This window comes from Rhodococcus sp. MS16, from assembly GCF_013277795.1.
Taxonomy (GTDB): Bacteria; Actinomycetota; Actinomycetes; order Mycobacteriales; family Mycobacteriaceae; genus Rhodococcus_F; species Rhodococcus_F globerula.
In genome coordinates, this window is record NZ_VBTM01000001.1 from 513,943 (window position 1) to 571,613 (window position 57,671).

The following is a 57,671-nucleotide window of genomic DNA, read 5'->3' on the forward strand; positions in this document are numbered from 1 at the left end:
GCGCTACGCGCTTGATCTGCACTCGACCGACACGTACTGGTGCAGCGCCGACCCCGGCTGGGTAACCGGAACGTCGTACGGCGTCATCACCCCGCTACTGCACGGCGTCACGTCCGTCGTAGACACCGAAGAGTTCAACGCCGAGCGGTGGTACCGCATCCTTGAACAGTTGAAGGTGACGGTCTGGTACACCGCCCCCACAGCCATTCGTATGTTGATGAAATACGGATCGGATCTTGCGCGCGAATTTTCCTTCCCGACACTGAGATTCATCGCCAGTGTCGGCGAACCCCTCAACCCCGATGCAGTGCTGTGGGGCCGAGACGTACTCGGCCACCCGATTCACGACAACTGGTGGCAGACAGAAACCGGCGGAATCATGATCGCCAACACCCCAGGATTCGCCATCAAACCAGGGTCGATGGGGCGTCCGCTACCCGGTGTCGACGCCGGTATCGTCACCCGATCCGCGGACGGCACGGTCTCCGTCGTCGAAGAACCCGGCGTCGAGGGTGAACTCACCCTCCGACGTGGGTGGCCGGCCATGTTCCGCGGGTATCTACACGACGACGAACGCTACCGTAAGTGCTTTTCCGGCGAATGGTACCTGACCGGTGATCTCGCCAAACGCGATGCCGACGGCTACTTCTGGTTCGTCGGCCGCGCTGATGACGTCATCAAATCGGCAGGGCACCTTATCGGCCCGTTCGAGGTAGAAAACGTCCTCACCGAGCATCCGGCGGTTGCCGAAGCAGGAGTGATCGGAAAACCGGACGCGATCGTCGGCGAGGTTGTGAAAGCCTTCGTGGCGGTCAAGAGTGGGTGGAAGCCCGACGACGCGCTCCGTCGAGAACTGCTCGGATATGCACGAACAAAGCTCGGAGCCGCGGTCGCACCCAAAGAAATCGAATTCGTCGACGTGCTGCCCCACACACGAAGCGGCAAGATCATGCGGCGGTTGCTCAAGGCCAGAGAACTCGGGTTGCCGGAGGGTGACACATCGACGCTCGAGAGCGACGACAGTAGGTCGACGCAGACGAGCGAAGGTGAATGACTGTGAACACCTTTGCTTACGACAAGGCCTTCGCAGTCGAGCTTCTCACCGACATGCTCCGTATCAGACGACTCGAAGAAAAGGCCGCAGAACTGTACGGCGCGGGGAAGATTCGCGGGTTCCTGCACCTGTACGTCGGCGAGGAAGCTGTCGCAGTTGGCGCACTACACGCATTACTGCCAGAAGATTCGGTGGTTGCCACGTATCGCGAACACGGCCACGCACTCATCCATGGGGTGCCGATGAACGCAATCATGGCGGAAATGTTCGGAAAACGCGAGGGCTGCTCGCGAGGCAGGGGCGGCTCCATGCACCTGTTCGACGCGAAGACACATTTCTACGGTGGCAACGCTATCGTCGCCGGCGGCATCCCCCTTGCCGTAGGGCTGGCGATGGCGGACAAGATGCAGGGACGAAAGAGCATTACCGCTTGCTTTTTCGGAGAAGGAGCCATGGCCGAAGGAGCCTTCCACGAATCGATGAATCTGGCATCCCTGTGGCAACTTCCGGTGCTGTTCTGTTGTGAGAACAACTTGTACGCCATGGGTACCGCACTCGCACGGTCCGAGTCCCAGACAGATTTGTGCGTCAAGGCTGCTTCCTTCGACGTCCCGACCCTGCGGGCCGACGGAATGGATGTCATTGCGAGCCTCGAAGCCGCGCGGGCGGGCGCGGCCCATGTACGGGCAACTGGGGGGCCTCACTTCGTAGAGTTTCAGACTTACCGCTTCCGCGCGCACTCGATGTTCGATCCGGAACTGTATCGAGACAAAGCGGAAGTCGACGCGTGGAAGGCACGTGGCCCGATCCACACATTCTCAGCTCGACTGAAAGGGCTGGGCCTGTTCAGCGAGACGGAATTCCTTCGAATCGACGATGCCGTAGCAGCGGAAGTGGACGCCGCTGTCGCTTTCGCTGAAGCCGGCACCTGGGAGTCACCCGAGGACCTCCTGCGAGATGTCCTGACTCCCGCGGATGCGGCGAAGGAGATCTGATGAAGACAAGTTACCGCGAAGCGATGCGGGAGGCGATCCGCGAAGCGATGTCGGCAGATGACCGTGTCTTCCTGATGGGGGAGGACATCGGTCGTTACGGAGGCACGTACGCAGTCTCGAAAGGGCTGCTCGCCGAGTTCGGACCCGACCGTATCCGAGACGCGCCACTGTCGGAATTGGGATTCGTCGGTGTCGGGATCGGCGCGGCGATCGGTGGGATGCGGCCGATCGTCGAAATCATGACGGTCAATTTCAGCTTGCTGGCACTTGACCAGATCGTGAACACAGCAGCGTCGATACGACACATGTCCGGCGGACAATTCTCGGTGCCGGTCGTTATCCGGATGGCTACCGGTGCAGGTCGACAACTTGCGGCCCAGCACTCCCACAGTCTCGAGAATTGGTATGCCCACATCCCCGGGATTCGTGTGCTCGCTCCCGCAACGGTGACCGACGCCCGCGGCATGCTCGCCCAAGCCCTCGCGGATCCGGATCCGGTGATCATCTTCGAGCACGTCGGGCTATACAACAGTGTCGCAGATATCGACTGGCCGCAGCCCGTCGATATCGACTCCGCGAAGGTTCGTCGAGTCGGCAAGGACATCACCTTGATCAGCTACGGCGGGTCCATGCCCAAGACCTTGGCTGCAGCAGACACACTCGCCGAGGAGGGCCTTGATGCCGAGGTGCTCGACCTCCGCGTCCTACGACCACTCGATACCGAGGCAATCACATCATCTGTGAGCAAGACTCACCGAGCTGTGGTCGTCGACGAAGGTTGGCGCAGTGGAAGTCTGGCATCTGAAGTTATGACTCGCATCGTGGAGACAGCGTTCTACGAACTCGACGCGCCACCGCGTCGAGTATGCAGCGCGGAAGTTCCCGTGCCGTACCCGAAACACCTCGAGCAGGCTGCTATCCCGCAGATAGAGACGATCGTGTCCACGGCGCGGAACGTGACAGGTGATCGGTGACGTGAGGAACCCCCATGTTTGATTTCGTACTGCCTTCCCTCGGCTCCGATATGGAGGAGGGCACACTCACCGACTGGCTGGTCAAGCCGGGCGAGGAAGTCGAACGCGGTCAAGCCGTCGCAACGGTAGACACCGTGAAAGCAGCAGTGGACGTGGAAATCTGGCAGAAAGGAACGATATATCAATTGCTGATCGAACCCGGGACGACCGTGTCGGTGGGGACTGCCATGGCAACGCTCCTCGCACCAGGCGAGTCCGCTCCCGACACGGCTCCGGAGCCGAAACCATTGCAGGACAAAGCGGAACCGCAACGACGAATTCGTGTATCCCCGGTGGCGCGCCGAGAAGCTGAGAAACTCGGCATCGACATCGCCTCACTCGAGGGAACAGGACCGCTCTCGTCAGTAACACTGAACGATGTGCTCAATGCCGCGCATTCGAGGACTTCGGAACCGACCGAGGTCGTTGCCGCAGACAAGGCCAAGGAGATGCGCCGGGCAATCGCAGCATCGATGAGCCGGTCCAAGCGCGAGATACCGCACTACTACTTGACCGACCACATCCCCTTGGAAGCAGCTGCCGCTTGGCTCGAACGTGAAAACACCGGTCGCCCGGTGACTGAGCGCCTGTTGGCCGCTGTGCTGCAACTCAAGGCGGTTGCACTTGCAGCGCAACGCTTCCCCGAGATGAACGGGTTCTGGCAGGACGGCGAGTTCCGAACCCACAAGTCCGTGCACGTGGGTGTTGCGATATCTCTGCGTCAAGGAGGTCTGGTCGCCCCGGCCATTCACGACACCGCTGACAAACCCCTCCGACAACTGATGACCGAGTTGACAGACTTGGTGGCACGCGCACGTGCCGGGTCGATGCGCAGCTCCGAGATGTCGGATCCGACACTGACGGTGACGAACCTGGGCGAACGCAGCGTCGAAGCAGTCCTCGGAGTCATATACCCGCCGCAAGTGGCGCTGGTCGGATTCGGCCAGATCGCCGAGCGGCCGTGGGTTGATGACGGAAAACTGTGTGTTCACAAAGTGGTCACCTCATCGCTCGCAGCCGACCACAGAGCTTCCGACGGGCATCGCGGAGCTCAGTTCCTGACCGCAATCAGTGAACTGCTGCAACATCCGCAAGATCTGTAAAGGAGCTGAACGTGAACGCATCCGACATCGAGACGTCGGTGATCGCGGCGCTGCAAGACATCGCACCCGAAATCGACGACAGCGAACTCGTCCGCGATCAATCGCTTCGAAGTCAAGTGGACCTCGATTCGATGGACTGGCTGAATTTCCTTGTCAGACTGCACTCGAGGCTCGGAGTCGATATTCCGGAGTCCGACTATGCCGCACTAGTCACGCTGGCAAATATCACTGACTACGTTTCCACTCGCATACCGTCCTGAGATCGCATTTGTTCCCCTTCCTCGGCGAACATGTACGCTGCCTTCGCTTTCAGGGGTATCCGATGCATCTCTAGCAATGTAGGAAACCAGCGGCTCCTCTCTGCCAGTTCCCTCACTGCTGTCCTCATGACCGTTGCGACCGAGTACCCCGGTGAGGCGCTCGATTGCGGTGTGGCCGGTGATCACCGTGCGGCCCTGGTCGATCGCATCTCGCTGCCAGCGGATGGACACCGTGTGGGAATGCCCTGTCGGAAGGCGGTTCAAGTGAATACCGGCACAAAATAGTCTTGCTCGTCGGTGGGGTGTCTTATCGCTGATCGGAATGGTCATGCTGATCGCCACCGCCATACGGGGCCGGTTCTACTTCCACCAGCGCCACGACGAGTACTTCACCACTCCCGCCGAGGTATACCGGACGAAGGCCGGTGCCCTGGTCTCCCCGCAGCTCGATTGCGTACGTCCGTGTACCGCCAATCTGGCCTCGCGGTGATGATGTCGGAAGGATTCTGTTGCGCGCCTCGGCGAAGGAGTCCGGAACCGCGGTATTCGTCGGGATCGAACGCGCATGAAGTCGACAAACATCTGCCCGGTGTTGCGCACACTGTGGTTACCGACCTCAGGTTCGGACCGTTCGATATCGGGTATCGGAAGATCCGTGGAACAGGGCCCGCAGTACCTCCCGAATCCTGTCTTCTTTCCCCGCCGGCTCTCGTTCGCCGTCGCCGTCGCCGTCGCCGTCGACATCGCGATCATCGCAGTAGTTCTCGCATGGAGTCAGTGACAGGGGTAGATGTCCGGCTGGCACGGCGTAAAGGGTTACAGTGCAAAGGGATAGGTTTCGGGCCGTTCTCCTTCTATCCACAAACTTGTGCGGTCGAGCGGTTCAAGGGCCCTTGTCGTATCTACGTGCACCACCGCGTCGAATTGGTCGGACAACCTGGCATGGAAGTAGTGGCTCTGTCTTTCCGTTTCGGGACGGTAGATCACACCGATAGCACGTTCCAGACGTGCAGTCCGCAGTGCGTCGGCAGCAGGTCCGTGGTGGGTGCGTATGAGGAATGAACCTCTGCCGACCTCGTGGAAAAGTTCCTCGACGCTACTGGGCAAGGCCGCGCGGACAACTTTGCGTTCGGCCGGTCCGCCCCATTCGCCGGCGGCAGTGACAGTCCCTTCATACGTACTGAAGCCGATCAGACGACAGGTGTCAGGATATCGTTCGCGGACCAGTTGCCCGACCGTCAGCTCGCCGTGCGCTCCCACCTCGGTGGCACGGGCATCGCCGACATGCGAGTTGTGGGCCCACACCACCACACGCGACGGCGTTTCGGCCCCAATGTCGAGGTGCTTGACCAGTGCATCGAGTGTGTCGACCATGTGGCGGTCGCGCATGTTCCATGACGAGACCCTGGCTCGGAACATGGTGCGGTAGTACTCTTCTGCATCACGCACCGTGGCCGCGTTGCGCTCGGCATAGAACTGTTCGTCCTCCGGGGCGCTGCCGTCTTGGCCAACGTAGTCGATGGCATGGCACTGAAGATCTTTCAGCTGTTCGACGACCTGTGTCTCACACGATTCGCCGGCGCCGAAAGCTGCTGCGTAGCCGTAGGACTGACCGTCCTCTGTTGCTACCTGGTCGAAACAGGAATATCGATCACGAGCGCGTCGTGCTGCATCCGGATCCACGCGTTCGAGGTATTCGATCACTTCCTGGATGGATCGGTGCATGCTGTAGAGATCGAGTCCGTAGAATCCCACCTGGTGACCGTCGACTGCTGCGCTGGCCGTGTTGTGCTCGCGTAGCCAGGCAACGAAGTCGAGTACTTCCGTATTGCGCCACATCCAGGCAGGGAATCGTTCGAAGCCGCGCAGTGACTGCTCCGCCGAAGTGTCCTGCCCCTGCCCGCGAGCATATCGGTTGATTCGGTAGGCATCCGGCCAGTCGGCTTCTGCAGCGACAGCATTGAAACCCTTGTCCTCGATCAGGATTCGTGTCATCTCGGCACGTGCAGCGTAGAACTCGTGAGTGCCGTGTGAACTCTCGCCGATCAGCACTACGCGTGCATCACCGACAAGATCGAGTAGGGCGTCACGAGGGGGAACACCGTTTGGCGCGCTTTCGCTGGCAATTCGAATAATTCCCGCAGCCGAGGTGAATTCGTGAATCCTGGCGCCATCTGTGTTCCTGCCGCGGGTCGAGGTGCGCAGTAATGTGCATACTTCCTCGTCCGTCACCTGGCTGAAATCCCAGAACGAGGCGCCGACCGCGCGGAACGGAAAGGGCATGGTCGCACACACCATGTCGTCGACCATTGCGCCGAGTTCGCGGCACGTCGATTCTGGTGCCGCTGGCACCGCGACGACGATCCGCGCAGGCTCCTGTCGACGGATCGAGTCGACCGCGGCGAAGATGCTGGCGCCGGTGGCGAGACCGTCGTCGACAAGAATCACTGTCTTGCCCGCGACCTCGGGTGGCGGCCGATTCTCCCGGTACACGGCTTCGCGTCGTGCCAGTTCGCGGCCTTCCTTGACCACGACTTCGCTCAGTTGCGCCGAGGAGATGGCGAGGTCTCGGAGAAGGTCGTCGTTGAGGACCACGGACCCGCCGCTGGCGAGGGCTCCCATGGCATATTCGTCATGCCCAGGGATGCCGAGTTTGCGCACGACAAACGCATCGAGAGGAGCGTCCAGCGCTGCCGCTACTTCCCATGCCACGGGAACGCCTCCGCGTGCGAGGCCGAGGACGACGACATCCGAGTTGCCGCGGTAAACCGTCAGTAGTTCCCCGAGCATGCGACCTGCTTCTCGACGATTCCGAAAGACCTGTTCCGGTCTGCCCGCAGATGTTCTGGTGGAACTGCTCTTATTTCGACTCACTCCTCTGCCCGCCGATGCACCGGACCATATTGGTTCGCAACGATGTTCACGTTATTTCGGCTCGTGTGCGCCGGGTACGCGTATTTTTGTGGACATTGCGGGCCTGGGGCGGGTGTGTTGTCAGGTCGAGGTCGTAGGTAACTAGCTCTCCGTCATCAAGCGTGCGGAAACCGCTTCCTGCGATCTCGGAATGGTGCACGAAGACGCTAGGGCCGTCGCCGTCGGGTGCAATGAACCCGAACCCGCTCGCCTGGTTGAACCATTCGACGTGACCGTGTCTCTGTTTGGCGGAGGCAATCGCGTTCGGGTCACTGGTCATGCGATTCCCGTCGTTGAATGCGCGGTCCCATTCCTACTGCTGCAGTGGCAAGCCCAAGAAGGCACACCAGTGCTGCGACAACGGAGTTGGACCAGATCATCGCCGTGCTGGTATCGACACCGGAAACGATCCAGGGGGAGACGATCAACCAGATCCCGAGTAACGGTGCGACGAAGGTCAGGCCGTGACTGCGGCCGTATGCGGTTGCGAACGCGACCGAGAGCACTGCGATAGCCAGACCGGTGATCAGGTTCGTTACGGTCAGGGGAGTTTGGTTGTCGAAGCCGACGATCCACGCGGATGCAGCGCCGTACAGTCCGGACATCATCATCATGCCGTCGGTGATTTGGGCGGTAGGTTCCTGGGCTACCTGATCGTGGCGCTCGCGCAGTGCGACGATGTCTGGATGCGTGTGCATGGGTGCGTGGGTAGATGACATTGTGTTCATCTCCTCGGTAATGCGGTGGACAACATATCGTCCGCATCGGTTGGTTTCTTTGGTGGGTAATGGCTTTCGCCAGTGAATCCTGGCGAAGGCAGCCCGGAAGAATCCGAAGAGGACTGACTAGTGGTGAGGTTCTTTTCGTGGTTTTCAGCCTTGGCTGTTGGTTGCTGGATTCGATAATCGCGCCGGTGTGCACAGACCCAGAGTGAGGGCGCTGAGCGTAGCGATCACGAAGGCGACGGTGCTCCACGCCGCTACCGCTGCCAGTGCGAGCCAGAGCGCAACGATCAGGGAGACCACTGATTTAGGCATACCTGCTTCGATCGAGAACGGCGGACTGTACCAGCCTTGACGGACAGAGGATTGATCGTTCAGTTCTTCTTGCCGCCCTTGGCGATTGCCTTCTTGACTTCGACGTGCTTTTCCGGCGATTGTGCTTCGGAAACCGGTACCGTCACCATCAAGATGCCATCGTCGTAGGTTGCGGCGATGTCGTCTTCCTGGGCGCCAGTGGGCAAGGACATCGACCGGAAGAAGCTCCCGTAGTGGAATTCTGACCGGGTGCCCTCTTCCTGCTTCTCGGTGCGTTCTGCCTTGATTGTCAGTTGGCCGTCGCGGACGCTGATATCGACATCGTGTTCGGGGTCTACTCCGGGGAGTTCGGCGCGCAGGACGTATCGGCCCTTTTCGAGGTGTTCCTCGACGCGAATCATGTGGCCTTCGAGCGAGGACCATGCCGGCATCGCCTCGAATCTGGCCATCAAATCGGACCAGTCGGGAAGTGACGGCCACGCCGGTAGCATTGCCGGGCGGGAGCTTCTGGGGGAAAGAACGCTCATAGCTGACTCCTGTGATGGAAATGGTTGCTGATGCCTCCGATTTCACTCCTCACCGGGTGGGGTCAGTAGGGTCAACTGTCCTCGATTCGATGACGAGTGAACTTCCGAACTTGACCGGGTTGCCCGGAAGTGGTTCGCTCAGCCGAGCCCTCAGCCTCATTCTTCTAGTCTGATGTCAGCAATGATGTTGGGCTACAACGGTTTCTCTGCACCTGTGTCGAGGTTGGGCGAGAGATGTCAATGGTTGGCGATGTCTCGGCGTGCACCGATCCACGTGGCTGATGCTGACGACCGCCCAGATGGGTCACCCAGATACGCACCTGTCGTTGCCGGCTGCGGCACACATCAGTCCACCCAGATCGGTACCGTCACGTGTCTGATACGGATGAGTCACCGCACGACGAAACGTTTGTGCTGATTGGCCGAAAGTAATTGATGATGGGTCTTTCGTCATCTATTCGAATGATCCTGCGTCGAAACGTCGTTGACGACCGTATGGTCGTTGTGTCGAGATTCAACATGAGGGGGCGAGTCTTGGTGTGGATAGTGGGTCGCCGTGTCGTGTGCTCGGCGCGGATGACGCTAATACCCCTGGCCTCGGTGTGAGGTCGGGGGTATTGGCACGGGGCAGCCGGGCTGCAATGCAGCCCGGCTGCGTACCTACACCAGGTGAAGGTGAGTTCTTATGCTGGCTAGCTGCCTAACCAACGTGAGTCGGCGCTCCGAGAGCTGCCGAATCGCATCGTCGTTGCCGGCAAGCTGGGCGCGGTTCAGCAGAAACTGACAATTGTCCAGTTGGGCCTTGACGGTCGACATGCCATCACCTTCGATCACTGCGTGGAGGTACGTTCTGATACTGCCAGTGAAAAAAGCAATGTACACGGGCAGAAGTACCTACCCGGGTACCGGTATCGGTCCCGACATGACAGAAAGTAACCTCGGTGTGAGGTTGTGACCACCTCGTAGTTACCGGTATGTAAGTGGCGGACCCCAACGCGGGGCATTAAGTTCATCTTCGCGTCATCGACGTTGTCGACGGTGCCGGGCCCCGCTGATTGTGACTCCCATCCCGGTCAGCGGGGTCTGTTCTATTTTTTTCTCTGCTTCCTCGTTCGCGAGATTGGTCACCGAGACGAGAGGCAGCTAACCGCCCATTCGCTCCCGCGAAATCGGTTCCGTGTCAATGGATTTTCTCATTGGGTGCGAATCGTTATTTCCCATCGGGAACGGGGTGAGTGAATCCCGATGTGCACCCGCCGTCGAGGATGAATTCGGAGCCGGTCGAGTACGTCGCTTCGCAGACTATGAACCGCACCATCGAGGCAACCTCCCCAGGGCTTCCGCAGCGCGGGATCGGTTGCCCGGCAACGAATGAGGAACCGAACGGCGCTGTCATTGCATTGTCGATGGGTCCGGGGTGAACTGAGCAGACCCGTATGTTGTACGGGCTGAAGTCAAGCGCGGCAGTCTTCGTAAGCCCTCGAAGGCCCCACTGGCTTGCAACGTACGCTCCGAGTCCCCCGTAGCCGGTCAGAGCGGCGGTGGAGGAAATATTCACGATGGCGCCACTGTGCGATCTCATCAGTGACTGTGCAGCGCAATGCATTCCGAGCCAGGCACCGTACAGGTTGGTGTTCAGGACGTGTCTGAACTGCGTCGGATGTTGCTCTTGAATGCTGCCGGACTCGAGAATGCCTGCATTGTTGACGAGAACGGACAGGGGGCCGAATGTCGTTTCTGCTGTGTCGATGGCAGATTTCCAGCTCTCGGTTTGTGTGACGTCGAGACGTTGGAAGGCCACCTGGTTGCCCAGCTTCGCTGCGCTTTTTTCGCCTTCCGTATCAAGGAGGTCTCCGATCAGGACTCCGATACCTTCTTCCGACAGGGCTTTAGCTATAGCTGCGCCCATCCCGCGCGCGCCACCGGTGACGAGTGCACTTTTTCCCTTGACGTCGTTCACGGCGCCCTCTCAGTCGAAGTTATTGGCCTTGCTGTCGAGGTAACTGATGATCCGTTGACGAGCGAGGCGTTCGCTCAATTCGGGGAGAGCCTTCGACGATGCCCATGACAGGTCGGCAATACAGCCTTCAACGACGATGTCGATACATTCCGGGGAGATGCGTCCGGAGAACTCGGCGGCGAGGCGGTTGACAGTCAGCGATCGCTGTGAGGACCGCGATGTCTCTGGGGATGCGGACGGTTCGAAGTGTGTGGTCATTGCCAGCCCGATCAGTCTGATGTGCTCATTTGTTGTCGGATTTTCGGTTAGGATGCAACGGGGGAATGGACGATCAACAGAGGGCACCACACCGTATGCATGAGGTGCCGGCTTGTGGAACCGAGAAGCATCGAAGAAATTCCGCCGCGCCCGCGTCGTCCCACGACGACGAGTTGTGCTGATGTCGATTCGGCATTCAACTGCCGTGCAGGGCGGTCTTTGACGACGACCCGCCGAACCGCGACATCGGGGTACTTTTCTTTCCACCCGGCGAGTCGTTCAGCGAGCACGGCGTGTTCGGCGGTAGCGATCGCGTCCCAGTCGAGGGCGACACCGTTGGGGTCGGAGGTGAAGGCGGTCGTGAGATGAGAATCGCGCCAGGCATGGACTGCAACGAGATCGACTCCGTGCAGGGATGCAACTTCGAATGCTTCGGCGATGGCAGGTTCGCTGTTTTCCGTGCCGTCGACACCCACTACCACCGGACCGTCGAGCGGCGATCGGTTCGCGCCAGGAATGTGTCGAACGATCGCCACCGGACATGGAGCATGCAACACCACTGCCGCGCTTGTGGAGCCGAGAACACCTGATGCGAATTGATCAAGCCCGTGCGACCCCACGACAAGCATTGCGGCGTCGTGCGATTCGTCCAGCAGCAGTTCGACAGCATTGCCGAATCTCAAGTGCTTGACGATGGTGAGTCGTGTGGAGTCGGCTGAGTTCAGTGCCTCCGCATGGGCTTTCGAGAGCCGTTCCTCACCTTCGTAGCGTTGATCCGGGAACTCAGGTGCTTGCAGCGCTACGGCGTTTCGGAAAGTAGTTTCCGTACCGGGCATCGTGGCGACCAGGTGCAGTGGGCGTGCCCGTAGTGCGGCTTCTCGAGCAGCCCACCGAACGGCGTTCGATGCGGCGTCGGAACGGTCGACTCCGACGACAATCGGTGCGCGCATGGTCATGAGTTGCCTTCCGGTTCCAAGTGGCGTGTTCGCCGGGGTGTGTCGATAATCGACTCTGCCCAACTGCGCACCGACGCCCAATTGCGGAAGTCCCCTTCCGGAGCGTGCACCGCCCGGGATGCGAGCTTTTCGCTGAATCCGAGGACAGTGCGATCGAGTTTGCCGGAGAACGATCGGTGCTCGGCGGCGCCGGTCTTGTCAACCAGGGAGGCAAGGTCGGAGGGATCGCCGCCTGAGGGCTCGTCCGGCCCGATCGGTCCGGACGAGAACAGCCAAACCTGCCGTAGCCGCAGCGCATCGGAGAAGCGATCCGCGAAGTCCTTGGCTTCTTTCATCCAGCGGCCGTAATAGACTGCACTGCCGAGGACGATCGTGTCGTAACCGGTGAGTTCATGTACTTCACCTGGGGCGACAAGATCAACGTCCACGCCGTTGCCACGGAAAGTTTCAGCGAGAACGGCGGCGATCTCAGTAGTCGAGCCGTGCCGACTAGCAGCGGTGACCAGGGCCCTCATGAATGCCTCCGTGCAAGTGGTTGGTGCCGATGCTTGAATCTGGCTGCTGCCGTAAGCCTCGCGACTCGAGGGCGGGGCCTTCAACTCGAATTGTTCCGCGGCGACTTGCCTGACGCGAGAGTCACCAGGTGCATGAAAAAGGGCCTTTGGACCATCTCACTTGTGTTCCGACGGCACGGGTTTGACGCGGGTTATCCCACTAACGTCGAGAGTGACGATCACCGTGTGATCGATGACGCCAACGCAGGAGGGCACAAGCACAATGGAATCTCGGGAGTCTGCACACTGTGTGAGCGCGATAGGTGAGATGGTGGTCATCGGCGGACCGGGTGAGGTTCGGTCGTTTCCCGTCGGTGTGTGGATGTTGACCGACGGCCGGAGAGTAGTAGCGGTCGGTGAGGGTGGCCCGATTTCGGTAGGCGTCGTCGACGGAACGCTCTTGAGTGCCGCTGTGCATGCACGGTGGCCGGGCGCCGTGGTGCTCGAGAGGCGACCGGAGGTCGGCAGCACCCCCGACCCGCGTGGGTATTCCGCGCGATACGTCGAGGTTCGGGACGACGGTTCACGCACGGACCCTGCGTTTGCAGATCTTGCGAAAGCAGGGTTTGTGGTGGGACCGGTCAACTGAGGCATGGCCACCGAACCACTCCGACATCATGGAAACCAGGAGAGAGAACATTGTGCACACACCGTTGGAGCTGACTCGATGACACGGGCTCCGGCAAGCCCTCTCGGCCGCCGAATGTCGGAGATACCGGAAGCTTTGGCGTCCCGAGATCAGTTGACCGCCCTTGTGCGTTCCCGGCAGCCAGCAGTCTTCCTGGACTTCGACGGCACACTCTCGAACATCGTGAACGACCCGGCCGCTGCCACCCTGGTCGACGGTGTCGCACACGAGCTTGCCCGGCTCGCACACTGCTGCCCGGTAGGTGTGATCAGCGGCCGCGATCTGTCAGACATACAGACTCGAGTTGGCATGACCGGGATCTGGTATGCGGGGAGTCACGGTTTCGAAGTCGTCGGACCAGGCGGACATCACTACCGGAATGACAGAGCCCTGTCGTCTGTGCCGGATCTCGAACGTGCCACGCACATGCTTCGGGACCGCCTGTCCAGCGTTCCGGGAGTTGTATTGGAGCACAAGAATTTTACTGTTGCCGTCCATTACCGAACGGTGGATATGGACATGGTCGACGAGGTGGTCGCCACGGTCCACAAAGTCGCGGATCGAGCCGGGCTCCGTGTCACCAGCGGGCGCAAGGTCGTCGAGCTTCGCCCCGACGTCGACTGGGACAAAGGCCAGACACTGGACTGGATTCTCGACCACCTCACAGACACCGGCAACGTACTGCCGATTTATATCGGTGACGACTTCACCGACGAGGATGCCTTTTCCGCGGTGGCGGACCTCGGAGTCGGTATCGTGGTGCGCCACTTCGAGGACGGCGATCGACGGTCGGCTGCCAGATTCGCGGTCGACAGCCCCGACGAGGTCTGCCACCTGTTGCAATGGCTGGCCGATCTGCTGGGAAGCCATTCGGCGACAGTGCCGGAGCCGAGTGATCCTTGGACAGTGTTCTTCGACGGGTACGACCCGAAGGCCGAGAAACTTCGAGAGGCACTCTGCACGGTAGGTAACGGTGCTGTCGCCACTCGCGGTTGCGCACCTGAATCCTCCGCAGGTGCCGGGCACTACCCGGGTACGTACGCGTCCGGCATATTCAACCGTCTCCAGGACGAAATGACCGGGAGCACCCTCGACAACGAAAGCATGGTGAACCTGCCGAACTGGTTGCCGGTGACATTCCGGATCGACGGCGGGTCGTGGTTCGACATCGACGCTGCGGAAGTGCTCGAGTTCCAGCAGTACTTTGATCTTCGCCGGGCCATTCTCACTCGCCGCTTCCGGATCCGCGACAACGCGGGTTACACCACCTCGATCGTCCAGCGAAGATTTGTTGCCATGCACCTCTCGCATGCCTGTGCCCTCGAGATGACAATTGTGGCCGAAAACTGGTCGGGCCGACTCGAGATCCGTTCGGAACTCGACGGCACGGTCGAAAACACACTGGTCGAGCGCTACCGCGGACTCAGCAGCCGTCACCTCGCACTGACGAAGGCCGCCGCACTCTCTAACGACTCGGTGCTGCTTGTGGTGCAGACCAACCAATCTCGAATACCGGTGGCGATGGCAGCCCGGAATACGGTGTGGCGTGACGGCGATCCCTTCCCAAGTCGATACCGGCTAGTCGAGGGCGGCGGCCGGATCGGGCACGACATCACCGTGGACCTCGACACGGGCTGTTCTGTCACTCTCGAGAAAATGGTGACTGTGTTCACCGGCCGTGATCACGCGGTGTCCGAGCCGGCTGACGAAGCCGAGCGCTGGCTCTCCCGGCTAGGCCGTTTCGATGTGGTGCTCGACCGTCATGTGCTGGCGCTGGTGTCTTTGTGGGACCGTATGGGCATCGACTTCGAGGGCCACGGCCACGCGCTGCGCGTCGTACGGTTCCATGTCCTTCACGTGTTGCAGTCGGTCTCACCGAACAGCGCCGACCGTGACGTAGGCGTACCGGCACGCGGACTGCATGGGGAGGCGTATCGAGGCCATATCTTCTGGGACGAGTTGTTCGTTTTTTCGGTGCTGAACCTTCGGATGCCCACGCTGACCCGATCATTGCTGCGGTATCGGTACCGCCGTTTGGGGGAGGCCCGCCGGGCGGCGAGCGAAGCCGGTCACCAGGGCGCGATGTTCCCGTGGCAGTCGGGCAGTGACGGTCGGGAGGAGAGCCAGCAATTGCATCTCAATCCGAGATCCGGTCGCTGGCACCCGGACCCAAGTCGGCGCCAGCACCATATCGGCATCGCGATCGCCTACAACGTATGGCAGTACTATCAGGTCACTGGAGATATGGAGTACCTGATCGATTGCGGTGCAGAGGTTTTGGTGGAAATTGCACGTTTCTATGCCAGCCTCACCTCCTTCGACCAGGCGCTCGGTCGTTATGTCATCCGAGGCGTCATCGGACCTGACGAGTTCCACTCCGGATACCCGAACGCCCCTTTCGGTGGGATCGACAACAACGCATATACCAATGTCATGTCGGTCTGGGTGATGCTGCGGGCACTCGACGCGCTCGACGTGGTCCCGCTTCAGATTCGCTCGGACCTGACTCAGGCGCTGGGACTGACCACGGTGGAAATCGATCGTTGGAGGGATATCACTGCCCACATGTTCGTCCCGTTTCACGATCAGGTCATCAGCCAGTTCGAGGGATATGCCGACCTTCCGGAACTGAATTGGGAAGAGTATCGCCGCCGCTACGGCGACATCCAACGCCTCGATCGAATCCTCGAGGCCGAGGGTGACGACGTCAACTGCTACAAGGCATCGAAGCAAGCCGACGTCATGATGCTGTTCTACCTGCTCTCCTCCGACGAGTTACGGTACATCCTCGACGGTTTGGGCTATGAGTTCGCCGGTGACGCCATACCGAGAACCATCGACTACTACATGGCACGCACTTCGCACGGCTCGACGCTGAGTGGCGTTGTCCATTCCTGGGTGCTGGCACGAGCAAACCGCGATCGAGCGATGGAGTTCTTCGACCTGGCGCTCAAATCCGACATCGCCGATATTCAGGGGGGAACCACCGCGGAGGGAATTCACTTAGCTGCCATGGCCGGCAGTGTCGATCTGCTGCAACGGTGTTTTACCGGGCTCGAGACGCGAGGTGACCGCCTTATCTTTTCCCCGCACTGGCCGGAGCAACTAGGCACCCTCGAGTTTCCCATTTTCTACCGGGGCCATCGACTGCGTCTGTGTATCAATAGCAAGGTAGTGCGGGTCAGCGCCGCGGCGGGGACGCAGCCACCAATCGAGGTCGAGTGCCGTGGTCAGGTCGTGCAACTTCACCCGGGCGCCACAGTCCAACTGACCTAGCGGCTGGGTCTTTTCGGCCGTCTGTTCATCGCTCATCGTGGTGTATTGCGGTCCTGGGTTGTCATGGCACGAGCACTGCGGCACCGATAGTTCTGTCTGCTGCAAGATCGACCAAGGCGCGATTGGCTTGGTCGAGAGGGTAGGCGACGGTGCTGATGTCCAGGTGATGGCGCCCGGCGAAGTCGAGGAATTCGACGGCATCGCGGCGAGTATTCGCTGTGACCGAACGTATCTCGCGTTCGTAGAACAGGTGCCTCTGATAGTTCAGAGACGGGACGTCCGAGAGGTGTATGCCGGCGATCGAGAGGATTCCACCTCGGTCCAACGCTTCGAGTGCGGTGGGAACGAGGTCACCGACCGGTGCAAAGAGGAGGGACGAATCGAGCACCGTTGGAGGGCGGTCGTACGCGCCCTGTACGGAGGTGGCACCCAGGCTGGTCGCAAGGGCACGCGCAGATTTGCTGCGTGTCATGACATGTACTTCTGCTCCTCGGGCAAGTGCTACCTGGGCGGCGATGTGGGCGCTGCCGCCGAAGCCGTAGATTCCCAGTCGACCATCCTCTGGCAGGGACGCACGGTTCAGGGCACGAAACCCGATGATTCCTGCGCAGAGTAGCGGCGCCAGTTCGACATCGGAGTATCCGGATGGCAGGGAGAGCGCGAACTCTGCTGATGCGCAGACGTATTCGGCGTATCCGCCATCGACATCCCATCCGGTGTACGTCGAATGCGGGCACAAGTTCTCTGCGCCGCGAAGGCAGTAACGGCATCGGCCGCACGTCGAATGCAGCCAGGGAATTCCGACGCGGTCACCTGGAGCGAACGACTCGACGCTGCTTCCGACCTCCTCGACCACCCCGACAATTTCGTGGCCCGGGATCACGCAGGCCCGGTGTGCCGGTAGATCACCTTCGGCGACATGGAGATCGGTGCGGCACACCCCGCACGCGAGAACTCGAACCAGAATTTCGCCGACTCCGATCGTCGGGCGCAGGGTCCGTACCTCGACCAGGGGATGGGTTCTGATCGTTCCGGGGTTGCGTGCCTGCCACGCTGTCATAGATGCCGAAGGTCGGGCGCTGTGGCTCACGTCGGTCACCGATGACTGTTGACGATCATCAGTGGACACTGTGCCTCGTGTAGAACTTCTCGGCAGGTGCTTCCGAGGAGCATTCCACTGAATCCGCCGCGCCCACGGCGACCGAGAACAATCAATTGTGCGCGTCCGGAATGGTCGATCAGATTCTTGCCTGGCTTGTCCTTGACCACAATGGTTGTCACACGTACGTCCGGGTATCGGTCACCGTATCCGGCGAGGCTTTCCGCCGTGAGCGCCTGTTCGGTGTTCTGCCGTGCCTCCCAATCGGCATCCCTGAACTTCGAGAAAACAACGTCGAGAGCCACATCCGACCAGGCGTGCACCGCGACGAGGTCGACCCCTCGCAGCGAGGCTTCCTCGAAAGCTGCAGCGATAGCGGGTTCGCTGTGCACGCTTCCGTCGACACCGACGACGACAGGACGCGTGTCGGCGTCTTGGTCCTCGTCGAAGTTTCCACGAAGGACGACCACGGGACACAGTGCGTGCACCGCCAGGGACGAGCTCACCGAACCTACCAACCCGCCCGTGAATTCACCATGACCCCGGGTTCCTACAGCCAATAATCTTGCAGTCTTGGAGATTTCACGGAGTGCAACGACAGGTGGATCGCTGGCAAGTTCGACGTCGACGTCGAGTTCATGCTCTCCCGCTGCATCGGTCGCCAGTTCGGTAGCGTCCGCCAAGCGTCTTTTCGCCGATGCCGCCTGCTCATCGAAGTAGAGAGCAGGCATGCCGATCGGAACACCGTAGTTCGAGGGGGTGAACATGGTGGTCACTACAAGCAGGGGCGCGCTGCGAAGAGCAGCGTCGCGCGCACCCCACGACACTGCCTGACGTGATTGCACCGATCCGTCGTATCCGACAACTACAGGGGGTTTGATTCTCACGGCTGATCTCCTTCGGCTCGCGGCAAGAACGACGGGACTGTTATTGAATCGTCGGCTAGTGGCAGTCCTGACAGCAGAGGAGAAAGTCATTTCCGGTGTCATTCCCTTCTGCGCGTTATCTGGTTTCCGATATCTGTGAGGCGGTGACAATCGGCACTTCTGTAGATGCCTCGGTGCTGCGACGCTTCTACTGACAGCAGTATCCGGAACCTTTGTTCGGTTGACACTGGAGGAGAAGGGGAAATGGACATCACCAGACCCGATTCGAGCGTGTTGCAGCTTGCCGTCGAGTTGGCATGTCGGGCACCCTCTTTGCACAACAGTCAGCCGTGGCGATGGGAGCACTCTGGTGGTGAGCTGAAGCTTTTCGGTGACCGCACCAGGCTACTTCCGGCAGCTGATCCCACCGGTCGACAATTGCACATCAGTTGCGGTGCCGCGCTGCACCACCTGAGTGTGGGTTTGCTTGGGTTGCGGTGGACTACTGACATTCGATACGAACGCCGAGCCATGTCCCCGGACTTGCTTGCCACGATCGGCTTCCGGCGCGATGCGCGTCCGCGCTCACATGACTTCGACATGCTGACGGCGATTCGCCGTCGTCGGACTGATCGCCGGGCCTTCGGCATCTTCGACGAAATCAACTCTCTGGTCGAGAGCGCTGTCGACCAGGCGCAGGAGTTGAACGTCAGCGTTATCGCCTTGGATGAAGCCCAGAGGGAAGGTCTTGTCGAGGCAACGCGGTCGACAGCGGCTGCTCGACGTTACGACGTGGAATATCAAACCGAGCTGCATTGGTGGGCTGGGCATTCCATGACATCAGGAGGGATCCCGGAGACGTCGCTGGTGGCAGGTTCAGGTGGGGTTCCGATCGGCCGAACCTTTCCCACGCGGCAGAATGCGCCGACCGATCCGACAGGATTCGCCGACGAGTCGACAGTGCTCGCGCTCGGTACGCCATCGGACAGTCGCATGGACTGGTTGCGCTGTGGCCACGCCCTCTCGTCAATTCTGCTCGAAGCCACGGTGCGAGGGGCAGCGACGTGTCCGTTGTCGCATGTGACCGAGGTGCCGAGAAGTCGTTCGATAATTCAACGGATGGTGCCCGAAATCGGAACACCGCAGATGCTCGTGCGTATCGGCCGGGCCCCGACCGGTACCCGCCCACAACCGACGCCGCGCCGGCCCGTGACCGACGTCTTCTCGAGTTACTGATTCGTTCACTCTGCGATGGGTAGCCGGGGAGTGTGGGTAATCGCACCTATCCACGCGGGAGAACGGACCTATCGATGATCGACGTATTTCTGGTCGACGACCACGAAGTTGTACGTCGTGGTCTTGCGGAGTTGCTCGACGACGATCCGGATCTCCGCGTCGTCGGTGAAGCGTCGAGCTACGCGCATGCGCTGGCGCGGATCCCGGCTCTTGTGCCTGATGTCGCGGTCCTCGACGTTCGCCTGCCAGACGGAAACGGGATCGAACTGTGCCGGGAACTGCTGTCGAAATTGCCCGCACTGCGGTGCTTGATACTCACCTCCTTCGAAGACGATCAGGCGATGCTGGACGCGATCCTGGCCGGAGCCAGTGGGTATGTCGTGAAAGACATCAAGGGGCTGGATCTGACCCGTGCCGTCCATGACGTCGGATCGGGAAAGTCGCTGCTCGACAACCGTGCCGCCGCGGCGCTGATGGCGAAGCTTCGGACCGATGCGGCGGAGAAGAACGGCCCCTTCGAAGAACTGACCGATCAGGAGCGCGTGTTACTGGGTCTACTGGGCGAGGGTCTGACGAACAGGCAGATTGCCGCGAGGATGTTCCTGGCGGAGAAGACCGTGAAAAACTATGTCTCGCGTTTGTTGAGCAAACTGGGTGTCGAACGTCGCACCCAAGCTGCGATTCTCGCTACGAAAATGCATGAGCATCTGCCACCGCAATGACTAACGACGAGCTGGATCACGAAAGACTGTTCGGGCATCCTCAAAACGAATGTGATGCCCGATCAGACGAACTCATTCGCGTCGACGGGTTTTTGGAAGCGTTGCTTGCAGTCTCGGCAGGACTTGATCTGGATGTAACGCTGCGTACCATCGTCAAATCCGCAATTTCCTTGGTCGACGCAAAACACGGTGCGCTCGGTGTCCTGGGTGAAGGTCACGAGTTGAAGCAATTCGTGTTCGAGGGAATCGACGAGGCGACTCGCGCGCAGATCGGGGACCTCCCGCGTGGTCGTGGTGTGCTCGGCGTGCTGATTTCGGACCCGAAACCCTTGCGTCTGGACGATCTGTCCCAGCACGAGGCGTCTGTCGGGTTCCCTCACCACCACCCCCCGATGCACAGTTTTCTCGGTGTACCCATCCAAACCAGAGGGGTGGTGTTCGGCAATCTCTATCTCACAGAGAAGACGAACGGGCAGTCCTTCACCGAGCACGACGAGATGATCGTGAAGATCCTCGCGTCGGCAGCCGGGATCGCGATCGAAAACTCACAGCTCTACGCACAGACAAACATCAAGCAACAGTGGCAATATGCGACAGGCGAGGTTGTCACGGCCTTGCTTGCAGGTGCGGATCCAGTCGCGGTTCTTCAGCTCATCACCGACAGATCTCTGTCACTCACACAATCGGATTGCGCGTTCCTGGCAGTGCCACCTGATCCGGAACTGACGTCCGCTGATCCTGTCGAATTGGTCATCACGGTCGCGAGCGGCCCTGGCACCGACTTACTCGTCGGCCACGGCATTCCGTTGGACTGCTCCACGTCAGGCCAGGCCTACCGGCTGAAGAAGCCGATCAGCACGAACTCGCTGGCATTCGATCCGGGGTTTGATGACGAACACGATTACGGTCCGGCAATCGTTCTCCCTCTACGCGATGGACAACAGGTCTCAGGAGTACTGGCTGTCCTGAAAGTTCGGGAATCCCAAGCTTACCGACCGGACGACGTGGAGAAGATGTCGGCATTTGCCGATCAAGGAGCGGTCGCGCTTCGGCTGGCCCACAATCAACGTCGGTTACGTGAGCTCGACGTACTCGCCGACCGTGATCGGATCGCGCGTGACCTCCATGATCACGTCATTCAACGCGTATTCGCCGTCGGGTTGTCGATTCAAGGCACCTTGCAACGTGCGCGGACACCGGAGGTTCAGCGCAGGCTCACGGCAACTATTGACGATTTGCAGGACATCATTCAGGACATACGTAGGACTATCTTCGATCTGCATGCATTCGGGGATGAAGTCCCCACCCTTCGCGGCCGTCTGCACAGCGTGATCGCCGAGGTTACCGCGGACACCGACTTGAAGGTCTCTTTGCAGGTGAAAGGTCCACTGACCGTAATAGGTCCGAAGGTCGCAGACCAGGTCGAAGCCGTACTGCGTGAAGGACTCAGCAATGTGGTCAAGCATGCGCAGGCGTCGTCGGCAACGGTTGCCGTCGAGGTGCTCGATGATCTGACGATGACGATAGCCGACGACGGAGTCGGGATTCCGCTGGGAATCCACAGGCGGGGACTACGCAACTTGGCTGAGCGGGCAGCTGAACTCGACGGAACATTCGATGTGCGAACGACTACCCGGTCTGGCACCACCCTGGTGTGGTCCGTTCCGCTCCCGGACAGGGGCGAATGACGATGCCCCGAATTCTGATCGAGTACGCGAGCGCCAAAGGATCCACGGAAGGAATCGCCCGAAGGATCGGAGAATGCTGTGAGAATCTGGGAGCGGACACGAAAATTGTTTCGACGGAACAAGATTCAGATCTCGGCCGGTTCGACGCTGTGATAGTGGGCAGTGCAGTACACGATCGGGACTGGTTGCCCCCGGCTCGCACGGCGGTGGATCGACTGCTCGCCGGCGAACAGGTACCACCGGTGTGGGCGTTCTCGGTGTCCACCTGGGGCGAGACATCGAGTCTTGTTGCTGACCGACTTACGCGGCGCATTCGCGCGACGGCCAGGGAGCCGAATACCGTCGCGCGACTCAGGTCAGGGTCTGACCTACGCGACCATCGACAGTTTGCCGGCGTAGTCAGACGCGGCGATTGGCCACTGTTCGGGCGATGCGTGTTTGCCCTCATGGGCGGCAAGTACGGTGACGCGCGAGATTGGTCCGACATCGAACAATGGGCCGAGGGAATCGTCACGAACCTTCGAAACGAACTCGAGAACTCGCCCTGAAGCCAGGGTGATGATCATGATGACCAACGGCCGTAGCGAGACCAGTGGCGATCGGCGCACGATCGAAAGATGCCCGCGGTGCGCTCTGCCGTGGGAAATTCCAGACGAGAGTGATCGAACATGGTGCACTACGCAAGCGCGGATGCCGAAACGATCTCGAGTGCCGTTTCATACGCATGCCTGGCCCCGTCCGTCCACAACATTCAACCGTGGTCCTGGCGATTGCGGCGCGGTGAACTCAGTCTGTACGTCGATCGTCGCCGCTCGATCCCAATCGAGGACCCAAGCGGTAGGCAACTGGTCATCAGCTGTGGCGCAGCGCTCCATCACCTGCGAGTTGCTCTGGAACACAATCTCCTCGAACCGATCGTTGCGACACTCCCGGACCGCACCGACCCGGATCTGTTGGCCTCGATCACGTTCCGGGGTCGAGCGGAACCGATAGGTTCGAGCGCAGCACTGTTCTCGACCTTGGAGCGTCGACGGACCGACAGACGCCCATTCGATCCACCTCGGGCTGGGGCGTTGACCGGTTTGGTAGTGAACGCGCGCGAATTCGAGGCGTCGATGACGGTCATCGTGCGCCGCTACGGCGCGATGCTCGACAAGGCGTCCAGGATCGCCGCGCAGGAGCACCGCAGTGATACCGCCTATTGGAACGAACTCGAGGCGTGGACTACTCCGGATGGTGCCGAGGCCGGCGTTCCTCTTGGTGCATTGCCCGATGCGCTCTCCTCACACGAGGACGTATCCGCCCGAGCATTCCCTTCCGGGCACCTGAAGATCCAACGCGGTGCACGCGATAATGCTGCGTTGGTTCTGCTCAGCACTGCATCGGATACGCCGAAAGACTGGTTGAACGCGGGACAGGCATTGTCGTCGGTATTGCTACACGCAACTGCCTCGCATCTCGCCACCTGTCCACTGACACACCTCACGGAGGTGGAGGCAAGTCGGGAGATCGTGCGCGACGTCGCATGTAGGTCGGGCGAGACATTCCAGAATCCGCAGATCATGATCCGGATCGGATTATCATCGCATTCCGCGGAGACAGCATCGGGGCAAGCGCAGTTGGGAGCTACAGAACCAGTTGTCTCGGGTAGGCGCACGGTCGAGGAGGTCCTGACCGTCGTACCGTGATTACGCACCGTCGACGGGTGAATGCCCTGATGAATTCCACACATTCACCGCGGCTTCGATGCTGACGTCGATGTCGATGTTGGTGTCGATCGAAACGGATTCAGGCCACGGATCCTGTCCGGCTTCGATAGCGGCCGCCGTTGTGGCGGTGGCGTCGGACAGCGACTCCGTGCGCATCGCAATTCGTTGTACAGCAACAGGTAACGGCGTACTGCAGCAGATTTCGATCAACGCCGACGACGTGGACAAACACAATCCCTGAGCGTTGTGTCGATACCTGGAATCTGACCATGTCGCATCCAGGATGACGGACTGTCCCATCGTCAGCTGCCGGTGCGCCCGTGCCAACATCTCGGCATAGACCGTGTCCAGCGCTGCGGGGGAGTAGAGACCTTGCCGGTACTCGTCTGCCGCGCCGGTGAGTGTGCCATCCTCCATCAGTTCGCGACGCACTCGGTCACTCGAAATGACAACAGCGCCGGTATGTTCGGCGAGACCGACCGACAGTGTTGATTTACCCGAACCTGGGAGTCCGCCGACCAGGCACAACCGCACCTCGGCACGCCGAAGGTGAGAACAGGCAAGAGTGAGGTGGCGTTCGAGCCGCGCGATGCTGCCCGTTCCACCTTGCCTCATACGCAGTGCATCGACTTTCGCGCGGACAGTCGCACGATATGCGATGTAGTGGTCGATCAGCGCCCGTGGTGGAAGATCCTGCGACAGCGCGACTATCGTGGTGAGAAACTCGTCCGCTAGATCCTCTCGCCCGAGGAATTCCAGGTCCATAGCGAGGAAACTTGCATCGTCTATCGTGTCGACGAATCTGAGTTGGTCGTCGAAGTCGAGGCAATCGAGGATTCGAGGACCGTCAGGAAGGACGAATATGTCGTCGGACAGCAGGTCGCCGTGTCCGTCAACGATATGTTCGTCGGCAATTCTCCTGTCGAACAGCACTGTTCGGCCAGACAAGAACGTCTCGGCCATTGTGTTGATCGCATCGACGCTGTCGACAGGAACGGTGCCGACACATAATTCTCGTAGTTCGGCAATGTTCGATTTCCACCGTGCGCCGACACTCTCCGCTGTCGCTTGCGCGTCTATCCACGCGCCTCGGATAGCTCGGCGGTGGAAATCGGCTATCAGGGAAGCGATACGGTGCACTTCGCCCGCAGCGTCCTGACCTGAGGTGATCATCGATGACAGTCGCCGGTCCTCAGGCATCCGGGCCATCACCAGTATCGGCTCTCTCGTTGCGTCGAGCGGATCGTTGAGGTGTGTTACGCCCAGATACACGTCCGGGCTCATCCTGCGGTTGAGTTCGAGTTCGCGGAGCAGCGCCGTCTGTCGTTGCATAGGTGTTCCGAAATCCAGGTAGGCGGTCGATAGCGCTTTTTTGATCTTGTACGCGCGCTCACGGACAAGAAGGACCACACCTGTAGTCGTCTCGTGTACATCGATGTACGAGTCCCGCGTATCCACCTGAATTTGCTCCTCGAATTGCCGAGACAGTGTCGGTTCGCTACCCCTCTTGCCTTCAAGTGTGTTCGGAAGCCGGGGCGGTTGTCACGGGGTCTTGCGGTGATCGAACCAGGCATTACGGCACTACCGGATATTCGATCGGCCAAGCCACGCTGGAATCATGCCGGTGATTCGAGACCTGCTCGCGCGTTTGCTGTCCAACGCAGAGACGGTTCTATTGGTCGTAACAGTCACGACGTTGACTGCTGGCGCTCTCGCCTGGGTATTCGACAGTCGTCCGTCAGCGGAGGCATTGTGGGCAGCGGGGGCGATCGTGGCCGTGATCCCCGCAGCGTGGTGGGTCATCGATGCGCTACGCCGAGGTCGAGTGGGCGTGGACGTCATCGCCGTCCTTTCCCTCCTCGGAACGCTGTGGATCGACGAATATCTCGCCGGCGCGTTGATCGCGGTCATGTTGGCGACCGGTCGCACGCTCGACGCCGCAGCCAACCGCAGAGCGACGCGGGATCTGCGTTCTCTTCGCGACCACGTACCGGGCACTGCGCAACGCGAGCATGACGGACAACTCGAGACAGTGAAACTCGACGAGATCGGTCCCGGAGATCTGATATTGGTCGGGCCTGGCAGCGTGGTGCCCACCGACGGTTGGATTGTCGGCGAGCCGGCACTGCTGGACGAATCTGCACTGACCGGCGAGGCCAACGTCGTGGAAAGACCTGTGAGCGACGCCGTGCGGAGCGGTGCGGTCAATGCCGGTGGGGCCTGCCGCATCGAGGCAAGTCGCGATGCGCAATCGAGCACCTACGCAGGAATCGTTCGGTTGGCGCAGGACGCGGCAGCCGAGAGCGCACCGGTTGTGCGACTGGCCGATCGGGTAGCGGGTTGGTTTCTTCCGGCCACGTTGATCATTTCCGGTTCCGCGTGGGCCATCAGTGATTCCTTCCCTCGGGCTGTCGCCGTGCTGGTTGTCGCAACGCCGTGCCCGTTGTTGTTGGCCGCTCCCGTGGCCATTGTCTCCGGACTTTCGCGCGCTTCGCGCATCGGCGTGATCGTCAGGTCGGGTGGAGCGCTCGAGAAGCTCGGAAGCGCCCACACCCTCGTGATCGACAAGACAGGTACTCTGACCAGCGGACGGCCGACACAATCAGATGTTGTATGTGGTGATAGCTACGACAGTGCGACGCTCCTTCGATTGGCGGCATCTGCCGATCAGGTATCGTCACACATTCTGGCGGAAGCGATCGTTCGCAGTGCCCGCTCACGTGGATTATCGCTGAGCACACCAGAAATGGTGACTGAGCGACCCGGCTATGGTGTTGTTGCGACGGTCGACGGCCGAATTGTCACTGTGGGGAGAATTGACGGGACTGTCGATCGTCCCGGTTGGGTTGCCGGAGTGGAGAATCGTGCGCGTCTGGACGGCGCCGTGATTGCCTGGGTGAGTGTCGACGGCACTCTCAGTGGCGCAATTCTCCTGCTCGACCCGATACGGACGGACGCGCCGTGGACGATACGACGACTGCGCTCAGCCGGGATACGCAAGATTGTCATGCTGACGGGTGACCGACCAGAACCCGCAGTCGAGGTCGGATCTGCATTGGGGCTCGATTGCGTTCATGCAGAACAAGAACCGGACGACAAAGTCGCACGTGTCCGCGAAGAGTCGGCCCAGGCGGTGACGTTGATGGTCGGTGACGGAATCAACGACGCACCGGCCTTGGCGGCAGCATCGGTCGGAATTGCGATGGGCGCGCGCGGCGCGACAGCGTCGTCGGAGGCGGCCGACGTGGTTCTGACAACCGATCGACTCTCCCGCGTTGCCGACGCTATGGACATTGCCCGTCGATCCCGCCGAATCGCGTTACAGAGCGCGATACTCGGGACAACGCTGTCGCTTGTCGCGATGATCTTTGCTGCCTTCGGATTCCTGATTCCCGCAGTCGGTGCCTTGTTGCAGGAGTTGATCGATGTTGCCGTGATACTCAACGCGTTACGTGCACTGAACGGCGGGAGATCGACGGTTCCGGTGCTCGATCCGAGGTTGTTGATGATGCTCCGAGGATTTTCCTCGGAGCATCGAGAGATGCGAGATGGACTGGAAGTAATCCGTGTCACCGCAGAGGCGGTGGTGAGTGGAGATCGTACGTCCGCTTTGCGTCGACTGCACGAAACCGACAGCTTTCTCCAAGACATGATTCTTCCCCACGAGCGTTCCGAGGGCGCGAATCTCTACCCGATGCTGGAGCGTTCGATTGGTGGCGCGGATTCGATCGCGACAATGGCGGGTGCGCACGCCGAAATCGAGCGGCTCAGTCGAAGGTTGGGCTATCACGTCAGAACCGCCGACCTCAATGGTGCGGTGAAAGCGGATCAGGTACAGGACCTCCTTGCCTGCCTGTACGGGCTGTATGCCGTACTGAGGCTGCACTTCCGCCAAGAGGAACAAAGCTATTTCGTTCTTGCCGACGAGCCGGAAACGGAGGATGAGGATGCGCGTGGTTGATTTCGTTGCGGAGGTTTTCAGTTTCACGCCTGCTGCTGAAATTTGTTCTTCCACTCTGTGTCCCACATCCGATCGTTGTGCCAACCGATCATTGTTCGTGCTGCGGAAATCATCATGCACATCGCGAAAACGGTCGCACCGTACAACACGATCGCAGCGGCCACTCCGTCTACGGCCGCAATCGACGTTTCTGGTGGTGGTTGAACCTGGTTGCCGTTGCCGTTCGTCCAGACCTTGATCGTGTCACCGGCATGCGCACCGAAGTGTGCAATCACCGGTTCGGTGCGAGAGTTTCCGTTCATCGTCCACGTCACGACTTTCCTCGCGGCACCGGCAACTGTTGTCTCCGAACCTATCGGGTTTGCTGGAATCTCGGGAGTCGATGGAACCGATGGAGAGGTGTTTGCGACTGTTCCGTTCCACTGTCGGTAGGTGTTGTACTGCTGTTCGATTCGGGCTCGGCCGGATGTGTAGACGGAAGTCCCGATTGCCGCCGAGACAGGTATTCCGAGAGCGCCGATTGCGCATACGGCGATAATCAGAGAGGACAGGAGTCGGTCCGAGGGGCGCATCAGCCGGTTCGAGGACCACGGCACCTGATTCCACCAGCGACTGGGCCGAGTGATCGAGCGAATCAGATAGCTGCGCATGGTGTCCGCCTTCCGGAGCGGCATGAGTTGACGGGCTACGTCACGAACGGATGGTGTTGAGGGCGTTGTCGTCGAAGATTGTTTCGTTGACGGTGTTTTCATTCGACCCGCGGCTGGACAGCTCTTCGGCAGAAGTAGTTTCCCGTTGGAGGAACGACCCCAGTTCGCCGATTGCGCTCATCAGCGGCGCGGGGAATACGACGGTGGTGTTCTTCTCGACACCGAGTTCGGCAAGGGTCTGCAAATTACGCAGTTGGAGTGCCAACGGGTGGGCCATCATGGTGTCCGACGCTTCGCCGAGTCCGGCGGCGGCACGCGCTTCACCTTCGGCTGCAATGATCTTCGCTCTCTTCTCCCGTTCGGCCTCAGCTTCGCGAGCCATCGCTCGCTTCATGCTCTCGGGCAGCTGAATGTCCTTGAGCTCTACCAGCGTTACCTCGACACCCCAGTCCAGCGTGGTTGTGTCGAGTATCTGACGAATGCTGGTGTTGATCACCGCTGTCTCGGACAAGACTTCGTCGAGAGAGTGTTGACCTACTACGTTGCGAAGAGTGGTTTGGGCGATCTGGTTGATGGCGGAACTGACATTTTCGATAGTGACCACTGATTTCTCGGCATCGATGACGCGGTAGTAGGCAACTGCCGCAATGTCGACGCTTACATTGTCACGGGTGATGATTCCCTGCGATTGGATCGGCATCGTGACGATCCGCATGGAGACCTTGGTCATCCGGTCGATCGCGGGAATGATGAGCGTGAGGCCGGGATTGCGCACCGCGATGATCCTTCCGAGCCGGAAGTGAACACCGCGCTCGTACTGGGTGACCACTCGCACTGCCATTGCGAAAAGCAGAAATGTGACGACGATGACGATGATGACGACGACGATCGTTGCGTTCATGGTGATTCCTGATTCTGTGCAGAACGGACTCGAACTGCCCAGTCCTGCTGGAGGCCAGGACGTGAGGGACGTGTTCCGTTTACCGTCCAGCCTCGCGCCCATCTGACCGTCGTCTACATGGTCGAATGTCACTAGTTGTATGGCCTGCGACCTCGATTCCGATCTGGCAGGTCGTGAGCCACGATTTGACGACCGATGACCCTGGTATTGCGCTCGTGTACGGAGAAACCTCGAACCGAGTAACTGTTCGCGGAATTTCGATCCGTGTGGGAGGTGCGTGTGTCCGAAACGGTCATCGATTCGGAATCGGATGCGGTGAATCCGCGTGAATCCGTCGAACGGATGTTTCGCGATCTGAGGTCAGGTCGGCAGGGCCTCTCGTCCAGGGAGGCGGAGCGTCGAGCTATTGTCCACGGACCGAACGAACTCCAGCGTCGGCGCGGGCGTGAGTGGCCAGGTCAGGTGCTTCGGCAGTTGACTCATCCGCTCGCGCTGCTTCTGTGGATGGCTGCGGCGCTCGCGGTTGTCAGTGGCGCCACCCCGTTAGGCGTGGCAATCGTCTTCGTGATTCTGGTCAATGCGGTCTTCGCGTTCGTCCAGGAATTACACGCCGAGCAAGCAGTGGAGGCGCTCTCTGCATTCCTTCCTTCTCAGGCGACAGTGTTGCGGGACCGGGTCGAGACAGTCGTTGACGCGCGGGCCCTCGTTCCGGGCGATGTCGTCGTTCTCTACGAGGGGGGGCGGGTATCGGCAGATGCACGGTTGGTGTCCGGCTCCGTCCAGGTCGATCTGTCGGCACTGACCGGAGAGTCCGTTCCCGTCTCCATTTCCGCTGATTCAGGTGGCGGCGCAGGTCCTCTTGTGGCGGCTCGGGACATCGCTTTCAGTGGGACGGACGTGTTGGGCGGCAAGGCAATCGGATTGGTCTTTGCCACCGGCATGCGCACGGAGATCGGACGAATCGCGGCTCTGTCGGAACGGGTAGGGCGGGACGAAAGCCCGCTCGAGAAGCAAGTAAAGAAGGTGGCGTGGCTGATTGCCTGCGTGGCCGTCGTGATGGGTGCGGCGTTCATACCGCTCGGGAGTCTGATTGCGGGACTGTCCTGGGGGGATTCGGTGAACTTTGCAATCGGGCTCCTTGTAGCCAACGTTCCGGAAGGGCTTCTGCCGACCATCACGCTGGCTTTGGCTGTCGGAGTGCGCACTCTCGCCAGGAAGGGTGCTCTGGTCAAACGGATTTCGGCGGTGGAGACGCTCGGTTCCACGAGTGTGATCTGCACCGACAAGACCGGGACACTGACTGTCAACCGTATGCGCACGATCAAGATATGGACACCGGGCGGAGTTCTCGCTTTCGACGGCAACAGTCAACCTCAGCCTGCCGAGTCCCTGGCGCGCCGGATGGCACACGCCGTCACATCCTGTTGCTCTGCCGAACTACGCGACGACACTCCGACCGGAGAGAACACGAGCACCGGGGATCCCACGGAGTTGGCGATGTTGCGCGCATCGGTTCTGATCGGCGAGCCCGTATCCGCGGCGCCGAAAGGCCATGACGCCACCTTCCCGTTCGATCCCGAACTACGCCGGATGTCGACGGTGGATCGAGTCGACGATCGGTTCGAGATCTACGCGAAGGGCGCGCCGGAGGAAATCCTGTCCCTGTGCACGCGCATCGCGGAACCCGAAGGGGCCCAGCGCAACATTTCGCGCGAAGATCGCTCCGACCTTGCTGCGCTGGTGCATGATTGGGCGGGTGAGGGTCTGAGACTGATCGCGGTGGCAGAACGCTCGGTTGGCGTTGCCGACGGAGAACTATTCGATCGTGGCGAGGCCGAACGAGAGATGACGTTGCTCGGCATCGCCGCGATGATCGATCCGCCACGGCCCGAAGTCGAGGACGCTGTAGCGAAATGCCATTCGGCCGGAATTCGAATCATCGTGGTGACAGGCGATCACGGCCTGACCGCCCGCGGAATTGCCGAAAGTGTGGGCATCGGGCACAGAGGTTTGCAGGTGGTGACCGGAGCTGAACTCGAAGAGATGTCGGAGAAGGACCTCGACGCGCTCCTCTACACCGAAAACGAGATCATCTTCGCCCGCAGTTCGCCCGAGGAGAAGCTGCGGATAACGGACGCTCTACGCGCCGGTGGATATGTGGTCGCGATGACCGGCGACGGCGTCAACGACGCTCCGGCACTGCGAAGGTCGGATATCGGGGTCGCAATGGGCAGATCCGGCACCGATGTCGCCCGGGAAGCAGCGACGATGGTGCTCACCGACGACAATTTCGCCACCATCGTCGAAGCCGTCCAAGCAGGGCGCAGGGTCTACGACAACGTCCGGAAATTCATCGTCTACATTTTTGCGCACGCCACACCGGAAGTGGTGCCCTTTCTCGTCTACGCGCTGTCCGGAGGGCAGATTCCGCTTCCTCTGACAGTGATGCAAATACTGGCGATCGACTTGGGTACCGAGACGTTGCCGGCGTTGGCACTGGGCCGCGAACAAGAAGAACCCGGACTGATGGACAGGGCGCCGCGAAAAGCCTCGCAAAATGTCGTGGACAAAGCGATGCTGATTCGGTCGTGGGGATTGCTCGGTGGGGTCTCGGCAGCGGCAGTCATGGGCCTGTTCATGGCAACTCTCCTATCAGGAGGGTGGACTTTCGGGGCGGACGTGTCGACTGGCTCGCTCGAGCACACCTGGAAGCTGGCCACGACAATGAGTTTTCTCGGGATCGTGTCCTGTCAGATCGGCACGGCGATGGCATCACGCACCGAGCATGCGTCTCTGCAGCAGATCGGACTGTTCTCGAATAGGTTGTTGCTGTGGGGAATTGCGTTCGAAGTGGCATTCGCCGCCATTGTGGTGACGGTACCGCCATTGCAGCGAGTATTCGGAACAGTGACACCAGAGTGGTACCAGGTTCTGTGGCTACTGCCGTTGCCGATCCTGGTGTGGGGGTGTGACGAGATATGGAGGTGGACGCGGCGGCGCCGATCCGGGCAGGCGTAGCCGAAGCTACGGTCCACTCTCGGTTGTGTCGTCGGGTTCTCGTACGCTCGACTCCTGGGCGCTCACGAGGATTCTCAGTTCACTCTCCAAAAACGTTGGTAAAAGATCGATTTCGGGGACAGAATCGTAGTCGGCTGTGATGCCGAACGCGAATTGGCCGCTGTAGCTCAGTAGCGCGAATCCGAGCCGCAAGCGCACGGCGATCGGCACGAAAGGGTAGATGCTGACTATCTCTCGACCCATCAGGCGGCATTTCCTTGTAGGTCCAGGGACGTCGGTGACAACGGTGACGATGCTTTGCTGAGGAACCCGCGCCGCAAGTCGCACGAACCATGCAGACGATACGAACGGGACATACTGGGCGAGCGTCGTGACAAAGTGACCACTGCGAGATTCCCCTCCTCGCTTGTACCGTGAGAGTCTCTCGTGAATCACCTGCAGTCGGTCGACAGGATCGGGTACGTCCACGGGTAGAAACGGGAGAAGAAGAGAAACCTCGTTGTGCGGCGATACATCGCCGTCGGGTGTTCGAACCGACACCGGCACGAGGCAACGCACTGAGTGCCCGTCGGGGTCCTCGTTGCGGTGCAGAAGAAGTGAACGAAGAGCACCAGTCACACAAGCCAGTGCCACGTCGTTGACGGTTACGTCGAACGTCGAACAAATTGCCTTCACGTCCTGCATCCGAAGGTTGGCCGTGGCGTACCTCCGCTGACTACCGATCGGCCCGATCAGCGTCGTTCGCCGGCTCGGGGTCAGCACATCGCCGAGAAGGTGTGCAAAACCCGCGGCTCTCCGCAGTAGCTGGCGAGACACACGGACAGGTGCGCCCAGCGCGGCGGTCGAAACACCGATGAACGTGCTGTACAGGGACGCCGATTTCTCCGATCCGGGACCGCTCGTGCTCGTGGTGTTGTCACCAACCGGTACGGATTCCGGCGGCGAGTCGAACAGTACGTCGAACAAGCGAGCGCCACTGACCCCGTCCACCAGCGAATGGTGCGCTTTCGTCAGTACTGCCCACCGATCTGCTTCGAGGCCTTCGATCAGCCAGCACTGCCAGAGTGGGCGATCTCGATCCAGCCGCTCGGACATGATCCACGCCACTGTTGCGGCAACGTCTTGCAGTCGCCCGGGCGAGGGCACTGCGATCCTCATAACATGGCGCGCCGGATCGAAGTTCGGATCCGCCGTCCACGTCGGGGCCGCCAGATCGACGGGAACTGTATGGAGACAGTCCGTGCCGTGTGGGATGAATCGTATCCGTGAGCTCAATCGCTCGAGAAACTCGCGATCGGTCGGTACGGGGCCTTCGGCTATCACCAATGCCCCGATGGCGAGACTCGCGTGGGAATCCGAATCCTCGACTTCGAGAAACCCGGCATCGAGTGGAGTTAACTTGTCCGACATTACCTTTCACCTTCCTCACGCGTGCTGAACGAATCGGCTCAGGAAGTCAGGTGAATAGGCTCATGCGTGATGCCCACGAGATCCGCTCTGGTGGCTTCGATCAATTGTCGCGACAGGTCGGCAAGAGCGCGCGAGGCTGCGAGTTCGTCACCGATTTCGGGTACGTCGAGGTCGGACGGGTTGCAGCGCGCGAATCCCGCGCCGGCGAAGTGCGTGTCGTCCTGTGAATGCAGTCGCGCGATCGCGCGAGTGCGGTTACCGTTTGCTGATGTGTGCTCGTCGATGGTGATGTCCACCGACCAGTGTTTTTCGTTCATGGAACGACTCCTCTGCATTCACGTGTCGCTGGTCGCACCGATGACACGTGACCGCGACCTCGCGACCCTTTCGCCGTTGTTGCTGCGACTGACACATGTTGTCTCCGTGACGGAATGGTGTGGTTCGCGGTACGGGCACTTTTTCATTGTCCTGGGGTGAACGACCTGTGGAATAGAGGCGAAGTGCCGTATTCGACGGCGAAAGTCCGTGATCTGTTCGACGAAGGGATCTTCGCAGGGTTGACGATCTCTTCGATGATCGCGGATACAACTACGGTGACGGACGCCGCAACGGGGGGTGAAAGTCCGATGCCGAAACCGATGTCTTGTGCCTCGACTGTATAGATCGCCACGCGGCGTGGTTTTCGGTCGAGTGCAGCCCCCAATGCCAGCGCTTCGACGATGCCCAGTCCATGTGAGCTGGTGCAGTGTCCGCAGTGTTCGTTCGGCCATCTCGTGAATCGACGTATCCTTCCCGGTTGCCGTGAACTATCGACAGCGTGTGTCTGGAGATACGAGTCGACAAATACCGCCAACTCCGAGCCGGACCAGGTATCGATCAGCGTGGAAGCCTCGCCGTTCGTGGCCACTACACGGGCGCCGGCAGGGTGCAGGTGCCGTATCGCTTGCGCTACGGCAAGTCCGACGCCGTCGTCGCGGCGAAAGTCGTTGCCGATCCCGATCACCGTGACGGTCATGCGCGGTCGATCGTCAGATCGAGGAAATGGGTGGCACACGAGATGCAGGGGTCGTAGTTCCGGATGGTTTTCTCGCACAGCTGTGCCAACTCGGTGTCTGTCAACATCAGATTCGCGGCGAGGGTCTTGCGGAGGTCGTCTTCGATGGCTGCCTGATTTTGTGAGGTGGGCGGAATGATGGTGGCGCGCAGGATCCGGCCTTCTGGATCGAGTTGATAGCTGTGGTACAGCACGCCCCGCGGTGCTTCGCTGACGCCGTACCCGGTCGCGGCATGGGGCGAGACGTCGACGTACGGTTGATCCGGTCGTTGGTACTCGCGTATCAGTCGTAACGCCTCGTCTACCGCAAATACGGTTTCTACCGCGCGCACCACAATGCTCTGAAAAGGGTTGCGGCACACTGCTCCCAAGCCTGCTTCGGTGGCCGCTTGACGTGCGGTATCCGATAGTTCGGCGGAGTTGAGACTGTATCGCGCCAACGGCCCCGTGAGATAGGCGTGGCCGTCGAAGTATGCGTGCAGCGCCGTCGAATGAGGAACCTGGCGTTCCTCGACATGAGCGCAGAACTCTGACGGCGCGAAAATCGATCCGGATGCGGTTGTCAATGAACCATTTTCGATCGGATACTGGCCAGTGTGCGTAAGTGCGAGCAGATCGTAATCGATCTCGGCATCGGGGAACTCGAAGTGCGACACCCACCGCAGCGTCGCGAGAGCGTCGTCGAGTGCCGTGCGCAATTGATCGGCGAGAGGCCCGAGTTCGCTGAGCGTCGGCGCTCGATAAAAGCCGCCGAGGCGCACATTGACCGGGTGAATCGATCGACCACCGATCAGGTCGAGTATCGCGTTTCCTGCTTTCTTCAAGGCCAGGCCACGTTCGACGTCTGGACGCGCGATGCGGGCGAGTTCGACGGCATCGCTCACGTTCAGGAAGTCAGGAGCATGGAGCAGGTAGATGTGCAGAGTGTGGCTGGCGATCCACTCGCCGCAATAGAGGAGTCGGCGCAGATCGAGAATCGGTTGGTCGAGGTCGGCATCGCAGGCCTGCTCGATCGCGTTGCATGCGCTGACTTGATAAGCAACAGGACAGATTCCACAAATCCTGGAGGTGATGTCGGGAGGTTCGCGGAAATCGCGGCCACGGAGAAACGACTCGAAGAACCGTGGGGGTTCGTAGATGTTCAACTCAGCGGCCTCGACACGGCCATCTCGGACCGTGAAGGACAGGCGGCCTTCCCCTTCCACACGTGCAAGGGAACCCAGCGTCACCCGGGTGGTATTCCGGGCGCTGTCATTGTCCATCTCGCCTGATCCCGTCGAACTCGGGGGAGGAGACGTTGAAGGTCGAGAAGACCCGCTCGATGCCCTCGTCGGTCATCCCGCAGATGCGCAGCCACCCGGACATGGCAGTCAAGTTCGGATCGGACGACGGACCGAAACATCCGTAGCACCCCCTCGACTGCGCGGGGCACAGCGCGCCGCAGCCGGAATGGGTGACCGGCCCCAGACACGGTGTGCCGTCGGAGACCATGACGCAGGTAAGACCGCGTCGTTTGCACTCGACGCAAACACTGGTGTCCGGGATATTGGGCTTGCGTCTGGCCAAATACGACGAGATCACCTCGAGTAGTTGTCGACGATCGATAGGACAGCCCCGCAATTCGAAATCGACCGGCACATGGGCGGCGATCGGTGTGGAGGTGGCGAGAGTACCGATGTATTCGGGGCTCGCATACACAACGGACATGAACTCGGTGATGTCCGCAAAGTTCCGCAGGGCCTGTATCCCACCAGAAGTCGCGCAGGCCCCGATCGTCACCAAATATTCGGAGTTGTCCCGGATTCGGTGAATACGTTCGACATCGGCAGCGGTGGTGATCGACCCCTCGACCAGCGAGAGGTCATAGGGCCCCACTTCCACCGCACTCGACATCTCGAGGAAGTGCGAAATGTGAACTGTCTCGGCCAAAGGGAGCAATTCGTCTTCACAATCGAGCAGCGTCAACTGGCATCCATCGCAGGACGCGAACTTCCAGACCGCCATAGTCGGGGTGCTCATCACAACTCCTTCACTACGAGAAGCGGCCCGGCTACGGAATAGTCGACCACCGGACCGTCACGACAGAGTAGAAGTTCGCCGAGTTGGCAATGCCCACAAAGCCCGGCCCCGCACTGCATGTTCCGCTCGAGTGAAACCCGAATATTCTGCGGTGCAATCCCTTTACCGATCATGGTGCGAGCCGACATCCGCATCATCGGCTCAGGCCCGCACAGAAGAACCGTCGTGGATTCGGGTTCGAGAACACCTCTTCCGAGTGACTGCGTGACAAAGCCGACATGCCCGCGCCAGGCAGGATCGGCCACGTCGACGGATAACTCGACGTCCACCACGTTTCCCCTACTCCAGGTATCGAGATCCGCGCGGTACAACAGATCGGATGGTCGGCGAGCGCCGACATGGAGGACGATACGACGAAATCGACCGCAAGCCAGTGCCTCCAGGACCGCCGAACGCACTGCCGCCAAGCCGACCCCACCGGCGACGACAATAAGATCATCCTTCGCAGACTCCAGATCCCATCCAGCTCCGAAAGGCCCTCGTATTCCGACGACATCACCGACACACGCTTCGCGCAGTGCGCGACTGACAGCCCCGACAGCCCGAACAGTATGGACCACAGTGTGATCGGTACGAGTGGGGTCTCCACTGATCGACAAGGGAATCTCACCCACCGCCCGCGCATAGACCATCATGAACTGTCCGGAACAGAACCCGGGGAACTCATGCTCGGGTGCGGCCAGGGTCAGGGTCGAAGTATCGCTGTTCTCGTCGTGGCGAGAAATGACTCGGCAGGCGGTTGGCACGAGTGCATCGCGTCGGGGAGCCATGCCCCGCTCGCTCGACGGCTTACCGAACATGCTCGCGTGCATAGACATCGAGCAGGCGTGCGCGCGTCGCCTGCATTCGGTGGAGGAGTGTGTCCGCGAGGATCGAGTACACTGCCCGTCCGAGCGCAGGATCGCTTTCGGCGACCGCTTGCAGCATCGTGGCATCGATCTCGACTGCTGTCACGGGTGTGAGCGCAGTCGCTGTCCACTGCCATTGTCGAGGTGGTTGGAACCAGGAAACGCCTAACACTTCGCCGACGGACAGCGTTTCGACAGTTTCGTCGCCGCGTCCGGGAATCGTTGTGGTGAGGGCAATTCGGCCTGACTGAAGTAACCAGCACCTGTCAGCGTGGCCGCTCTCGTGAAACAGCACGGTACCTTGCGTGAACTGCACTTCGTGAGAGATGGCAGCGAGTTCATGACGTTGATCGTCGGCCAGATCTTCGATTTCTCTCGGACAGTGCTCGCGGGTGTGATCGTTCATGAGTGACCACCGGTATTGCTGTCGGGTTCCACATTCAAGGCACCAGTCAGGCGAGCCGCTTCTGCCGTGATGTCGATTCCCACCGGACACCAGTCGATGCATCGACCGCACCCGACGCATCCGGACGAACCGAATTGGTCGTGCCAGGTGCCGAGTTTATGAGAAATCCACTGGCGATAACGGCTTTCGCCGCTGGTCCGTACTATGCCGCCGTGCAGTTGTGAATAGTCCAGGTCGAAACACGACGACCAGTGCTGCCAACGTTCTACATGGTCACCTGTGAGGTCGGAGACATCCTCGGAGGTGGTGCAAAAGCATGTCGGACAGACCATTGTGCAGTTTCCGCACGTCAAGCACCGCGAGGCGACGTCCTCCCAGACATCGGCGTCCCGAGCGTCGCGGAGCATGCCGCGAAGGTCGATGTCGGGCATTTCGCGGCCCATGTGGTGTGCCGCGTCGGCGACAGCTCGTGCGGCCTCGGTAGTTTCCCGGTCAGTGGCTTGTCTGCTTCGGACGAGTGCGAGTATCCGTGCTCCTTCTTCGGTGCCGACCCGTGTAATGAATCTGTGGCCGTCGTCGTCGATTCTTTCGGTCAGAGACAAGTCGTACGCGCTTCTGGCTTCGGGGCCGGTATTCATCGACGCACAGAAACAGACCCCGCCGGGTTCGGTGCAGTTGGCGGCGATGACGAACAGATTCTCGACAAGACCGGTACTCGAACGTCCGCCGGCGGCCAGGACCGTCTCGAGTATTCCGATCGCTGCAAGGTCACACGCGCGTACGCCGAGAAAGGCATATTTCACCGGCGCGGTTGCCGGCGCGTGGAACATACCGTCCTGGGATTGGCTCCACAGTTGTTGACGCGCTGGATGAAGATACTGTTTCCACGATTGCGGCCCGGCAGAGTGACCGAAGACGGCGGCATCTGCCCGCCGACGCAATCGATATCGACCAGGACCGGTCTCTACACCCCAGCCCACCGGCAATTGGTCACCGGATACGAGCGTATCGAGAACGATGGCGCTGTCGCGGATCGTGGGGCCGATGACACGGTAACCCCCGGCGGACAATACTGTGATCAGGTCGTCGAGCCCGCGTCGGTCTATGACGACGTGATCGCGAGTGACGTCGGTCGGTGATCTGGTGCCGGTCATGGGTCCTCCTTGCGGGCGACATCCGTATTTCTCCACAATCCAGTGTTCGCGGGGTGACTGTCGGCGGGTAGTGGGCGAAGGACGGTATTCGATGACAAAAGTCTCTGCCCACTACAGGCAATGCCACGGTTCAATCGGGAGGTATCCCTCCAGCCGAATCAGGTGATGAGCGATGGCCGCGACGGGCAGCGGAATCGACACGACAACAGTTCGGTGCCTCGGCGCAGATGACGCCGGTGCGGTGCAGCGATTACATGCGCGTCTCGACCAGCACGATTCGTACATGCGATGGTTCGGGCCTCAACCGAAACAACTCACCGCCTTTTCCGATCAGTTGTGCGAGTGCAACAAGTGGCGATGCGCCATCGGGGCGTTCATCGGCGACGAATTGGTTGGGGTCGGCAACTTCGTCATGTTGGACGGGGTGACACCGCCGACGGTGGAGTTCGCCCTCGTAGTCGCGCAGGATGAGCGGCTGCACGGAATCGGTACCTCACTCTTGGATGGACTCGAAGATGAGGCATACCGACACGGTGCGCGGCGCATGGTGGCCGAGGTGATGGGGGAGAACGCACCCATGCTTCAAGTCATCCGGGAACGAGGCTGGGCACATTCACTCCGTCGTGACGGATCCACACTTCATCTAGAGGTGATACTTCATGTCGCAGAATAGCTCGCGTGTCGTGACGGTGACGATGAATCCTGCGCTCGATATCTCCACCAGCGCACCTGCAGTGCATGCCACGGATAAGATGCGCTGCGCAGCCCCTCGCCGCGACCCCGGGGGAGGTGGACTGAATGTGGCTCGAGTTCTGCATGCGCTCGGGGAGGACGCGACAGCGCTCCTTCCCTCGGGCGGGCACTGTGGGCAGGCGGTTCAGGATCTACTGACTGGTGAGCAGGTGCGGTTCTCTGCGGTGCCGATCACCGGTTCTACCCGCGAGAGCTTTACCGTTGACGACCTGTCGACAGGTTTCCAGTACCGTTTCGTGCTGCCCGGCCCGACCGTTGCCTATGCAGAGGTGGAGTCGTGCCTCGAGCGTGTGCGCGACTTCGCAACCGATTCCCGCTTTGTCGTCGTGAGCGGAAGCCTGCCTCCAGGGGTAGACGCCGATTTCTGTCAGCGTCTTTCCGATCTGCTGGCCGACACACCGACCCTGCTGGTCGTAGACACCTCCGGCGTCGCGTTGCGGGCCTTGCAGCGGGGCGTCTACCTCGTCAAGCCGAGTGTTCGAGAGCTCCGTGATTGGGTTGATCTGCCTCTCGAGTCTCGGGCGGAACAAGCAGCGGCGGCGAGAAGCATTGTTGAACAGGGAGTGTCCGAGGTGGTGGTTGTCTCGCTGGGGGCGGAGGGAGCTCTGGTGATTACGGCTGATGTATCCGAGTATGTTCCCTCGGTGGATGTGGCGTCGATCAGTGGAGTCGGTGCAGGTGACAGCATGGTTGCGGGCATCGTGTATTCACTCGTGCATGATCGTTCGCTGATCGAAGCCGTGCAGTTCGGTGTTGCGGCGGGTGCAGCGATGCTGCAGACGCCAGGAACTGCGCCGTGCAGACCTGCGGATGTCGAGCGGTATTACACGCGGATATGTGAACTATCAGGTCTAAGAGTATTTCCGTCCTGATCGGGGGCATTGCACCCTGCCGGCGGCACAGCCGTTCAACCACTACCCACCGGCTGAAAATCTTATGCTTACGGACGATTCTTGTCGGCCGGGATTTCGTGGGCACGAGCCTGACCGAGAAGTATTCGACGCTCGGCCACCGCAATTGCTCGACGAGTCGCATCGGCTGCATCGGGAGTCACAGAGACAGACGTGATTCCTTGTCTCACTAGATGTTCCGCCAATGCAGGATCGGTGGACACAGCTTGGCCGCAGAGGGAGGTCGTCAAACCTGCGGCGGTGGCGCGTTCGATGATCGTGTCGATGGTCTCGAGTACTGCAGGATCCATGGTATCGAAGAGGTCCTTGCAGATTTCCGAATCCCGGTCTACGCCCAGCACCAATTGTGTGAGGTCATTGGTGCCGATGGATATTCCGTCGATGCCCATTGCTGCGTAACGCGGTATCCAATACGCCACCGAGGGTATCTCGGCCATGACCCATCGCAGCATACGACGATCCGCCCCGAGAGGATGCGCGTCCAACTGCGCGAGGCATTTGGACAGTTCCCACCCAGTTCGAACAAACGGAATCATGAGATGAACGTTCGGGTGGCGCTTACGGGTTTCGGTGATGACATCGAGATCGAGTGCAAACAATTCGGGTTCACGGATGTAGCGGAAACATCCGCGGTAGCCGATCATCGGGTTGTCTTCGTGTGGTTCGACCTCGCCACCTTCGAGGTTCGCAAATTCGTTGGTACGGAGATCGATGGCGCGATAGACAACGGGTCGTGCACCGAATGCGGCTGCGATCCGCGAGAGAGCCGAAGACATTGCGGTTACGTACTTCTCGTGTAGGCCACGCGCAATCATCGTGCGGGGATGCAGTCCTTCGAGGGCGTCCATGATCAGAAACTCTGCCCGGAGCAGGCCGACACCGTCGACATCTGTGGCGGCTACTCGCTCCGCAGCCTCCGGTGTTGCCAGGTTGACGTAGACGGATGTCGCCGTTGTCGGTCCGCGGTGCGGCACGGCGGAAGGTGCGATCTGGGTTGTGGGTGCGCTCGTCGTTGCGGCCGCTGCAGTATCTGCCGCGCGGACCGTTCCCGCGGTTCCGTCGACAGTGATCAACATTCCGTCGGTAAGATCTGATGTTGCCGTGCGTGTTCCGACGACGACCGGCCGACCGAGTTCGCGGCCGACAATGGCGGCGTGGCACGTGATGCCCCCGCCATCGGTGACAATTGCGGCAGCGCGCCGGAGAACAGGCAGCCAGTCCGGTCGGGTCATCGGTGCCACAAGAATTTCGCCGTCGAGGAGATTGCGACCGTCGGCCACCGAACGCAGGACCCGTGCCCGGCCGGTGGCTGTGCCCGGTCCGGCTCCCAGTCCGTGGGCCAGGATCTGTGCGCTCGACATATCTGCCTGTGTGTCAGGTGGTTTCGCTTCTGTATGCTGCCCCAGCGTGGTGATCGGGCGTGTTTGGACCAGCCACAGTTGCTGCCCGCTGTAGGCGAATTCGAGGTCCTGCGGTCGCTGATAGTGATCTTCTACGGCTGCCGCAAGAACCGCGAGCCGGTGGATCTGATCTTCGGTGAGGATCTGTTGTTCACGTTGCAGCAGAGGAATTTCCGACGATCGTTCAGTCCCCTCCGATAGCGCAATCGCGAAGGATTGCGAGCCGATATGCACATCGAGCACGGAAAAGTCCGGTTTTGACACCACATACGTATCTGGTTCCACCTGCCCGCCCACGACTACTTCGCCCAGGCCGGTAGCAGCTTCGATCACGATGCGATCTCTCGCGCCGGTGCGTGGATCGGCGGTGAACACGACGCCGGACTGTTCAGCATCGACCATGTGTTGGACAACAACTGCCAACGACGGCTCTTCGGTTACCCCTTGGAGACTGCGGTACGTCAATGCTCGATCCGACCACAGAGATGCCCAACACTTTCGGACCGCGTGGATCAGATTCCTGTCGCCGGACACGTTCGTGAAGCTATCGTGAATACCGGCGTACGACGTGTCGGCCGCGTCTTCGGCCGGCGCTGACGAACGGACGGCGACGCGTGTCGTCGAAGGGCCGAGGACACGATAAGCGTCGATAATCTCCGCGCGCATCGCATCGGGGAGGACTGCCGAGCAGATCGCGTCTTTGGTGCTGTCAACGTGTGGCAGAGGCCCCGTTTTCAGCAGTTCTCGAAACCCGGAAGCTTCCATTGCGTCGAGATAACCTGCAGTGTTGATTACAAATGCCGGGGGAACCGGGAATTTCGACCGCATCAGTTCGCCGAGGTTGGCGGCCTTGCCGCCGATAGTGGGAGCATCGCCGGGGCCGACCGCATCGATCGGTACAACCCACCTGTGTGTGGCGACTGGATGCGTGGCGGCTGAACGGCTCGTCTTCATGGGCTCTCCCGATCGGAGGGGGGCCGCTCACCTGATCGCGGCCGACAGTGTTCAGCGAACTCTGGTGCGTGTCGGGTCGACAGAGGCGGAAGTCACTGCACTCGATGTCGATTACCAGTACACGCGCGGTGCCCAGGTCCCTTCCGCTCGAAATGGGATTCCGTCACGCTGGATACATCAGTCCTTCGACGTCTGCTGCCTTACCGGGCAGCCAAAGGAGATCGTCATGCTCGCACGGCACATCATGAGTAGTCCGGTGACGACGATCGATCAGGCGGCGAGTACGGACCAATGCCTGCAAGTAATTTCTCGGTCAGGGTTTTCGGTGCTTCCGGTGATCGACGAACACAAGCACCTTGTCGGGATCGTCTCCGAGGGTGACCTTCTCCGGAGTAGGTTTCACGGTGCGTCGCAGGAAGATCGGGTCGTGTCCGCCGACGAATCCGTCGCTGACGTGATGACCAAGCCGGTCATTGCGATGACCGCAGACGCTGAGATCAACGCCCTCGCCTCGGCCATGCTCCGGTCCGGACTGCGTGCGGTGCCGATTGTGCAGGAGGGCGATGTCATCGGAATAGTGACGCGCCAGGACCTGATCGGCCTCTTGGCGCTTGATCCTGATCGCATCGTCGACGAAGTGCGGCATCGACTCGACCTCTACGGCGGCCCGGATCTGTGGGCAGTGGGGTTTGTCGACGGAACACTTACTGTCAGTGGTATTTCCGAGGACGATCCGCAGCGAGGAGTCGTCATCGCACTTGCATCGTCGGTTCCTGGAGTAGACGAGATACGACTACAACCCTGAACAGCAACAGATGTGATGACGGGTGACGAGAACTGGATCGAGTAGCAATGAATGCAGCGTGCGCACGATCGATGACGCAGACGGACCTGATGTCGTGGCGGATGGAAAAGGATCCAATTCTTCGCTCGACCATCGTCTCGATTGTTTTGCTGGACAGAAGTCCTGACCAAGATCGAATGATCGAAGTCATGCATCGCGCCATCGATGTGGTGCCGATGTTCAGATGCCGAGCGGTTCCGAGCTCGATTCCCTGGATTCCACCTCGGTGGGTAGACGATCTTGACTTCGATCTCAGCTGGCATTTGCGTCGGTTGACCGTGCGGGAGCCAGGAACCTGGAAAGAGGTTCTCGACTTCGCACGCACAGCTGGGATGGCCGCATTCGACAAGGATCGTCCGCTGTGGGAGTTCACAGTGCTCGACGGACTCGCTGACGGCGGCGCGGCACTGGTGGTCAAGGTCCATCACTCTCTCACCGACGGGGTCGGGGGAATGCAACTGACACGTGAAATCACAGACGAGACAAGAGAAGGGGAATCGCGCCGATCCGCGCGGGAGACTGTGACATCTATTGATCATCCGACCGGTGCCAATGCCGTAGCGATCTCACTGGGGACGGCGTTTGGGTCTGCCGTTCGGCAGGGTGCACGTGCATTGCGGCATCCTGCCGATACCGGCCGCGGCGCCGCACGAATCATCGGTTCGGCACTGCGTATGACACGACCGGCGACTACCACATTGTCACCGGTGATGACTGCGCGTAGTACGCGTCGAAGTTTCGGTGTGGTCGAGTTTCCGGTCGCGGCGCTTGCGGCAGCCGCGACTGCCACGGAGTGCTCGATCAACGATGCATTCTTGGCTGCTGTTCTCCTCGGAATGGCGGAGTACCACTGCCGCCATGGCGCTGTGCCGCCGGATCTGATGGTGACCTTGCCGATCAGTCTGCGTACCGATCGAGATCCACTGGGCGGCAACCGAATATCATTGGCGCGATTTGCGCTACCACTCGATATTGCGAGTCCGGATCAGCTGATGCGCCGAGTCCGCGACGTTGTCGAAAGCTGGCGAAATGAACCTGCAATTCCGCTCTCTCCGCACTTGGCTGCGATGCTGAATATTCTGCCGGTTGCGGTGACCGGCGACATGCTCAAACACATGGATTTTGTTGCCTCGAACGTCGTAGGTTCCTCGACAGCTCTGTATCTTGCGGGCGCGGCGATTACCAGGCAATTTGCGTTCAGTCCCACTCTCGGCTCGGCATTCAACGTGACGTTGATGTCGTACTGCGACCATGCGTGTATCGGGATCAACGCGGATGCTGGTGCGACTCCTGATCTGTCGGTGCTGATGGCGGCACTTTCCGATGGTTTTCGCGCGGTGCTGGCTCTGTGTCCGCGGGGAATTGACGCTGCAGTGACGGTTTCATGCTGATCAGCGGGAACCATGAGCAGCATGCCTTCGAATTGTGTACCGGAGATTCTCGGAGCGTGGGTGAATAGTTCAAGGCCAGGTACCGACTGGGAGTTGTGGGGGCCTGCCACCCAAGCGGAGGGAAAAGTAACGTCCACTCCCGAGCGTGTAACTCGGGATCATTTCGACCAGGAGGACGGCGACTTTCCATGAACACCTACCCAGCAGGCAGCTGCACGAGCGAGGTCCCGACAACGGAGGTTGCGTCACCCTTCGCCGTTGGTGAAACTCATGATCACTGCGGTGCCAACCTGATTGCAGGGCCTTTGGCGGGACGGAGCAGTGCAAACACGTTGAAGTTTCGGCCCAGTGTATTAGGCCATCCGCGAAGAATGTCGCAGGTTCAGCGTGTTTAGTGGCGTGGTGCGCCGGCGCGCGAGTTTGGTGTGCGGGGCTGTCGGTGTCTAGGGTATTACCGATTGTCTCGGCAGTGACGACCCCTTCACCAGAATGGAGCCGGAGCGCACGATAGCTCCGTGCGTCGGCACGGCTACGCCTTGAAGCGCCACAGCCGATCAACGGTCGCTGCCCCCGACCGACAGCTAACCCCGCTCCGGCAACGGAATCTATGGCTTTCGCTCTTGGACCAGCCGCCACCATACTGCGTCGGTCGGACTCATGGCGCCTTCCGGCATGGCCTTTCCTGCCGACAGCGTGTCCGCGAGGACGTTGTCACGAAATGCGCCTGGCAGCACACGATAGCGAATCGAATCGAGAGAGCATACCAATGCGAGAATCCACCACAACGTGCACGCGTATTCTCGAGCGGACCTTTCTCCATCCCACTGATAGAATCCGCGGTACCGGTTTTCTTCATCAGCACTCAGCCACAGTTTCGAGACAAATCCGGGAAAGCCAACGAAAAGCGGTGTGTTGAAAAGGCTTTCGGCCCGAAACAGAGCGTGTGCACGGCCATGAATACCCCGCAGTCGGAAGGTTACGACGAGGACAACCGGGTCGACAGGGGGCGGTCCCTTCACGATGGTTTCCCGGTAGACGATTCCAGTTGTGCCGTCCGCGAAAGTCATTTCTTGCCCTATGTGCTCTGTCGGTTGACAGATGCGGCGCTGGGCGACGAGGTTCACAGTCCGTGCAACGCAGCCGAGGAGACGTAATACCGCGACTCGCAAAGGTGGGGGCCGTAATGCGGACCCGTCCTCATAATCATGGATAGATTTGTGCTGCATTGAATTTCGTGTATTCATGGCTTCTTTCGTCGAATGGCGCGGTGTTCATGTGTCAGGCTCGTAACCAGTTTCTGCGTTGGATGAGGGGTCCCTGCTTTTACCCTTTCGTGGTCTTGGTGGCAGAGCCAGGGCCGAAGGTCATCGTTCGGCTCCTATCCCATTCCGCCTGACAGCTGTCATCTGGTGCAGGATCGACCAAAAGTCACACAATTTCGTAACCGTGGTCGGGATCAGTTGGTGGCGGCACCATCTTTGTGATCGAAGATGCGTCTAGACGTTGCGCCATGTTGCCGCCCCCTCCCACGGTGCGGCTTCGAAATGAGTGGCACCATTCGGGTTCGGGATGGAGAGCAGACTTTTCACGTGCAGAGTGACCTTCAGATCTATGTGACGCTCGCCCAGGCGACGCGTGGTACACACGCCGAATCTCCATGGTCCGGCAACAATCAAAGTCGGTGAGCTGAGGTTATCTGGGTGAGCACAGCATCCCGTCTTCCATAGAGGTCATAGCAGTCTGTCGAGGTGGAACGGGTTCAACCAGTCCCGGTCTCATGTGCCCGCACTCGCTGGGCCAACTGGCGACGGAATGGCAGTTTCGTGTCCTCGGCCTGTCAGGTAAGGCACCGTTGGGTGTCTGAGAGTCTGCTCTAACAGCGGTGTGCCGAGTCGAGGGCCTCCGGCCGCTGGTGAGAACACACGCACGTGGTTCCATCTACGGTGACGCTTGCGCGCGGGCCCGTTCGAATTTCTGTCGGAAAGAGAACCCTGTCCCGCTGTCAATCGGTTGAACTGGCAAACTGTTCGACTGCCTCGAGCGCCTCGCAGCCGTAGACGACAGAGGGCCCTCCGCCCATCATCACTGCGATACCGATGGTCTCCATGACCTCGGCACGAGAAGCTTCCGCTTTCAGTGCATCATGCACGTGGTATGCGATGCATCCATCGCAGTGCGCGGCGATCCCGATCGCCAAGGCCATTAATTCCTTGGTTTTCCTCGGCAAGGCCCCGTCTGCGGTACTTGCCATGTGCAGCGAGCCGAAAGCGCCCATCGCCGCCGGCGCTTCGCGTCCAAGTTGACCCATCAGCGTCCGTAGACGCTCATACATTTCTGGATAGTTAGCCACAGCTCCTCCTTCGAGCGGCCTCACCTTTCGATCCTACGGCGCATTGTGCGTCTGCTGGGCGGTGATAATTCCGTGGCAGCGGCGAGAGACGGTTCGTCATCTGTTTTCGCATAATTTCTACCGACTGTGGTGATGATCGGAAGCAGTACGACACAGTTCTTCTCGAGCGCCGGACCAGCAGTTCGGACTAAATTTGCTCACGCCGGACCGTCAGCCCTCTCAATCCGTACGGTCAGCGCACGTATTTCTCTCTCGCGGTGCGAAGAAACCCGGCGGAACCCAACGATTCCGAGGAGCGGCAGTACCTACCGATGCGATGATCACTGAGGTGCGCGTGCGGTAGACGAATCGGGTCAGGCCACCTACCCCCGTAATCCCTACACACGCCCGGGGATCGTGACCAGAGCCAACACCATTGACAAACCAAGTAGGTTGTACGCCAATCGAATCGATCGGCCAGGGGCGGCGAGGGGTGCGAAGACGGTGCTGGCCAGACCTGCAGCGAGGGTGAGGATCATCAGCGTTTTGACGTAGTTGTCGCCGTATCAGCGGGGTCAGGGCGGCGAATGCAGGTGGATAGGGCACCGCGCCCATCGCGATACCGGCGATCTCCCACCCCGCGAAGAAGATCGGGAGCGCGAGAGCCGTCGCGATGATCACCAGCGTGGGCGCCGCGAGGACGGAACCGGCGGTCACGACCCAGCGGGGCCCGTGGCGATCGAGGACTCTGCACCGACGAGTGAACGACTTCTTCACCTAATCAGTACGTCCATCCATATACCCCCGGGGGTACTTGACATACCCCAGGGGGTATATGGCATCCTGTGTGCATACCATCGTCCAGATTCAGGAAAGGTTGTTCGATGATCCTCGAGCAGTACTACATCGAGTGCCTCTCGCATGCGTCGTACCTGATTGGCGACGAGAGCACAGGCCGTGCCATCGTGGTTGATCCGCGGCGCGACATCACCGAATACCTCGAGGACGCAAGCCGCCATGACCTGACTATCGAAGGGATCGTCAACACGCACTTTCACGCGGACTTCGTCTCCGGCCACCTCGAGTTGCTCGAGGCGACCGGCGCGTGGATCGGTTTCGGCGAAATCGCGGACACCGACTACCCGATCCGCCGACTTCGCCATGGCGAACACCTGACACTGGGGGAGGTGGACATCGAGATCCTTTCCACTCCCGGCCACACGTGGGAGTCGATCAGCCTGCTGGTGCGCGAGAATCGAGATGCAACGCCGTCCGCTGTGCTGACCGGGGATTCGCTGTTCATCGGCGATGTCGGCCGCCCCGACCTGGCTAATCTCGGCGACGGCACCAGTACCGACCTGGCTCGGGCGATGTACCGCACCGTCCACCAGACACTGCTGGCGTTGCCCGATTCGGTGACCGTGATGCCGGCCCACGGCGCAGGATCGTCCTGCGGCAAGAACCTCTCCGCCGAGTTGACCTCCACCATCGGCGAGCAGCGCCGCACGAACCCGTCGGTGCAGCCGATGAGTGAAGATACGTTCGTTGCTCTGATCACCGACGGTCAGCCTGCGGTGCCGGGGTACTTTTCTACCGATGTGGCCCTGAACAAATCGAATCGCGCTCTCCTCGAACAAGATCGGCGCATCGCCGAGCTGACACCGGAGGAGCTCCGGACAGAAATGGCCAACGGAACTCGCGTTCTCGACGCCCGCACCCCGGACGACTTCGCTGGCGGGCATCTGCGCGGCTCGATCAATGTCGGATTCGACGGCAGGTTCGCCGAAACCGGTGGCATGGTCGCCGATATCGGCGAGCGCATCGTACTCATCACCTATCCGGGTGAGGAACAGATTGCGGCGATGCGTTTGGCGCGCATCGGATCCGACAACGCACTCGGCTACCTCACTGTCGACGCCGATGGCATCTTTCCGAACTCGCTCACAGACCTTGTCCGTACCGCGCCGCGTACTGCTGCGGTCGAGCTGGAGGGGCTCCTGGATTCGGATGCGGTGACCTTGATCGACATCCGAAATCCCGGCGAGCGCGACTTCGGGGTCATCGACGGTGCCCGGTCGATTCCGCTCGCCCAGCTCCGCTCCCAGCTCGCGGACCTGCCACGTAACAAGCCCATCGTCGTGCACTGCGCCGGCGGCTGGCGCTCGTCCGTCGCCGCGTCACTGTTGCGGGCCGATGGCATCGAGAACGTTAGCGACCTGGTCGGCGGATACTCGGCCTGGGTCGACCGGTCGTTCGAATAGTGCCTAATCACGAAAACTCTCGTGCCCATACGTGGCACAACGTCTGACAAGGAGATTCCAGATGTGTTACCCCACGACATGTTCTTCCTGCTCCAAGACCACCTGGGCAGGATGCGGCCAGCACTCCGATCAGGTCATGGCAGGTGTCCCGAAAGCGCGGCGCTGCACCTGCACCCCTGCTCCTGACTCGGGGTCCGGGTTCTTCCGATCCCTTTTCGGCCGCTGACCGGCGCACCGGATACTGCTGCGCACGCCCCTCCCATTCACCGCATCTTCAGGAGTTAACCAATGACCGGCAAATCTACTGTCGAGGAAGGCGTTACGTCGGCCTCTCGATCCTCCGGCGGAGCGCTCGGGCGTATGGGCGCGGCCATGGCAGGCAATGCGAAATGGGTATTCGGCGTCTGGCTGATCGTCCTCGTCGCCCTCGGCGCCGCCGCACCATCAGTGTTCAGCTCACTCGCGGGCGCCGGATGGCAAGCCAACGGGTCGGAATCGGTCCAGGTCCGCGAACTGGCACAGGAACACTTCGGCGGTAACTCCTCCGCCGCGGTCCAGGTCGTGGTCCATTCCGGCGACCGCACCGTCGACAGTCCCGAAGTGCAGCAAACGCTCACTGCGGTCGCGGATGTCTTCGCCGGGGACACCCGTTTCGGTGCCATCATCGCACCGCAACCGGGAATGTCCATCAGCCCGGACGGGCACACAGGAATTCTCATCGCGGGCGCGAACGCGTCCACCGACGAGATGGTCAAGGCAGTGGACGATCTCAAGGGGGAGTTGACCGCTCTGTCCGGAGACGGCATCGAGGTCTACCCGACCGGCGCTTCGGCACTGTGGAGTGATTTCAACAAAGCCAACCACGACGCGATGATTCAGGCCGAACTGTTCTCCTGGCCTGTCACCCTCGCGATCATGGTGCTCGCGTTCGGGTCCCTCGTCGCCGCAGGGCTCCCGTTGCTGTTGACCCTGGCCGGACTCGTCGCCTCGGCAGGTGGCCTGGTCCTACTCAACCAGGTCACTCCGATATCGGTGTGGGCGATGAACTTCGCGATGATGTTCGCTCTCGCTCTCGGTATCGACTACGCCTTGTTTATCGTCGCCCGCTTCCGTGACGCGATCGCGCACGCCTCCTCCAAGCAGGCAGCTGTGGCGGAAACCATGGACACGGCGGGCAAAGCCGTTGTCCTGTCTGGTATCACAGTGCTGGTCAGTTTGTCGGCCGTGCTTCTCGTTCCGGCCCCTGCGGTGCGGACGATGGCGATCGGCATCATGCTCGCCGTCTTCTTCGTTCTGCTGGCCTCGATGACGCTTCTTCCGGCGACTCTGGGCGCGCTGGGTGGCAAAGTCAACGCCGGCTCGCTTCCCTACGCGAAGCGGCAAGAGCATCGTTCTCCGCGGTTCGCAGCCTGGGGTGAGCTGTTGCATCGTCACCCGTGGCCGTTCGCTATCGGTTCTGTCCTGGTGCTGATCGCGTTGTCGATCCCGGTCCTCGGTCTCAAGGTTGCGATGCCTTCCATTGAAGTCGTCCCCGCCGACGCCCCGGTGCGCCAAGGTTACGAACTCGTCCAGGCCCAGATGGGTGAGGGTGCGCCCGGGATGGTGCAGATCATCGCTCCCGCCGCCGAAGCCTCGCAGACGGCGCAGGCTGCTGCTGGGGCCGACGGCATCGCTATGGTCACGCCGCCGCAACCCGCCCCGGACGGTAGTGACTATGTGATGCTGCAGGCCATGCCGGCCGTCGACCCGTCGGATGCACAGATGGGCACTATCCTCGACACCTTGCGTGCGGACCTCCCCTCCGGCGCGCTCGTGGGCGGCGCGCCGGCGGAGAACCTCGATCTGCAGCAAGCGCTGAACGACTACTTCCCGCTGATCGTCGGCATCATCTTGGTGCTCGGGTTCGTGTTGCTGCTGGTGGCTCTGCAAGCGCCACTGATCGCCATCCTGGGCACCGTGGTCAGCCTGCTCTCCACCGCAGCCGCATTCGGCGTTGCGAAGTTGATCTTCCAGGACGGGCACGGTGCATCCCTGCTCGGATTCACCCCGCAAGGCTTTCTCGATGGCTGGGGGCCGGTGTTCTTCTTCGCGATGATCTTCGCGATCGCCATGGACTACACCGTGTTCCTCCTCGCCACGGCGAAAGAACACTACGAACGGTCCGGGGACCCTAAGGTCGCACACGTCGCCGGCTTGGCGCATTCCGGACGAGTGATTTTCGCCGCCGCCGCGGTGATGGTGGCCGTGTTCTTCACTTTCGCGCTCGCTGACCCGTTACCGCCGAAGGAGATGGGCATCATTCTCGGTGTCGCAGTCCTACTCGACGCGGTCCTGATCCGCCTCATCCTGTTGCCGGTGCTACTGCGGTTGACCGGACATGCCGCGTGGTGGTCCCCGGCGTGGTTGCGGAAAGTGCTGCCCGACATCAGTTTTTCGCACTGACGGAGTTGGCCGACAGCCACGGCGGTTCGGCAGGTATGTGACGGACAGACCTGCCGAACCACGAGCTATAAATACCCCTAGGGGTATAATTTAGTTTAGCGATTCATCTTCGAAAGGAATTCCCATGGTCGGCGACGACGACAGCATCGCATTGGTACTCAACCGGCTCCGCCGCGCTCACGGCCAACTCGCCGGGGTGATCTCGATGATCGAACAGGGCCGCGACTGCAAAGACGTCGTCACTCAGCTCGCCGCGGTCTCGCGGGCCCTGGACCGGGCGGGCTTCAAGATTGTCGCTACCGGCCTGCGCGAATGCATGACCGGCGATACCGAGAACGGTAAGGAGCCGATGACCGAAGCCCAACTGGAAAAGCTTTTCCTCGCGCTCGCTTGACCCGCGGGTATCGCGGAACAACGAATCGGAAAGGAAGACACAGATCATGACAGCTCTCCCTCGGCATCACGGCTGGACTATCGAACGGATCGTTCCCCTGCTGGGCGGGGTGGTCGTCTTACTCAGTGTGGCCTTGACACTCGCCTTCTCCACCTGGTGGCTCATTCTCACTGCATTCGTCGCTGCGAATCTCCTGCTCTACAGCGCAGTGGGGTGGTGCCCGATGAGCCTGATACTCCAACGCCTCGGTATCCCACGACTCGGCACCCGCTGACCGATCCCAGACCCTGGATCCCCGAAAAGGACGTAGATCATGCAACTCGCACTCACGGCCACCCTGAACACCACCTTCGACGACGCCGTCGAACGAACCCGCACCGCATTGGCGGAGCAAGGTTTCGGGATACTCGCCGAGATCGACATGAAAGCGACTCTCAAGGCCAAGCTCGACGAAGACATCGAGGATTATCTCATCCTCGGCGCCTGCAATCCGCCGTTGGCGCATCGAGCCGTCGACGTCATGCGGCAGATCGGACTACTGTTGCCGTGCAACGTCGTCGTGCGCGCCGACCGCACCGCCGAGAACAGCGTCATCGTCGATGCGATGAACCCCGCCCTCATGGCCGAGGTGACCGGCGAGCCGGCACTGGGGGCCATCGCCGACGAAGCGGCCACCAGACTGCAAGCTGCGCTCGATTCACTTACCACGCAACCACACTGACTCGTGACAATGCGGCAGATCCTCGACCGCCGATGAACGGAAACGGATTCCGATGACCCTCGCAATCGCACTTGCGGCCGGCGCTGTCATCGGCATCCTTCTCGGACTCCTCGGCGGTGGCGGTTCCATCCTCGCCGTACCGGTCCTGGTGTTCGCCCTCGGCCTCGACATCGACCAGGCGATCCCGATCTCACTGATCGTGGTCGGTGTCGCCTCTGCCGTCGGAGCCATCCCGAAAGTTCGTGCCCACCTGGTGCAGTGGCGACTGGCCGCCGTGTTCGCCGCTGCAGGTATCCCCGCAACCTTCATTGGTAGTGCCCTCGGGCGACTGCTCCCGCAGTCCGTCGTGATGACCGGGTTCGCCGCGGTCATGATCGTTGCCGGTGCTCGTATGCTCGCCGACCGCGGCAATGCCGGGACCGCCTGCAGCGTAGGTGATTCCGGTATCAATTGGCGTCGCTGCGCACCTCGTGCGATCCCAGCCGGATTCGCTGTCGGTGTGCTGACCGGGCTCTTCGGCGTCGGCGGCGGATTCCTCATCATCCCCGCCCTTGTCCTGATGTTGGGAATAGACATGCAGATCGCGATCGGAACCTCGCTTCTGATCATCGTCGCGAACTCCGCCGCCGGCTTGATCTCACATCTCGGTAGCGGCGTCGCCATCGATCCGGCCATCACGATCAGTTTCAGCGGAGCTGCGATCGTTGCCTCCTTGGTCGCCGGAAGGTTCGGCAACCGCGTCAACACCGGATCACTCCAGCGCTGGTTCGCGTACCTGGTATTCGCCGTTGCCGCCTACATTCTGTTCGATACTCTCGCGCTGAGCCGCTGACATACGGCACCAGAAATCGTGTGGGGTTGCCGGTGGATCAGGCCATGTCAGCAGTTTCGCGAGTACGGCCTCCCGGTGCACCGGGGCGCGCAGATGAGGCGCCATATGATCGTGAGAGCCTGGACAAGCAAGGTGTCGGAGGATCTTGTCATGGGCACGCTGCGCGAAAGGCCAGAGTCGCGTCGCCCCGATGGCGTGATAGCGGGCGGTTCGCCCGGCGAGATCGGGACCGAATTCTTCGTCAGCTCAGTCGATCTGAGCCGCGTGTGTGAAGTTTTTCGCGCTGATCCACATCTCACCGCCGGCCTCGGTGGTCGTCTTGCCCTGTTCCATCACCAGCAGGGGCCCGATCTCGGCGTTCTTACGTGTCAGCTCGAGAGCGCACGATTGCAGCAGCTCTTGCCGGTATGCACGGTCGGTCTTACCCTGTGCGAGGGCCGAGTCTGCGTTCCGGACGGCCTGATCCAGCTCCTCCTCGGTCGTGATTGGAATACGCCCGATCTCCTCGAGCGTGGCGGGATTGATCGATACGAGCTCGTTCATCGTCTGTTGTCTCATCGTCGTGACTCTCGTCGTGTGCCAGTGGCTCAGTGTCCGAGCCACTGCGGCGGGCGCTTCTCGAAGAATGCGCTGATGCCCTCCTTCATGTCGTCCGATTCGAGGAAGACCTCGATCGCTCGTTCGGTGGCCTGCCATCCGAGTGCGTCCTCGTCGACGGTCAGGGTGCGTAGCGCACGCAGACTCTCACGTACCGACATCGGGGACGAGAGGCAGATGTCTTCGGCGAGCGCCATGGCTTGATCGAGCGCGCATCCCGCGTCGGCCACCTCGTTGACCAGTCCGAGTTGGTAGGCCCGGTCCGAGTCCAGTGTGCGACCCGAGATAAGTAGTTCTCGCGCGATGTTCGGTGGCAATGCCCGCGCGGCCCGAAAGAGGGCGCCCGATGTCGCGACGAGTCCGCGACGGGTCTCGGGGAGTCCGAAACTCGCTGTACGGGAAGCGATGAGCGCATCGCAGGCAAGTGCGATTTCGAATCCTCCGCCGAGGGCCGGTCCCTCGACGGCGGCGATCAGAGGGGTGCTCCGCTGCCGTCGGATAATCCCGTACTCGCCACCGCGTTCGGTTCTCAGGTCGGCGCGCTCGCTCAGGTCGGTGCCTGCACTGAAGATCGTCGTTGTCCCTGTGATGATTCCGGCCCACAGAGCCGGATCGTCGTCGAGTCGGTTGAGGGCCTCGTCGATTCCCTCTGCCATGGTGCGGTCGATCGCGTTGCGTTTGTTCTCCCGATCGAGGCGGATGAGCAGGATCCTGCCGTGCTGTTCTTGGATTACGCTCATGCGCCTACAACCTCCGCGACGGTCGCGCGAGCCCAGCGGTAGTCCGCCTTTCCGGCGGGAGAGCGCACGATGGCGGGAACGACGACGATCGAACGCGGGATTTTGTACCCGGCGATCGAGGCCCGGCAATGTTCGGCGATCTCATCGGTGTCGATATCCTCGAAGTCCTCGCGAAGTTGCACCACAGCCGAGACTTGTTCGCCGAAAAGCGCGTTCGGTGTGCCGGCGACGACGGCATCCATCACGGCGTGATGACTCTTGATGGCAGCCTCGACCTCTTCGGGGAACACCTTCTCACCGCCGGTGTTGATACACACCGAGCCGCGGCCGAGCAGCACGATCGAGCCGTCCGGTTCGACCCGGCCCATGTCGCCGAGGATCGACATCCGTACCCCGTCGACCACGGGGAAGGTCTCTGCGGTCTTCTCCGGCTCGTTGAAGTACCCGAGTGGTACGTGTCCAACACGGGCAATGTATCCGAGCATGTCGGAGCCGGGCTCGATCGGACGCAGTTCTTCATCCACGACCAGCATGTTGGGGTTACCCACGACACGCATGTTGCCGTCCGCGTCGATCTCGAGTGTGCCGTCCACCCCGGATTCCGATGCTCCGAATCCGTCGCGCAAGAACAAGTTCGGCATCAGTTCGAGAAGCTGGTTCTTCGAGCTGCGTGACCACAGTGCACCGCCGGAGCTGACAAGTGTCAGCGAGGTGAGGTCGTAGTCGGAGCCGTGGCGGGCTATCGCATCGGTGAACGGACGTGCCATCGCGTCACCGACGACCGTGACGCAGGAAAGCTGCTCGTCCTGAATGAGACGGAGCGCTTCGACTGGTTCGAAGCTGCGCATCAGAACCTGCTTTGCGCCGCTGAAGAAGCCGCTGAACACCGAGTACACCGCGGCGCCGTGCATGAGCGGTGCCGGGAGCAGAAACGCCATGGGGTGGGAGTTGGCTGCGACAGCGTCGGCGAGGTCGGCGGTGTTGGTGAAGGCGGCACCTCCGTGGTTTCCACCCGCGAGTGCGGCCATGAAGAAGTCCACGTGTCGCCACACCACTCCCTTCGGCATTCCGGTTGTGCCCCCGGTGTAAATGACGAATCTGTCGTCATCGCTGCGTGGGCCGAAATCCCGGTCCGCCGATTGGGTCCGCATCGCGTCGTCGAAGTCATTGAGAGGCAAGGATATCGACGTCGGATCATCCACGGATCCGAATACCAGTACGTCCTTGATGCCAGGGCAGGCGGGGAGGGCGCCGGCGATGATCGGAACGAACTCGCCGTCGACGATCAACGAGACGATCTGAGAGTTGTTGTAGAGGTACGTCAGCTCGTCTTCGGTGTACCGGTAGTTGATGTTGACCGGCACCGCACGAATCTTGAGGCATGCCAGCAGGGCCTCGACGAACTGGGTGCTGTTGCGCATGTGGATGCCGACATGTTCACCCACCTGGACACCTCGCTGAGCGAGGTGGTGGGCGAGCAGGTTCGCCCGTTGGTCGAGCTGGGAGAACGTACGACGCTCATCGCCGCAGACCAGGGCGGTGCGGTCGGGAAGTTTGTCGACAACGGCTTCGAAGAGGTCTGCAAGGTTCAACGACATGTGAGGGGTCCTTCTCGAGTGGAACGAAGACTGGGGCAGCGACGGGCCGTCGACTCAGGACACCCAGTCGGCGACCGTTCCGATGTCCACCCGATCGGTGCGGAAGCCGTTGGCGGGGTGGGATTCGTCGGCATAGCCGAACGAGATCGAGCACACCACCTTTCGGTTA

General features: G+C 60.7%; 54 protein-coding genes (2 of these 54 only partly in view). 25 read left to right on the forward strand and 29 right to left on the reverse strand.

The window, feature by feature from the left end; genetic code table 11:
• The 6 genes from acsA to FEZ60_RS02480 all read left to right on the forward strand — a co-directional run.
• Positions 1-1,054, forward strand: the 3' portion of a protein-coding gene (gene acsA / locus FEZ60_RS02455) for an acetate--CoA ligase (RefSeq protein ID WP_172935454.1). 743 nt of this gene lie to the left of the window's left edge; only the last 1,054 of its 1,797 coding nucleotides appear in the window; its start codon lies off the left edge, out of view; its stop codon occupies positions 1,052-1,054.
• A 53-nt stretch (positions 1,055-1,107) separates the two neighbouring features.
• Positions 1,108-2,049 carry a pyruvate dehydrogenase (acetyl-transferring) E1 component subunit alpha gene (pdhA, locus tag FEZ60_RS02460; RefSeq protein WP_239654752.1) on the forward strand — a complete coding sequence of 314 codons (942 nt, stop codon included), beginning with the start codon at positions 1,108-1,110 and terminating at the stop codon, positions 2,047-2,049.
• Entirely contained in the window at positions 2,049-3,023 is a 975-nt protein-coding gene (locus tag FEZ60_RS02465; RefSeq protein WP_045067609.1) for an alpha-ketoacid dehydrogenase subunit beta, read from the forward strand. Before pdhA ends, FEZ60_RS02465 begins: the two co-directional genes overlap by 1 nt.
• A gap of 14 nt (positions 3,024-3,037) precedes the next feature.
• Positions 3,038-4,165: a dihydrolipoamide acetyltransferase family protein gene (locus FEZ60_RS02470; RefSeq protein WP_045067610.1), complete on the forward strand. Its 1,128-nt coding sequence runs from the start codon at positions 3,038-3,040 to the stop codon at positions 4,163-4,165.
• A gap of 11 nt (positions 4,166-4,176) precedes the next feature.
• Positions 4,177-4,425: an acyl carrier protein gene (locus FEZ60_RS02475; RefSeq protein ID WP_045067611.1), complete on the forward strand. Its 249-nt coding sequence runs from the start codon at positions 4,177-4,179 to the stop codon at positions 4,423-4,425.
• A 565-nt stretch (positions 4,426-4,990) separates the two neighbouring features.
• Positions 4,991-5,206, forward strand: coding sequence for a hypothetical protein (locus FEZ60_RS02480; RefSeq protein ID WP_045067613.1), 216 nt, complete (start codon positions 4,991-4,993; stop codon positions 5,204-5,206).
• Positions 5,207-5,241: 35 nt separating this feature from the next.
• Here the strand turns inward: FEZ60_RS02480 and FEZ60_RS02485 are convergent, their stop codons facing one another.
• The 9 genes from FEZ60_RS02485 to FEZ60_RS02525 form a co-directional block, all read right to left on the reverse strand.
• A complete protein-coding gene (locus FEZ60_RS02485) occupies positions 5,242-7,299 on the reverse strand; it encodes an erythromycin esterase family protein (RefSeq protein ID WP_084702784.1) in 2,058 nt (685 codons plus the stop codon).
• A 46-nt stretch (positions 7,300-7,345) separates the two neighbouring features.
• Positions 7,346-7,618, reverse strand: a complete 273-nt coding sequence (locus FEZ60_RS02490) for a cold shock domain-containing protein (RefSeq protein ID WP_045067616.1) — start codon at positions 7,616-7,618, stop codon at positions 7,346-7,348.
• The gene (locus FEZ60_RS02495; RefSeq protein WP_084702786.1) at positions 7,608-8,036 is read right to left on the reverse strand and encodes an SPW repeat protein; all 429 of its coding nucleotides are present in this window, start codon (positions 8,034-8,036) and stop codon (positions 7,608-7,610) included. Before FEZ60_RS02495 ends, FEZ60_RS02490 begins: the two co-directional genes overlap by 11 nt.
• A 174-nt stretch (positions 8,037-8,210) precedes the next feature.
• Positions 8,211-8,375, reverse strand: a complete 165-nt coding sequence (locus FEZ60_RS02500) for a hypothetical protein (RefSeq protein WP_045067618.1) — start codon at positions 8,373-8,375, stop codon at positions 8,211-8,213.
• A gap of 59 nt (positions 8,376-8,434) precedes the next feature.
• Positions 8,435-8,902, reverse strand: coding sequence for an Hsp20/alpha crystallin family protein (locus FEZ60_RS02505; protein ID WP_045067621.1), 468 nt, complete (start codon positions 8,900-8,902; stop codon positions 8,435-8,437).
• Positions 8,903-10,112: 1,210 nt separating this feature from the next.
• On the reverse strand, positions 10,113-10,862 hold the full coding sequence (locus tag FEZ60_RS02510; RefSeq protein WP_045067623.1) for an SDR family NAD(P)-dependent oxidoreductase: 750 nt from the start codon (positions 10,860-10,862) through the stop codon (positions 10,113-10,115).
• 9 nt (positions 10,863-10,871) lie between these two features.
• A complete protein-coding gene (locus tag FEZ60_RS02515; RefSeq protein WP_045067624.1) occupies positions 10,872-11,120 on the reverse strand; it encodes a hypothetical protein in 249 nt (82 codons plus the stop codon).
• A gap of 47 nt (positions 11,121-11,167) precedes the next feature.
• Positions 11,168-12,076, reverse strand: a complete 909-nt coding sequence (locus FEZ60_RS02520; protein ID WP_045067626.1) for a universal stress protein — start codon at positions 12,074-12,076, stop codon at positions 11,168-11,170.
• The gene (locus FEZ60_RS02525; protein WP_045067628.1) at positions 12,073-12,591 is read right to left on the reverse strand and encodes a flavodoxin domain-containing protein; all 519 of its coding nucleotides are present in this window, start codon (positions 12,589-12,591) and stop codon (positions 12,073-12,075) included. Before FEZ60_RS02525 ends, FEZ60_RS02520 begins: the two co-directional genes overlap by 4 nt.
• A 232-nt stretch (positions 12,592-12,823) precedes the next feature.
• On the opposite strand from FEZ60_RS02525, the gene FEZ60_RS02530 reads away from it, so the two are divergent.
• Positions 12,824-13,219 (forward strand): hypothetical protein, encoded by a 396-nt coding sequence (locus FEZ60_RS02530; protein WP_146153466.1) that lies wholly within the window; start codon positions 12,824-12,826, stop codon positions 13,217-13,219.
• Positions 13,220-13,297: 78 nt separating this feature from the next.
• A complete protein-coding gene (otsB, locus tag FEZ60_RS02535; protein WP_172935455.1) occupies positions 13,298-16,534 on the forward strand; it encodes a trehalose-phosphatase in 3,237 nt (1,078 codons plus the stop codon).
• Between the two features lie 61 nt (positions 16,535-16,595).
• On the opposite strand, the gene FEZ60_RS02540 is transcribed toward otsB, so the two are convergent.
• Both FEZ60_RS02540 and FEZ60_RS02545 read right to left on the reverse strand, forming a co-directional pair.
• A complete protein-coding gene (locus FEZ60_RS02540) occupies positions 16,596-17,594 on the reverse strand; it encodes a zinc-binding alcohol dehydrogenase family protein (RefSeq protein ID WP_045067631.1) in 999 nt (332 codons plus the stop codon).
• 35 nt (positions 17,595-17,629) lie between these two features.
• Positions 17,630-18,520 carry a universal stress protein gene (locus FEZ60_RS02545; protein ID WP_045067632.1) on the reverse strand — a complete coding sequence of 297 codons (891 nt, stop codon included), beginning with the start codon at positions 18,518-18,520 and terminating at the stop codon, positions 17,630-17,632.
• A 243-nt stretch (positions 18,521-18,763) separates the two neighbouring features.
• On the opposite strand from FEZ60_RS02545, the gene FEZ60_RS02550 reads away from it, so the two are divergent.
• The 5 genes from FEZ60_RS02550 (at position 18,764) to FEZ60_RS02570 (ending at position 23,833) form a co-directional block, all read left to right on the forward strand.
• The gene (locus FEZ60_RS02550) at positions 18,764-19,735 is read left to right on the forward strand and encodes a hypothetical protein (protein WP_172935457.1); all 972 of its coding nucleotides are present in this window, start codon (positions 18,764-18,766) and stop codon (positions 19,733-19,735) included.
• A 74-nt stretch (positions 19,736-19,809) separates the two neighbouring features.
• Entirely contained in the window at positions 19,810-20,457 is a 648-nt protein-coding gene (locus FEZ60_RS02555) for a response regulator transcription factor (protein ID WP_045067635.1), read from the forward strand.
• Entirely contained in the window at positions 20,454-22,145 is a 1,692-nt protein-coding gene (locus tag FEZ60_RS02560; RefSeq protein ID WP_084702790.1) for a GAF domain-containing sensor histidine kinase, read from the forward strand. The genes FEZ60_RS02555 and FEZ60_RS02560 overlap by 4 nt, the downstream gene beginning before the upstream one ends.
• A 2-nt stretch (positions 22,146-22,147) precedes the next feature.
• Positions 22,148-22,693, forward strand: coding sequence for a flavodoxin domain-containing protein (locus tag FEZ60_RS02565; protein WP_202025682.1), 546 nt, complete (start codon positions 22,148-22,150; stop codon positions 22,691-22,693).
• 120 nt (positions 22,694-22,813) lie between these two features.
• Complete coding sequence (locus FEZ60_RS02570) at positions 22,814-23,833, forward strand: hypothetical protein (RefSeq protein WP_045067638.1); 1,020 nt, start codon at positions 22,814-22,816, stop codon at positions 23,831-23,833.
• On the opposite strand, the gene FEZ60_RS33045 is transcribed toward FEZ60_RS02570, so the two are convergent.
• Complete coding sequence (locus tag FEZ60_RS33045) at positions 23,834-25,312, reverse strand: AAA family ATPase (RefSeq protein ID WP_346343319.1); 1,479 nt, start codon at positions 25,310-25,312, stop codon at positions 23,834-23,836. It lies immediately after the preceding gene.
• A gap of 160 nt (positions 25,313-25,472) precedes the next feature.
• Here FEZ60_RS33045 and FEZ60_RS02580 point away from each other — a divergent pair, with 160 nt between their 5' ends.
• Positions 25,473-27,815, forward strand: a complete 2,343-nt coding sequence (locus FEZ60_RS02580) for a heavy metal translocating P-type ATPase (protein ID WP_172935458.1) — start codon at positions 25,473-25,475, stop codon at positions 27,813-27,815.
• Between the two features lie 23 nt (positions 27,816-27,838).
• Here FEZ60_RS02580 and FEZ60_RS02585 read toward each other — a convergent pair whose 3' ends face one another.
• Together FEZ60_RS02585 and FEZ60_RS02590 are read right to left on the reverse strand one after the other, a co-directional pair.
• Positions 27,839-28,465, reverse strand: a complete 627-nt coding sequence (locus tag FEZ60_RS02585) for a hypothetical protein (protein WP_172935459.1) — start codon at positions 28,463-28,465, stop codon at positions 27,839-27,841.
• A gap of 40 nt (positions 28,466-28,505) precedes the next feature.
• Positions 28,506-29,366, reverse strand: a complete 861-nt coding sequence (locus FEZ60_RS02590; protein WP_172935460.1) for a slipin family protein — start codon at positions 29,364-29,366, stop codon at positions 28,506-28,508.
• 279 nt (positions 29,367-29,645) lie between these two features.
• On the opposite strand from FEZ60_RS02590, the gene FEZ60_RS02595 reads away from it, so the two are divergent.
• Positions 29,646-32,384 (forward strand): cation-transporting P-type ATPase, encoded by a 2,739-nt coding sequence (locus FEZ60_RS02595; protein WP_346343320.1) that lies wholly within the window; start codon positions 29,646-29,648, stop codon positions 32,382-32,384.
• A 6-nt stretch (positions 32,385-32,390) separates the two neighbouring features.
• Here FEZ60_RS02595 and FEZ60_RS02600 read toward each other — a convergent pair whose 3' ends face one another.
• From FEZ60_RS02600 to FEZ60_RS02635, 8 genes are all read right to left on the reverse strand, one after another.
• Positions 32,391-33,794, reverse strand: a complete 1,404-nt coding sequence (locus tag FEZ60_RS02600) for a wax ester/triacylglycerol synthase family O-acyltransferase (protein WP_172935461.1) — start codon at positions 33,792-33,794, stop codon at positions 32,391-32,393.
• A gap of 38 nt (positions 33,795-33,832) precedes the next feature.
• On the reverse strand, positions 33,833-34,111 hold the full coding sequence (locus FEZ60_RS02605) for a DUF1876 domain-containing protein (protein ID WP_172935462.1): 279 nt from the start codon (positions 34,109-34,111) through the stop codon (positions 33,833-33,835).
• A gap of 143 nt (positions 34,112-34,254) precedes the next feature.
• Positions 34,255-34,809, reverse strand: coding sequence for a hydrogenase maturation protease (locus FEZ60_RS02610; RefSeq protein WP_172935463.1), 555 nt, complete (start codon positions 34,807-34,809; stop codon positions 34,255-34,257).
• On the reverse strand, positions 34,806-36,110 hold the full coding sequence (locus FEZ60_RS02615) for a Ni/Fe hydrogenase subunit alpha (RefSeq protein ID WP_172935464.1): 1,305 nt from the start codon (positions 36,108-36,110) through the stop codon (positions 34,806-34,808). Before FEZ60_RS02615 ends, FEZ60_RS02610 begins: the two co-directional genes overlap by 4 nt.
• The gene (locus FEZ60_RS02620) at positions 36,100-36,867 is read right to left on the reverse strand and encodes an oxidoreductase (protein WP_172935465.1); all 768 of its coding nucleotides are present in this window, start codon (positions 36,865-36,867) and stop codon (positions 36,100-36,102) included. The genes FEZ60_RS02615 and FEZ60_RS02620 overlap by 11 nt, the downstream gene beginning before the upstream one ends.
• Entirely contained in the window at positions 36,867-37,739 is an 873-nt protein-coding gene (locus FEZ60_RS02625) for an FAD/NAD(P)-binding protein (RefSeq protein WP_242484421.1), read from the reverse strand. Before FEZ60_RS02625 ends, FEZ60_RS02620 begins: the two co-directional genes overlap by 1 nt.
• The gene (locus FEZ60_RS02630; protein WP_172935466.1) at positions 37,717-38,181 is read right to left on the reverse strand and encodes a cyclic nucleotide-binding domain-containing protein; all 465 of its coding nucleotides are present in this window, start codon (positions 38,179-38,181) and stop codon (positions 37,717-37,719) included. The genes FEZ60_RS02625 and FEZ60_RS02630 overlap by 23 nt, the downstream gene beginning before the upstream one ends.
• Positions 38,178-39,335 carry a 4Fe-4S dicluster domain-containing protein gene (locus FEZ60_RS02635; RefSeq protein ID WP_172935467.1) on the reverse strand — a complete coding sequence of 386 codons (1,158 nt, stop codon included), beginning with the start codon at positions 39,333-39,335 and terminating at the stop codon, positions 38,178-38,180. Before FEZ60_RS02635 ends, FEZ60_RS02630 begins: the two co-directional genes overlap by 4 nt.
• 172 nt (positions 39,336-39,507) lie before the next feature.
• Between FEZ60_RS02635 and FEZ60_RS02640 the strand changes: the two genes are divergently transcribed.
• Positions 39,508-40,008 carry a GNAT family N-acetyltransferase gene (locus FEZ60_RS02640; RefSeq protein ID WP_172935468.1) on the forward strand — a complete coding sequence of 167 codons (501 nt, stop codon included), beginning with the start codon at positions 39,508-39,510 and terminating at the stop codon, positions 40,006-40,008.
• Positions 39,995-40,960 carry a 1-phosphofructokinase family hexose kinase gene (locus tag FEZ60_RS02645; RefSeq protein WP_172935469.1) on the forward strand — a complete coding sequence of 322 codons (966 nt, stop codon included), beginning with the start codon at positions 39,995-39,997 and terminating at the stop codon, positions 40,958-40,960. Before FEZ60_RS02640 ends, FEZ60_RS02645 begins: the two co-directional genes overlap by 14 nt.
• Before the next feature lie 68 nt (positions 40,961-41,028).
• Here FEZ60_RS02645 and ppsA read toward each other — a convergent pair whose 3' ends face one another.
• Positions 41,029-43,353, reverse strand: a complete 2,325-nt coding sequence (gene ppsA / locus FEZ60_RS02650) for a phosphoenolpyruvate synthase (protein ID WP_172935470.1) — start codon at positions 43,351-43,353, stop codon at positions 41,029-41,031.
• 226 nt (positions 43,354-43,579) lie between these two features.
• Here ppsA and FEZ60_RS02655 point away from each other — a divergent pair, with 226 nt between their 5' ends.
• Both FEZ60_RS02655 and FEZ60_RS02660 read left to right on the forward strand, forming a co-directional pair.
• Positions 43,580-44,158, forward strand: coding sequence for a CBS domain-containing protein (locus tag FEZ60_RS02655; RefSeq protein WP_172935471.1), 579 nt, complete (start codon positions 43,580-43,582; stop codon positions 44,156-44,158).
• 47 nt (positions 44,159-44,205) lie between these two features.
• Positions 44,206-45,588 (forward strand): wax ester/triacylglycerol synthase domain-containing protein, encoded by a 1,383-nt coding sequence (locus tag FEZ60_RS02660; protein ID WP_172935472.1) that lies wholly within the window; start codon positions 44,206-44,208, stop codon positions 45,586-45,588.
• A 1,496-nt stretch (positions 45,589-47,084) separates the two neighbouring features.
• Here FEZ60_RS02660 and FEZ60_RS02665 read toward each other — a convergent pair.
• Together FEZ60_RS02665 and FEZ60_RS02670 are read right to left on the reverse strand one after the other, a co-directional pair.
• Positions 47,085-47,234, reverse strand: coding sequence for a hypothetical protein (locus tag FEZ60_RS02665; RefSeq protein WP_162487745.1), 150 nt, complete (start codon positions 47,232-47,234; stop codon positions 47,085-47,087).
• A gap of 356 nt (positions 47,235-47,590) precedes the next feature.
• The gene (locus FEZ60_RS02670) at positions 47,591-47,938 is read right to left on the reverse strand and encodes a carboxymuconolactone decarboxylase family protein (RefSeq protein WP_233363778.1); all 348 of its coding nucleotides are present in this window, start codon (positions 47,936-47,938) and stop codon (positions 47,591-47,593) included.
• An 863-nt stretch (positions 47,939-48,801) separates the two neighbouring features.
• Here FEZ60_RS02670 and FEZ60_RS02675 point away from each other — a divergent pair.
• The 6 genes from FEZ60_RS02675 (at position 48,802) to FEZ60_RS02700 (ending at position 54,567) form a co-directional block, all read left to right on the forward strand.
• Entirely contained in the window at positions 48,802-50,178 is a 1,377-nt protein-coding gene (locus FEZ60_RS02675; RefSeq protein WP_045067656.1) for an MBL fold metallo-hydrolase, read from the forward strand.
• A 288-nt stretch (positions 50,179-50,466) separates the two neighbouring features.
• Positions 50,467-52,620 (forward strand): MMPL family transporter, encoded by a 2,154-nt coding sequence (locus tag FEZ60_RS02680; RefSeq protein ID WP_084702796.1) that lies wholly within the window; start codon positions 50,467-50,469, stop codon positions 52,618-52,620.
• A gap of 124 nt (positions 52,621-52,744) precedes the next feature.
• Entirely contained in the window at positions 52,745-53,014 is a 270-nt protein-coding gene (locus tag FEZ60_RS02685; protein WP_045067658.1) for a metal-sensitive transcriptional regulator, read from the forward strand.
• Between the two features lie 46 nt (positions 53,015-53,060).
• Positions 53,061-53,288, forward strand: a complete 228-nt coding sequence (locus FEZ60_RS02690; RefSeq protein WP_045067659.1) for a DUF2892 domain-containing protein — start codon at positions 53,061-53,063, stop codon at positions 53,286-53,288.
• Between the two features lie 39 nt (positions 53,289-53,327).
• Positions 53,328-53,735, forward strand: a complete 408-nt coding sequence (locus FEZ60_RS02695; protein WP_045067660.1) for a DUF302 domain-containing protein — start codon at positions 53,328-53,330, stop codon at positions 53,733-53,735.
• 52 nt (positions 53,736-53,787) lie between these two features.
• Positions 53,788-54,567 (forward strand): sulfite exporter TauE/SafE family protein, encoded by a 780-nt coding sequence (locus FEZ60_RS02700; protein WP_045067661.1) that lies wholly within the window; start codon positions 53,788-53,790, stop codon positions 54,565-54,567.
• 246 nt (positions 54,568-54,813) lie between these two features.
• Here FEZ60_RS02700 and FEZ60_RS02705 read toward each other — a convergent pair whose 3' ends face one another.
• The 4 genes in view from FEZ60_RS02705 to FEZ60_RS02720 are tightly spaced (at most 54 nt apart) and all read right to left on the reverse strand, a layout consistent with a single transcriptional unit that may run on beyond the window.
• Positions 54,814-55,125 (reverse strand): aldehyde dehydrogenase family protein, encoded by a 312-nt coding sequence (locus FEZ60_RS02705; RefSeq protein ID WP_162487746.1) that lies wholly within the window; start codon positions 55,123-55,125, stop codon positions 54,814-54,816.
• Between the two features lie 29 nt (positions 55,126-55,154).
• Positions 55,155-55,904, reverse strand: coding sequence for an enoyl-CoA hydratase-related protein (locus FEZ60_RS02710; RefSeq protein ID WP_045067662.1), 750 nt, complete (start codon positions 55,902-55,904; stop codon positions 55,155-55,157).
• Complete coding sequence (locus tag FEZ60_RS02715) at positions 55,901-57,502, reverse strand: acyl-CoA synthetase (protein ID WP_045067663.1); 1,602 nt, start codon at positions 57,500-57,502, stop codon at positions 55,901-55,903. Before FEZ60_RS02715 ends, FEZ60_RS02710 begins: the two co-directional genes overlap by 4 nt.
• A 54-nt stretch (positions 57,503-57,556) precedes the next feature.
• On the reverse strand, positions 57,557-57,671 hold the 3' end of the coding sequence (locus FEZ60_RS02720) for a nitroreductase family protein (RefSeq protein ID WP_172935473.1). Its footprint extends 575 nt past the window's final position; the window shows 115 of its 690 coding nt (coding positions 576-690); its start codon lies beyond the right edge, outside the window — the gene reads right to left on this strand; the stop codon is at positions 57,557-57,559.

Coding starts and splice junctions, on each gene's coding strand:
- pdhA (WP_239654752.1), top strand. CDS start 1,108: ATGCTCCGTATCAGACGACTCGAAGAAAAGGCCGCAGAACTGTACGGC.
- FEZ60_RS02465 (WP_045067609.1), top strand. CDS start 2,049: ATGAAGACAAGTTACCGCGAAGCGATGCGGGAGGCGATCCGCGAAGCG.
- FEZ60_RS02470 (WP_045067610.1), top strand. CDS start 3,038: ATGTTTGATTTCGTACTGCCTTCCCTCGGCTCCGATATGGAGGAGGGC.
- FEZ60_RS02480 (WP_045067613.1), top strand. CDS start 4,991: ATGAAGTCGACAAACATCTGCCCGGTGTTGCGCACACTGTGGTTACCG.
- FEZ60_RS02490 (WP_045067616.1), bottom strand. CDS start 7,618: ATGACCAGTGACCCGAACGCGATTGCCTCCGCCAAACAGAGACACGGT.
- FEZ60_RS02495 (WP_084702786.1), bottom strand. CDS start 8,036: ATGCACACGCATCCAGACATCGTCGCACTGCGCGAGCGCCACGATCAG.
- FEZ60_RS02500 (WP_045067618.1), bottom strand. CDS start 8,375: ATGCCTAAATCAGTGGTCTCCCTGATCGTTGCGCTCTGGCTCGCACTG.
- FEZ60_RS02505 (WP_045067621.1), bottom strand. CDS start 8,902: ATGAGCGTTCTTTCCCCCAGAAGCTCCCGCCCGGCAATGCTACCGGCG.
- FEZ60_RS02515 (WP_045067624.1), bottom strand. CDS start 11,120: ATGACCACACACTTCGAACCGTCCGCATCCCCAGAGACATCGCGGTCC.
- FEZ60_RS02520 (WP_045067626.1), bottom strand. CDS start 12,076: ATGACCATGCGCGCACCGATTGTCGTCGGAGTCGACCGTTCCGACGCC.
- FEZ60_RS02525 (WP_045067628.1), bottom strand. CDS start 12,591: ATGAGGGCCCTGGTCACCGCTGCTAGTCGGCACGGCTCGACTACTGAG.
- FEZ60_RS02530 (WP_146153466.1), top strand. CDS start 12,824: ATGACGCCAACGCAGGAGGGCACAAGCACAATGGAATCTCGGGAGTCT.
- otsB (WP_172935455.1), top strand. CDS start 13,298: ATGACACGGGCTCCGGCAAGCCCTCTCGGCCGCCGAATGTCGGAGATA.
- FEZ60_RS02540 (WP_045067631.1), bottom strand. CDS start 17,594: ATGACAGCGTGGCAGGCACGCAACCCCGGAACGATCAGAACCCATCCC.
- FEZ60_RS02550 (WP_172935457.1), top strand. CDS start 18,764: ATGGACATCACCAGACCCGATTCGAGCGTGTTGCAGCTTGCCGTCGAG.
- FEZ60_RS02555 (WP_045067635.1), top strand. CDS start 19,810: ATGATCGACGTATTTCTGGTCGACGACCACGAAGTTGTACGTCGTGGT.
- FEZ60_RS02560 (WP_084702790.1), top strand. CDS start 20,454: ATGACTAACGACGAGCTGGATCACGAAAGACTGTTCGGGCATCCTCAA.
- FEZ60_RS02565 (WP_202025682.1), top strand. CDS start 22,148: ATGCCCCGAATTCTGATCGAGTACGCGAGCGCCAAAGGATCCACGGAA.
- FEZ60_RS02570 (WP_045067638.1), top strand. CDS start 22,814: ATGGTGCACTACGCAAGCGCGGATGCCGAAACGATCTCGAGTGCCGTT.
- FEZ60_RS02580 (WP_172935458.1), top strand. CDS start 25,473: ATGCCGGTGATTCGAGACCTGCTCGCGCGTTTGCTGTCCAACGCAGAG.
- FEZ60_RS02585 (WP_172935459.1), bottom strand. CDS start 28,465: ATGCGCAGCTATCTGATTCGCTCGATCACTCGGCCCAGTCGCTGGTGG.
- FEZ60_RS02590 (WP_172935460.1), bottom strand. CDS start 29,366: ATGAACGCAACGATCGTCGTCGTCATCATCGTCATCGTCGTCACATTT.
- FEZ60_RS02600 (WP_172935461.1), bottom strand. CDS start 33,794: ATGTCGGACAAGTTAACTCCACTCGATGCCGGGTTTCTCGAAGTCGAG.
- FEZ60_RS02605 (WP_172935462.1), bottom strand. CDS start 34,111: ATGAACGAAAAACACTGGTCGGTGGACATCACCATCGACGAGCACACA.
- FEZ60_RS02610 (WP_172935463.1), bottom strand. CDS start 34,809: ATGACCGTCACGGTGATCGGGATCGGCAACGACTTTCGCCGCGACGAC.
- FEZ60_RS02615 (WP_172935464.1), bottom strand. CDS start 36,110: ATGGACAATGACAGCGCCCGGAATACCACCCGGGTGACGCTGGGTTCC.
- FEZ60_RS02620 (WP_172935465.1), bottom strand. CDS start 36,867: ATGAGCACCCCGACTATGGCGGTCTGGAAGTTCGCGTCCTGCGATGGA.
- FEZ60_RS02625 (WP_242484421.1), bottom strand. CDS start 37,739: ATGCACGCGAGCATGTTCGGTAAGCCGTCGAGCGAGCGGGGCATGGCT.
- FEZ60_RS02630 (WP_172935466.1), bottom strand. CDS start 38,181: ATGAACGATCACACCCGCGAGCACTGTCCGAGAGAAATCGAAGATCTG.
- FEZ60_RS02635 (WP_172935467.1), bottom strand. CDS start 39,335: ATGACCGGCACCAGATCACCGACCGACGTCACTCGCGATCACGTCGTC.
- FEZ60_RS02640 (WP_172935468.1), top strand. CDS start 39,508: ATGGCCGCGACGGGCAGCGGAATCGACACGACAACAGTTCGGTGCCTC.
- FEZ60_RS02645 (WP_172935469.1), top strand. CDS start 39,995: ATGTCGCAGAATAGCTCGCGTGTCGTGACGGTGACGATGAATCCTGCG.
- ppsA (WP_172935470.1), bottom strand. CDS start 43,353: ATGAAGACGAGCCGTTCAGCCGCCACGCATCCAGTCGCCACACACAGG.
- FEZ60_RS02655 (WP_172935471.1), top strand. CDS start 43,580: ATGCTCGCACGGCACATCATGAGTAGTCCGGTGACGACGATCGATCAG.
- FEZ60_RS02660 (WP_172935472.1), top strand. CDS start 44,206: ATGAATGCAGCGTGCGCACGATCGATGACGCAGACGGACCTGATGTCG.
- FEZ60_RS02675 (WP_045067656.1), top strand. CDS start 48,802: ATGATCCTCGAGCAGTACTACATCGAGTGCCTCTCGCATGCGTCGTAC.
- FEZ60_RS02680 (WP_084702796.1), top strand. CDS start 50,467: ATGACCGGCAAATCTACTGTCGAGGAAGGCGTTACGTCGGCCTCTCGA.
- FEZ60_RS02685 (WP_045067658.1), top strand. CDS start 52,745: ATGGTCGGCGACGACGACAGCATCGCATTGGTACTCAACCGGCTCCGC.
- FEZ60_RS02690 (WP_045067659.1), top strand. CDS start 53,061: ATGACAGCTCTCCCTCGGCATCACGGCTGGACTATCGAACGGATCGTT.
- FEZ60_RS02695 (WP_045067660.1), top strand. CDS start 53,328: ATGCAACTCGCACTCACGGCCACCCTGAACACCACCTTCGACGACGCC.
- FEZ60_RS02700 (WP_045067661.1), top strand. CDS start 53,788: ATGACCCTCGCAATCGCACTTGCGGCCGGCGCTGTCATCGGCATCCTT.
- FEZ60_RS02705 (WP_162487746.1), bottom strand. CDS start 55,125: ATGAGACAACAGACGATGAACGAGCTCGTATCGATCAATCCCGCCACG.
- FEZ60_RS02710 (WP_045067662.1), bottom strand. CDS start 55,904: ATGAGCGTAATCCAAGAACAGCACGGCAGGATCCTGCTCATCCGCCTC.
- FEZ60_RS02715 (WP_045067663.1), bottom strand. CDS start 57,502: ATGTCGTTGAACCTTGCAGACCTCTTCGAAGCCGTTGTCGACAAACTT.